Source organism: Kribbella sp. WER1 (assembly GCF_054189145.1).
Map to the genome: position 1 here is coordinate 2920037 of NZ_CM135186.1, position 55482 is coordinate 2975518.

Below are 55482 nucleotides of genomic sequence, written 5' to 3' on the forward strand. Positions count from 1 at the left end.
CGATGCAGTCCGGCGACCAGGCACACCCGCCGTACCGGACGGCCGCCAAGAACCGCACTGTCACGGTCACGTTGGCTCCGGTGACCGAGCGGTGATGCCATGATGACGACATGGAGCTGAAGATGTCGGCGTCGTACGACGCCACCCCCGAGGAAGTGTTCGCGATCGTGACGGACACGGCCTTCCGCGAGCAGGCCTGCGAGAAGACCAAGGCCCTGTCGTACGACGTCAAGGTCAGCGCGTCCGGCGGCGACACCGTGGTCCGGGTCAGCCGGAAGATGGAGGCCAAGGACATCCCGGACATGGCCCGTAAGTTCGTCGGCGAGACGCTGACCGTGGTGCAGACCGAGACCTGGCACCCGGCCGCGGCCGACGGGTCCCGGACCGCGGACGTGTCCGGCGAGATCAGCAACACGCCGGTGACGCTGAAGGGTACGGCGCGGATCGCCGCGAACGGCGCGCAGACCGTGCAGGCGATCGACCTCGACATCAAGGTCGCCGTCCCGCTGATCGGCAAGAAGATGGAGCCGTTCGTGGTGGACGCGATCCGCAACGGCCTGCAGAAGGAGCACGACCTCGGGCACGAGTGGAGCGGCAAGTAAACCTCGTGTCGTTGCGCTGACCACGGCGCCTCCGGTGGCAACCTGAGAAGAAGAGTTGCACCGGAGGTGACCCGTACCGATGCGAAGTTCCCTACGCAAGAAGCGCGACCGAGCCGCACCCGACGCGAGCCAGTACTGCGCCTTCTGCGCTACCGTGATGCCGTTCGAGCGCATCGAGCCGTCCGACTACCTGATCGACGAGCCCGACGAGTGGATCTGCACCAAGTGCGGCTCGGCGCTCCTGGTCGATCCACCTACCCAGGAGCTGAACCACACCGCCTAGTGTCGGCGGCCGCCAGGCTGCTGCGCATCGTGTCGACGGTCTCGGCGGGCCAAGGCCCGGTGTTGGTCATCGGGAGTTCGGTCATGAAGCGGCGTTCGTCCTCCGGGATGGTCGCGGCCACCAGGTCGGGGTCGTCGAGGACGGCGTCGTAGAGCCGCGGGCCGTCGGCGCTGAACAGGTCCGCCGCGACGAGGCGGCCGTCTGCGGTGCGCATGACGTTGTCCGGGTTGTCGTCGACGTTCGGGCCGAACCAGGGCAGCTCCCGGAGGCCGCGCTCGTGCACCTGCCGTACGACGTCCGCCAGCTCGGCGAGGGCCGGCTCACGCGCGGCGAGCGATCGGTGGAAGGCGGCTGCGTCGTTCGCCGCGACCGGCGACAGCCATTCGAGAATCTGCAGGTCGCCGCCGCCCGAGAGCCGACGGTGTTCGTACAGCCGCGGCACCTGGCCGGTGTACGCCGCCTCGCGGTAGAGCGCGGCCGTGTACGGTCCCACCGGATCGAACGGGCTGATCCGCGCCGCCGTGAGCCCATCAGGCGACCGCAAAGCGATCGCCCAGTCCCCCGCCCCGCAAGGCGTCCACCCCGCCGCAACAAGCACCCGCTGCACCTGGCGATGATCCGCCTCCGCTTCCAGCGGTAGCTCGTAGGCCGCCTCCCGGCGCCGTCCGGCTTGCCCGGTGGCCGCAAGGCGCACGTCCGGCACCGCTGCCCCGTCGCTCGGCACCGCCGGCCCGTCGCTCGGCGCCGCCGGCCCGTCGCTCGGCACCGCCAGGTCGTCGTCGGGCGTCATGCTGCCGAGCCTAGGCGGATCGGCAGCGCGGCGCCTTCGAATAATCAGCCCTGGTGCGGGTAGCGGTAGTCGGTCGGCGGCGTGAAGGTCTCCTTCATCGACCGCGGGGACGCCCAACGGATCAGGTTCCACATCGAGCCGGCCTTGTCGTTCGTGCCGGACGCCCGGGCGCCGCCGAACGGCTGCTGGCCGACGACCGCGCCGGTCGGCTTGTCGTTGACGTAGAAGTTGCCGGCCGCGAACCGCAGGTACTCCGCTGCCTCCGCGATCGCGTGCCGGTCCTGCGCGATCACCGCGCCGGTCAGGCCGTACGGCGCGGAGTGCTCCATGCCCTTCATGACCTCGGCGTAGTCGGCGTCGTCGTACACGTGCACGCCGAGGATCGGGCCGAAGTACTCGGTCGTGAAGATCTCGTCGGTCGGGTCCTCGGAGACCAGCAGGGTCGGGCGGACGAAGTACCCCTCGCTGTCGTCATAGGTGCCACCGGCAACGACATCGATCGAGTCGGTCGCCGCGGCCCGGTCCAGCGCCGCCTTGTGCTTGGCGAACGCGCGGTCGTCGATCACCGCGCCGATGAAGTTCGACAGGTCGGTGACGTCGCCCATCGTCAGCGACTCGGTCTCGGCCACGATGTCGTCGCGGATCCGGTCCCACAGCGAGCGCGGCACGTACGACCGCGACGCGGCCGAGCACTTCTGGCCCTGGTACTCGAAGGCGCCGCGCACCATCGCGGTCTTCAGCACCGCCGGGTCCGCCGAGGGGTGCGCGAGGATGAAGTCCTTGCCGCCGGTCTCGCCGACCAGCCGGGGGTACGTCCTGTACGACGCGATGTTCGTCCCGACCGTCCCCCACAGCGACTGGAACGTCTTCGTGGAGCCGGTGAAGTGGATGCCGGCCAGGTCCGGGTGGGTGAGCGCGGCCTTGCTGACCTCGATGCCGTCGCCGGTGACCAGGTTGATCACACCGGCCGGCAGGCCCGCGGCCTCGAACAGCCGCATCGTCCAGTGCGCCGCGAACTGCTGCGTCGGCGACGGCTTCCAGACCACGGTGTTGCCCATCAGCGCGGGCGCGGTCGGCAGGTTGCCGGCGATCGCGGTGAAGTTGAACGGGGTGATCGCGTACACGAAGCCTTCGAGCGGCCGGTAGTCCACCCGGTTCCAGACGCCCGGCGACGAGATCGGCTGGTCGCTGACGATCTGCCGCGCGAAGGCGACGTTGAACCGGAGGAAGTCGATCAGCTCGCACGCAGAGTCGATCTCGGCCTGCTGGACCGTCTTGGACTGGCCGAGCATGGTGGCCGCGTTCAGGGTGTCGCGCCACGGGCCGGACAGCAGGTCGGCCGCCTTCAGGAAGATCGCCGCGCGGTCGTCGAAGGACAGCGCGCGCCACGACGGAGCCGCCGCCAGCGCCGCGTCCACCGCTGCCCGGCCGTCCGCCTCGGTCGCGTTGCCGAGCGTGCCGAGGACGTGCGCGTGCTTGTGCGGCTGCACCACCTCGATCGGCGCGCCGCCGCCGAGCTTCTGCTCGCCGCCGATCGTGCAGGTCAGGTCGATCGCCCCGCCGGCCACGAAGTCCTTGAGCTTCGCCTCCAGGCTCGCCCGCTCCGCGGATCCGGGCGCATACCCCTTGACAGGCTCGTTGGCGGGCGTCGGTACGGCGGTCACGGCATCCATGCTGCGGCACTCCTCGATCAGGTGGTGGATCGTACTGGGCACGCCGGCTACAGGTGGACCGGCGTGACACCTGCATGGTGCCACGCCAGTACCGTCAGGGCACAACGCAGCTGAATTACTTTCGCCACGGCATATGTTGGAGGGCCCAGGTGTTGCCGTCGGGGTCCGCGAACCAGGCGTAGTACACGCCGCCGAGGTCCTCGGTCTCGCTGACCTCGACGCCGCGGGCGATCAGCGCCTGGCGGGCCGCTTCGATGTCCTGCACGACCAGGTGCAGGCCACGCTGCGAGCCGACCGGCATCTGCAGCTGCGGCAACCCGCTCGTCAGCGAGATCGAGCAGTACGACCCGGGCGGCGTGAGCTGCACGATCCGGACGCCGTCCGCGGGCGTGACGTCGACGTCGCAGACGAACCCGGCCTGGTCGGTGTAGAACGCCTTCGCCCGGTCGACGTCCGCGACCGGCATCGGGATCAGCTCCAGCAGGTACGCACCCGGCTGCACCAGCGGATGCGCCGGGTCCACCGGGATGTCGTCGAGGCTCTTCGGGATCTCGGTGCGCTCGGTCATGACGCCTTCTTCTTCGCGGCCTTCTTCGCCGGCGCCTTCTTGGCAGCAGCCTTCTTCGCCGGAGCCTTCTTGGCGGCCGCTGCCTTCTTGGCAGGTGCCTTCTTCGCGGGAGCAGCCTCGGCACCGCCCGCGCGCCGGGCCTTCGCGGCCTCGACCGACGCCCGCAGCGCGGCCACCAGGTCGACGACCTCGGCGCCCTCGGTCTCTTCCTCCTCGGACTCCGGCAGCGGCACGCCCTCGGCCTTCGCCTCGACGACCTTCTCCAGCGCCACGCGGTACTCGTCGTGGTACTGGTCCGGGTCGAACTCACCACGCAGCGTGTCGATGTACGACGACGCCATCGCCTTCTCCTGGGACCTGATCTCGACGTCCTCCGGCGGCGCCGCGAACCCCTTGTCGCGGATCTCGTCCGGCCAGAGCATCACCTGCAGCACCAGCACGTCGTCCACGGTCCGGAGCAGCCCGAGGCTCTCCCGGGACCGCAGCGCGACCTTGACCAGCGCATACAGCTCGGACCCTTCAAGGGCGTCCCGGAGCAGCACGTACGGCTTCGCGCCCGGCCCGCCGTCGGCCGCCAGGTAGTACGACTTGCCGAGGTACAGCGGGTCCACCTGGTCGGCCGGCACGAACTCCAGCACGTCGATGACCTTCTTGCTGGACAGCGGCAGGTCGGCGAAGTCGTCGGAGTCCAGCACCACCATCCGGCCGTCGGGCATCTCGTACCCCTTGCCGATGTCGGAGTACGGCACCTCTTCGCCGTCGATCGAACAGATCCGCTTGTACTTGATCCGGCCCCCGTCGGCGACGTGGACCTGGCGGAACGAGATGTCCTTCTCCTCGGTCGCGGAGAACACCTTGATCGGGATCGTCACCATCCCGAACGAGATGGCCCCCTTCCAGATCGCCTGCATCGCCATCAGCTCCCTACATGCCGTATCTGCGCTAGGTGCGCTGTCCGCCGCGCGGCCCCTCCGCCGCGAGCAGATCCGGGATCTCCTGTGTCGCATACCACATCAGGTCTTCACCCTCGCACGAATCCAGGGCGAACACCGCGTCGTCGTCTCCGTCCTGCGCTGCTTCCCACAGGTCCGCGGCCTTACCGATCACCGTGGTCGCCTGGGCGGCGTCCAGGTGCACGGACGCCACCGAGCGCCACGGGATCACCACGTGCAGCTCCAGCCGGGCGTCGCCGAGCTCCACCGACCCGTCCGCCGGCGGTACGGCGCTGACCTCGGCCGCGATCACGACCCGTCTCCGACTGGTACCCGGGTCCGCCGCCAGCAGTCCCACCGAGGCGCGGGCGGCCTGCGCCATCGCGGCGAACTCCAGCTCCTCGTCGTCGCCCTCGGCGTACCACTCCCGCAGCGCCGGTGTCACGGCGTACACCGTGAGCGGCGCCGGGCCGACCTCGCCGGCGTTGCACGCCGCGCTCAGCAGCCGGAGTGTCGACGGTACGTAGACCCTCATGAACCCGCCTTCTTGGTGGTACGGGGTTTCTTCCGGCCCCGGGAGGCCCGGTTCCGGCTGCCCCGGGTGGTGTCCAGCAACTCGTCCAGCGCATCGGTCACACATTGGGCGAAAACAGCGAGGTCCGGCATGGCGGTGCGGTCCGCGTTCAGACCGTAGTACACCTTGCCGTCGTACGACGTGACCCCGACCGACAGGCCCTGCCCGGGCATCAGCGGGACCACCGGGTACGACGCCAGCATCGGGGCACCCTGCGCATACAGCGGGAACTGCGGGCCGGGCACGTTCGTGATCACGACGTCGTCGATCGGCCGCACCGTCGTGGTCGCGACCCGGGCCGCGAGCGCGTGCAGCGTGGTCGGCGCGAACCCGGCGATGCCGACCAGCGAGCGGGCGCTGACCGCGCGGCCGGTATCCTTGTGCACCTTTGTCTGGTACGAGATCTGGTGCAGCCGCATGACCGGCGAGTTCTCCCCGACCGGCAGGTTCACCGCGGAGGCGATCACCCGGGAGCCGAGCGAGGTCGGCTCCTCGTCCTCGTCGTCGCGGATGCTGACCGGGACCACCGCCCGGACGCTCCGGGTCGGCCCGACGCCCTCGCCGCGGGTCATCATCCAGGCCCGGAACGCGCCCGCGACCACCGCCAGGACCACGTCGTTGACCGTGCCGCCGTGCGCCGCGCGGATCGACCGGTAGTCCTCCAGGTCGGTCTGCACGGTGGTGAACCGGCGCTGGCCGGACGTCTTCACGTGTAGCGAGCTCTCCTGGGCGTGCCGTTGCGCGACCAGCGAGCCGACCACGCCGCCGAGCACCTCGCGCACCGATGTCGAGCCGGTCAGGCCGGCCAGCTCGGCGCGGGCGAGCTCCAGCACGGCGGTCGGGTTCCGGGTGGCGTCGGCGAACACGCCGGCCAGCAGCTCCAGCGCGGACGGCGGGTGCTCCGGCTGCCAGGTGTCGGTCGGCGTGTCCTTCGGGTGCGCGGTGGCGTCCAGCACCACCTGGCCGATGTCGACCGTGCTGTTGCCGTCGACAAGCGCTTGATGGGACTTCGCGATGATCGCGAACCGGTCCCCCTGCAGGCCCTCGACCAGGTACATCTCCCACAGCGGGCGGGCCCGGTCCAGCCGCCGGGACATGATCCGGGCGACCAGCTCCAGCAGCTGCGCGTGCGTCCCCGGCCGGGGCAGCGCCGAGCGCCGGACGTGGAACGTGATGTCGAACTCCTCGTCGTCCACCCAGACCGGCCCGGCGAACCGCCCGGGGATCTGCTGGACGCGCTGCCGGTACCGCGGCACGAACGCGATCCGGTCCCGGATCAGCGCCACCAGGCTCTCGTAGTCGAACCCCTCGTCGCCGTGCACCGGCGGCTCGAAGATGTCGACCGTCCCGACGTGCATCGGGGTGGCCGGCGACTCGGCCTTGAGAAAGGTGAGATCGAGCGACGTCAGCCGGTCCGGCATGCCAGTCACCTTCCTCTTGTCGACAGGTTTCTCACCCTAGTGGGTGGGTCCGACAGTGTGCTGCAACACTGCTCGTACGGGAACACTGAGCTATTCGTGTTCGTCAGGCAAGAGGGTGTGTCCCACACCCGGCCATGCCCCATGACCCTCGAAAGGCTTCTGGACCGATGCGTTCGACGCTGACCCGCGGTGCTGCCACCGCCCTTCTCCCCACCCTCGGCATGCTGGTCCTGGCCGGCTGCGGCGGAGGCGACAGCAGCGGCAGCAGCACCCCGTCGCCGGGCGACTCCGGTACGCCGACCTCCACGCTGCCGGCCAACACGCCGACCCCGGGCGCGCCGAACACCGGATCGCCGTCGAACACCGCGGACCCGTCCGACGAGACCGCGGACGTGAAGATCGACGTCACCGTTGCCAACGGCAAGGTGAACCCGAGCGGCGCGACGATCAAGGTCAAGGCCGGTCAGACGGTGCTGGTCACCGCGACCAGCGACGCCGCCGAGGAGCTGCACATCCACGGGTACGACAAGGAGCTCGAGCTCACCCCGGGCAAGGCCGCGTCGGTGAAGTTCACCGCGAACATGAAGGGCACCTTCGAGGTCGAGACCCACAAGAGCGGCAAGCTCGTCGCGAAGCTCGTCGTCTCCTGATGTTGCCGCTGCACGGGATCGGAGGCAGGCAGGATCTGCCGATTCCGTTCGGGCTGGCGGTCGGGGGTGCGGCGGTCGCGGTCGCGGTGTCGTTCGTCGTCCTGGGGCTGGCCTGGCGGAGTCCGAAGTACCGCGGGAACGCATCCGGGAAGCCGTTGCCCGCCGCAATCACCCGGACTGTGGACGCCCACTGGTTCCGCTGGATCGTCCGGGTCCTCGGGCTGGCGACCTTCCTGTACGCGATGGTGTCGCTGATGTTCGGCGTGGACCGGCTGACGAACCCGATCTTCGGGTTCATCTACATCCTGGTCTGGGTCGGGCTGGTGCCGATCTCGATCGTGCTCGGCCCGGTCTGGCGGACGCTGAACCCGCTGCGCACCATTCACCTGCTGCTCTCGAAGCTGCTCCGCCAGCCCCCGTCGAAGGGCCTGCTCGAGCTGCCGCGCTGGGCAGGCCTGTGGCCGGCCGCACTCGGCATCTTCGCGTTCACGTGGCTCGAGCTGGTCGCCCCGGACCGCGCCACGATCCCGGTGCTGCAGGCCTGGATCGCGCTGTACGTCGTGATCACGATGTTCGGCGCGATCCTGTTCGGCGACCGGTGGTTCGCGCAGGGCGACCCGTTCGAGGTCTACGCGACGCTGATGTCCCGCCTGTCGCCGTGGGGCCGGCGTACGGACGGCGCGCTGGTGGTCCGGCGCCCGCTCGAGAACCTCGACGGGCTGAAGCCGCAGCCCGGGCTGGTCGGGATGGTCGCCGCGCTGCTCGGTTCGACGGCGTACGACGGGTTCTCCAACTCGTCCGCCTGGATCGGCTGGGCGCAGAACCAGGACATCTCGATGACCTGGCTCGGCACCGGCGCGCTGATCGTCTTCATCCTGGTCGTGCTCGGCACATACTCCGGCGCGACGGTGCTAGCCGGACGGCTGTCGGACAGCTCGCGTACGGCGCTGCCGGGTCTCTTCGCGCACTCCGTCGTACCGATCGCGTTCGGGTACGTCGTGGCGCACTACCTGACGCTGTTCATCCTCGAGGGCCAGCGGACGCTGATCTACCTGAGCGACCCGCTGAGCAACGGCGCGAACGTGTTCGGCACCGGCCTGCTCGCGGTGAACACCGGCATCACGAACCACAGCACGCTGATCGCCGTCATCCAGGTCGTCGCGGTCGTCTGCGGCCACCTGCTCGGCGTCATCTCCGCCCACGACCGCGCGGTCGCGCTCTTCCCGCGCGCCAAGGCCCTCGCCGGCCAGCTCCCGCTCCTGGTCGTCATGGTCGGCTACACCTGCGCCGGCCTGCTGCTGCTCTTCTCCTCCTGATGTACACCCCCGCCGACCGCTCGGCCCTCCGCGACGCCCTGGTCGCGGCGGCCCGAGCCGACGCGCGGGTCGCCGGCGCCGCCCTGACCGGCTCCGCCGCGATCGGCGCCGAGGACCGCTGGTCCGACATCGACCTCGCCCTTGGCCTCACGCCCGACGCCGTCCAGTCCGACGTCCTGTCCGACTGGACGGCCCGCCTGTACGCCGACCACGCGGCCGTCCACCACACCGACGTGTGGTCCCGCAGCACGATCTACCGGGTGTTCCTGCTCGACTCCACCCTCCAGGTGGATATCGCCTTCGCCCCGAGCGGCGCCTTCGGACCCCTCGGCCCCACCTTCCAGCTGCTCTTCGGCGAGAGCACCCAACAAGAGCTTTGGAGCGCGCCCGACCCGGCAGACGTGATCGGCCTCGCCTGGCTGTACGCCCTGCACGCCCGCTCCAGCATCGAGCGCGGCCGGACGTGGCAGGCGGAGTACATGATCAGCGGCGTCCGCGACCACGTGCTGACGCTGATGTGCCTGCGCCACGGCGTACCGCACTCCCAAGGACGCGGCCTGCACCTCTTGCCGGACACCGGCGACGTCGAGCAGACGCTCGTGCGGTCGCTCGACGACGCCGAGCTCCGGCGGGCGTTCCGCGCGAGTGTCGACGTGCTGCTGGCCGAGGCCGCATCTGTCGACGCGGACCTCGCGGTCAGGCTTTCTGGGCCGCTTCGGGCGCTGACGGCTTAGGCAGGCTGCGGCTCGTGATCACCAGCAGGATGAACGCGATCATGCCGACGATCAGGTGCGAGTTGCCGGGGATCGACTGCCAGAACGTCCAGCTCAGCTCGCGGTCGTCGCGGTACGGCACCCACCAGATCGAGCGCAGCACGAACAGGCCGTAGAACAGTACGCCGGTGACGACCGCCGGGTTCAGGCCCCAGACGCGGTTCACGCCGCGGATCAGGCTGACGCCGAGCGGGATGATCCACACCCAGTGGTGGCTCCACGAGATCGGCGACGCGTACAGCACCGCGAGCGCCAGCACCGAGATCGCGGTCACCCGCTCGTCCGCGAGCCAGTACTTGCGGGCCAGCCACAGCACGGCCAGCCCGAACACCGCCGACAGCAGGAACCAGGTCGGCTGCACCCAGCTCGCCTCGTCGCCGATCCGGTGCAGGAAGCCGTTGAACGACTGGTTGCCGGTGTACGCGATGCCGCCGACCCGGTTCGCATCCAGGATCACCTTGGTCCAGTAGTGCCACGACTGGTGCGGCACGATCGCGAACCCGATCCCCATCGTCGCCAGCAGCCCGAACACCGCGTTCCGCAGCGCCCGCCACTGCTTCGTCACCACGAGCAGCGCGAGGAACGGCAGCGGCGTCAGCTTCACGCCGATCGTGACGCCGACCCAGAACCCGCGCAGCCGGGTATCCTTCGGGCGCACCAGGTCCAGCAGGATCATTGCGGTCAGCAACAGGTTGATCTGGCCGAACTGGATGGTCTGCCAGACCGGCTCGAGCAGCAGCGACAGCGCGGTCAGCGCGACCAGTACGGCGGTCCGCTTCCGCTGCGTCACGAACGACCAGAACGTCTTGGTCAGGCTGGTCCGCCAGAGCGCGGTGATGCACAACACCGACAGCGTCGTCCACGCGACCAGCGCGAGCCCCCACGGTACGGCGGCCAGCGGGACCATCGCGATCGCCGCGAACGGCGGGTACGTGAACGGCAGGTTCGAGCCGCCGGGCAGCTTCGCGTCGTACAGCGAGTCGCCGTGCAGCAGCACCGACCCGCCCATCCGGTAGACGCGGAGGTCGATCATGCCGCCGTACAGGTGCATGATCCAGGCGCCGACCGCGACGAGCGCGGCGCAGGCCAGAACGGCCACGACGACGCCACGGCGCCCGGCGGGACGGGTCGAGGAGGAGGCGGGGGTGGTCACGGTCACGTCAGGTCGGCTCCGAACAGGTCTTCCAGCGCTCGCCGGGTCTCGTCGTACTCGGTGTGAAGAATCGCGGTCATCCCGACCGCGCGGGCGCCGTCGACGTTCAGCTGCAGGTCGTCGACGAAGACACATTCGGTCGGTTCCAGGCCGAGCCGGCCGGCCGCCAGCCGGAAGATCTCCGGTTCGGGCTTGCGCAGCCCGACCTCGCCGGAGATCACCACGTCGTCGAACATCCCGTCCCAGGTGTCGCGCGGGTACGTGTTGCCCCAGGAGTTCGACAGCAGCGCGGTCCGGATCCCGCGCCGGTTCACCCGGCGGACCAGGGCGGCCATCGCGGGCTGGTGCTCGAAGTGCGCGAACATCCGCTCGATCAGGCCCTCGGCGGGCACCGGCGTACCGTCGCGGCGGACCAGCAGTGAGGCGAGCTTGCGCTCGAAGTCGGGGACCGCGAGCTGGCCGCGCTCCAGCGCGTGCACCGGGTTCAGCTCGGCGGTCACGTTCTCGGACGGCAGCCATTTCATGACCGCTTCGAGGTACGAGTCGAAGTCGAAGTCGTCCAGCTCCGCCCAGCGGCGCAGCGCCGGCTCGAGCCCGGAGGTGAGGACGCCGCCCCAGTCCACCAGCAGACCACGCACCTCGACCATGGCGGCCAGCCTACTCAGGCCGTGGGTACGCTCACCCTCCCGACCCTGGATCTCACGCGCTGTGGTCAGTGCGCGTATTCGATACTGACGTCGCCCGAGGACGTCCGGGCGGTGATCGTCCGGGTCGCGTTCGGGTCGCTCTTCACGTTCGCCGCCCGGTCCCCCGACGACGTCTCGGTGTCGAGCTTGTACGCCGTGTCGCCGGGCGGCAGCTCGATCGACACATCACCCGAACTCGCCTTCGCCTCGATCGACTGCGGTACGGCGGCGAAGTCCAGCGTCATGTTGCCGGAACTGCTGTGCGCCGACACCGCCGTCGAGGTCAGGCCGTCCGCGTCCACGTTCCCGGAGCTCGACCGCAGGTCCAGCGGGCCGTTGACGTCGTGCACCTCGATGTTGCCGGAGCTGGTCTTCACGTCCGCGCCCGCCTCGAGCCCGGACACCGTGACGCGGCCGCTGCTGCCCTCGAGCGTGAGCTTCACGTTCCGCGGCACCGTCAGTACGTAGCTGGTCTTGCAACTGAACGACAGGAACCCGCAGCCGCCGCTGTCCAGCTCGAGCCGGCCGTCCTTGTAGCTGTCCTTCGGGTCGGAGCCGAACACGTTCCGCTCGAACTGCCGCTCGACCTGCACCTGGGTGCCGTCGCCCGGCCGGACCTCGACCTGCGCGGACGCGCTCTTCACGGTCAGCTCGTCGCCTTGCACGGCGTAGCTGCTCTGGCCGGTCTGGGTGCCTTCGGTCAGGCCGGTGAGCGCCCAGTAGGCGCCGCCGAGGATCAGGGCGACCGAGATCGCGATCCCGTACCGCCGCTCGGTACTCATCGTGCCTCGCGGGCGGCTCTGGACGTCAGACATGCCCCCACCCTGCCAGGTCCGGACGTTGCTGTCGGTCGGGATCTCCCCGGGATCGACCCTGAGCTTGTTGTCCGGCCGGCACTGTTTCAGCCCGGCACTGTTTTCAGGCCGGGACTGTGTGGAAGGCGTCGGCGACCTCGGCCGCGAGTTGCTGGAAGGCCTTGCGCAGTTTGCTCGACTTCGCCGCCTCGGCCAGGCTCCGCCCGTGCGCCATCGCGGTGTCCGTCGCGTTCAGGTCGTACGGCAGCAGGGTCGCGCGGTCGATCCCGGCGTACTGCCGGAGCGCGTCCATCGCGGCGTCACTCGGGGATCCTCCGAGCGCGCTGGACCGCAGCCGGTTCACCACCACCCGGACCGTGACCGACGGGACGACACCGCGCACCTCGTGGACCGCCCGGATCAGGCGGGTCAGGCCGACCGGATCCGCCGTACCGACCACGATCACCTCGTCGGCCTCCTCGAGCGTCGACACCGTCGCGCCGTTGCGCCGCGGGGCCAGCGAGTCGAACGAGATCTCCTCGTCGGTCTCGATACAGAACCCGGCGTCGACGACGGTCAGCGGCGCCAGCGTCCGCGCCGTCGCCCAGATCGACTCGACCGCGGCGGGCCGCAGCTCGGTCCAGCGGTCGGCGCGGCTGAGGCCGGACAGCACCAGGAGATGCGGGTTCACCTCGCGGCTGTGCCGGGCGAGCATCACGGTGTCGAGCGAACCGTTCGACGCGGAACGCGCGGCGGCGGCCAGGCCGGACGTCTCGTCGAGCATGCCGAGCATCTGCGCGACGGTCCCGCCGTACACGTCCGCGTCCGCGAGCAGGGTCGGGACCTTGCGCAGCGACAGCTCGGTCGCCAGGTTGACCGCGACCGTCGACCGGCCCGGCGCGCCGGTCGGGCCCCAGACCGCGATCAGCCGGCCGGTGCCCTGCGGGAACGCCGGGGGCCGCGGATTCGCCGCGTCCTCCGGGGTCAGCGGCACGAACCCGCCCGCGAAATGCGAACTCGCCACCGGCGGACCGGAATCCACCGCGTCCGCGACCGCCCTGCCGAGGTCCGTCGGGCTGACGTCGGCCGGCAGGATCCGCTCGATCCCCATCCGGGCCAGCCGGTCCTCGGCCCCGAACGGCGCACCCGTCTCCAGCGGGTCGACCAGCGCGAGCACGACGATGCCGCGCGAATGCAGGGCGGCGACCGCGTCCGAGGACAGCCGGGCCATCGCGTCCGCGACCAGCACCGCACGGGCCTGCCCGCTGGCGGCCGCGGCCATCACGTCCGCGAAGTCCACACAGCGCCGGACCACCCGGATCCCCGGCGCCTGCTCGGCCCGCCGTACGACATCGGCCTCCCACGGAGCACCCGTGACGGCCAGCAGCACCGGTATCGACATCAGCCGGCCTTCCGCACCAGGGTCGGCTCACCGGCGCTGATCGCGGCCAGCGACGAGCCCATCCGGCTCTGGTCGGCCGACGCCAGATCGATCGTCACCTGCCGACGCGCCGAACCGCCCGCGACGCCCTTCACCGAGTCGACCTGCAGCACCCGGACCGCGGTCCACAGCTGAGACGCGGGACGGCCCTCCTCCTTGGGCACCACCCAGACGTCGACGACGTCGCCGACCGCCAGATCCGGCGGCAGGTGACCGGTCGCGACCGCCAGCGGCATCTCCGTCCGGTCGCGGTCCGACTTCGGTACGGCGGCATCCTTCGGGACGAACTCGCCCTGCCCCACCGCCCGGCCGACGACCATGCCCTTGAGGTCGGCGTCAGCAGAGAGGTATCTCCCGGACTCGCTGCTGCTGGTGAAACGCACCCGGACCGTGGTCAGGTCGTCGTCGGTCAGCGCGGCACCGACCCGGAGCTCGTGCTTGGCCGCCCAGACCGTGGTCGTGTCGTCCGCCGACGACAGCAGCTTGGCGCCGGCCAAGGCGGTCACCGCGACGAGCAGCACGCCGAGCACCAGGCGCCCGTCCTTCCAGCGCGCCTTGCGGTTGCGTTGCGCCGGGGCAGCGGGCGCCCCGAACTCGCTGCGCACCTGTGTGTCGACCACGTCGTCTCCCCAGTCGGTGGATCGCCTGTCCGCGGACATTCTGCCTGTTCCGCGAGCCGGCCGTGAACGGTCATCCACAGGCTGTCATGCCCTGGGGACAAACTCGGTCATCCACTCGCCAACCATGGCAAACTGAAGGAACCAGCCACTATGCGAAGGAGTCCGACGATGCCGGGTCCCCGTTTCCTCCAGCTCGCCGACGTCGCCGAGGTCCTCAACATCTCCGCCAACCAGGTCTACGCCCTGGTCCGCCGCGGCGACATCCCCGCCGTCAAGATCGGCGGCCGCGGCCAGTGGCGCGTCGAGTCCGCCGAGCTGGAGAAGTACATCGAACGCCTCTACACCGAAACCAAACAGTTCATAGACACCCACCCCTTCGGCGAAGAATCCGAAACCACCGAAGACGCCCACCTGTAGCCCCCCCCACCTCCCCCGGCGGGCTGGCGCCGGGAGCGGGGTGGTCAGCGGCGGCGGAGGGCTCGGAGGGCTTGGGTGGGGACGAGGCGGACGTTGTAGACCTCCGTGCGGCGGCGGGGTGCGTCGAGGGGGTGTTCGGCGATCTCGAGGAAGTCGGCGCCGACTCGGTCGATCGTGCCGGTGACCGGACCTCCACCCGCGCAGAACAGCGTGACGGGTGAGCGGTCCCGCGCGATCCCCCGCAGCAGATGCGCCAACCCGAGCTTCCCCTCGACGGCTCCCACGGCCGGCTCCGCCCACGGGCCCAGCCGATGTACGGCGACCAGCGCCTCGACCGGGATCAGCCACTCCTCGTAGCGCTCGGTCTCGAGCAGCACGCAGTCCTTCCCGACCCGGCTGAGCATCCCGCGGACCGGGTCCGCGTCGATCACCTCGACCCGGACGACCGTGTTCACCGCCCCGCGGAGCCGGTCCAGCACGGTGATCTTCCCGACCTCGGCCCGGATCCGGTCGGCGACCTCGCCGTACAGATCTCCCTCCTGGAGCGCCTCGAACTGCGACTCCAGGTCCGCGAACAACGCATCCCACCGCATGACCGTGAACCTACCGGTCCTGGGTGCCGCCGTTCACCCTCCGCAGCGCGACACGACGCAGCGTGCGTTAAGGACTTGCAAAGGCGGCCTAGTACCGGTCTATAGTGATCAAGCCAAAGCAAACTAACGCAAACTCAAAGGTCGGGAGCGAAGCGGGATGAATGCGATGATCCGGGTGCTCAAAGGCACCCTCGCGGTGCTCGCACTCGCCGGGCTGGGCTGGCTGCTGCGCTGGATGACGGCGGGTTCGGTCAGCGGCCTGCGGACGTACGACCTGGACTCGCTGACCGTACTGGCGGTCGGCACGATCGCCTGGATCGCGTACATCTGGCTGTCCCTGGCCGTCATCCTGACGGTCCTCGAGCAGATCCCCGGCGTCGTCGGCGCCCTCGCCGGAGCCGTCGCCGGCCGCATCACGACGAAGACCGCCCGAGCCCTGCTCCGCTCCGGCCTGGGCGTCGCCGCCGTCACCCCGCTCACCGTCGGCGTAGCCCACGCCACCCCCGACGCGGCCCACGTCCGCCACGTCACCACCGAGGCCGCCTCCACCTTGGAAATCGGCAGCGCTCCCCAACAGGCCAGCTACCGGGCGACCGAGGCCGGCTCCACCTTGGAGATCGGCGGCGCTCCCCAGCAGGCCAACTACCGTGCCACCGAGGCCGGCTCCACCCTCGGGATCGGCAACACCCCGCAGCAGTCCACCCACCGCACCACCGAACAAGCCTCAAGCCTCGAAATCGGCGGCACCACCCAACACGACAACCGCGCCACCGAAGCCGCCTCCACCCTGGAGGTCGGCAACACCCCCAACACCACCAACTACCGCGCCACCGAGCCCTCCTCCCAACTCCCCATCGCCCCCACCAACCCGTCGCAGGGCACCACCAGAACCGGCAACCCCACAGCCCCGAGCGGCACGCCAACCAACCAGCCGACGGGCACCACCCCGCAGGCCGGCGACCCCAAGAACCAGCCGAGCGGCTCACACCAGCAGCCGGGCACCTCTCGTCAGCAGCCCGGCGGATCTCACATGCAGCCGGGCGGCTCCCACCAACAGACCGGTGGGTCCCACCAGCAGCCGGGTGGTTCTCAGCAGGCGGGCGGTTCTCAGCAGGCGGGCGGTTCGCAGCAGCCGGGTAGTTCTCAGGAGCCGGGTGGTTCTCGTCAGCAGGCTGGCGGGGGGCAGCAGCAGGCTGGGGAGTCTCGGCGGCAGCAGGTGGGTGGGCGGGGGCCGGTGGGGGTTCCTGATCGGCCTACTGATGGGGCTCCTACTCGGTACACCGAGTTGCGGCCGGAGGTTCCCGTGAGTGTTGTCGTGCGGGGCGGGGACTCGCTCTGGAGTATTGCCGCTCGCGAGCTCGGCCCCTCCGCCACCAACGAAGCGATCGCGGCTCGCTGGCACGACTGGTACGCCGCCAACCGTCACGTGATCGGGAACGACCCCGACCTCATCCTCCCCGGGCAGGTTCTCCGCATCCCGCCCTCCCACGGCGACCGCCTCCCGCCTCATCAACAGGAGCAGTGACATGAACCAGCACAGCCTCCGGCCGGAAGACCTCCAGCCCACCGCTCCCCTCACCGCCGTACCCACAGGCACCGAGGACCCCGCTGGTACGACGCACGCGCCCACCACCCCCGTCCCGTCCCCCGCTCCAAGCACCGCCCCACATCCCCCGGAGGCCCCCATGCCCGCCAACCCCCTCCCCAAGCCCCCCGAACCGACCTCCACCCCGGACCTCACCCTGGTCCCCAACCCCACCCCGACCGCCGCCCCGCAACCCCCGACCCCAGCGAGTACTCCCCAGGCCGACCCCAAGAAGCGCACGCTTACCAGCGCTCCGCCGGCTGACGCCCGGAACGCCGCCCCCGCCGACGCTCTGCAAGCCGACCCCCAGAACCCGACCCCCGCCGACGCTCCGCAAACCAGCGCCCGGAGCCTCAGGCCAGCCGGTACTTCGGAAGCCGACGCCCGGCACCTCAGCCCGGCCGACGCCGCGCAGGCGAACCCTCAGAACCCAACCACAACCGGTGCTCGGCAGGCCGAGTCTCCGACCCTCGGGCCGGCCAGCCCTCTGCGAGCCGACCCCAAGAACCCCAGCCCGTCCGGCGCCTCCCAAGCCGAAACCCGGAGGCTCAGGCCAGCCGGTACTTCGGAAGCCGACACCCGGGAGCTGAGCGCCGCCGCTGTCGCGCAGGTGGACCGTCAGGACCCCGCCTCAACCGGCGCTCGGCAGGCCGGTCCCCAGGGCCTCACGTCGGCTGGCGCAACCACCCCTGAGGCCACCAGCTCGCCTGACGCCGGTGGTTCGGAGCGGGAGATGTTTGAGGCTGTGACGCGGCCTCGGTTGCGGGCGGAGCGGGGTGATGGGGAGCACTCGGTGCCGGCCACGGCGCGGTTCTCCGGGCAGTTGACGGAGGGGGCGCTGGCGGTTCGGTTGCAGGCCGTCACCCGGCTGGGGATCTCCGCCCCGGGCGGGGTGCCGGAGCGGGCTGACGGCGCCCGGGCGCCACTCGAAACCACAGTTGGCGACGCCGGAGCGACGGCCGACACCAGCGCGACGACTGGGCGCGCGGAGCTCGCCGGGTTGCCGGATGTTCGGTTGTGGGGTGGGCGGTTGGCTCAGGCGGTTTCTGAGGTGCTCGTGGGAGATCGGCCTATCTCGCAGCTGGTGCGTTTCACCAACGACCGGGTGTTTCTGGAGCTGAATCGGCGGGTCCGGCTGCTGGGGATGAACACGACGGCGGGCAGCCGGGGTGCGAAGGAGAAGAGCACTGTGCGGTCGGTGCGGGTGTTCATGCCGGAGGCGGACATTGCCGAGGTGGCGGCGCATGTTCGGCACGGGGAGCGGTCGCGGGCGGTGGCGTTGCGGCTGGAGGTACGGCGTAATCGCTGGGTCTGCACCGCGCTCGAGCTGGGCTGACCGGTTGGTCCCTGACCGATCACAGGACATCCGGCGGAAACGAGTGCCAACTATTGGCCGCCCCAAGGCGTCTCAGATTGCGCAATTTGATTGTGCTGCTGTTGTCACGCGGTCGGGGGCGCGGCGGCGTACGGTGACCGGATCGGCTTGTCGGGGAAACGGGTATGTCTGTGAGCACAACTGTCACACCGCTGGATGAAGGTACGCCGAAGTCGTGGCGGATCGGGCTGCAGGAGCTGAGTGCTGCCGAGCGGGCCCGGGTGGTGCCGGCCGTACGGCGGAAGCGGTGGAGTGAACGGATCCGGCTGCTGTATCCGCTGGCGGTGCGCTACCACCGGGCCGTGAAGCGCGTCGAGTGGATGCGCTCCAGTACGCCGTTCGCGGCGACGCACAACCGTGAAGACCTCCCGGTGCGCGTCAAGCGTCACAAGTCTTTGCTGCTGCGCCAGCTCGGCGAGACCGAGATGTGGATGCAGCACAACAAGGTCACGAACCTGAAGCTCGCGTGTGCGCAGGTGGACGGGCTGCTGATCCGTCCGGGTGAGACGTTCTCGTTCAACAAGGTGGTCGGTAACGCGACCCGCCGCAAGGGATACCAGAAGGGCATGCGGCTCTCGAACGGGCAGGCGAAACCGGGGATCGGCGGCGGCATCTGCCAGCTGGCGAACCTGCTGCACTGGATGGTCCTGCACTCGCCGTTGACCGTGACGCAGCGGTCCACGCACAGCTTCGACCCGTTCCCGGACAACGGCCGCGTGCTGCCGTGGGGTGTCGGGTGCAGCATCGTCTACAACTACGTGGACCTGCAGTTCCGCAACGACACCGACCAGACGTTCCAGCTGCGCGTCGGCGTCGGCGAGCGGTACCTGGAGGGCGAGATCCTGGCCGACGTGCCGGCCGCGTCGTCGTACCGGGTGTTCTCGAAGGGCGAGCGGTTCCTGCGGGCCGGCGGGGACTACTTCCGGCGGAACGAGATCTGGCGGACCGTGATCGACCGCCGCACCGGTACCGCGCTGCGCGACGAGCTGGTCCGGGAGAACGTTGCCCTGGTCAAGTACCTGCCGGTCGACGTCCCGGTCGTGGACGTCGTACTGCCGGACTGATCACCCGAGCAGCGAACACCCGTACTTCTCGAACAGCGCGGCCACGTCGCCGGAGAACCCGCCGTGCAACTCGGCGAGCATCGCCTGGGTCGTCGCGGACATCACCAGCACGTACCGGGCGGGCTCCTCGCCGGGGTTGCCGAAGGTGTGCGGCACGCCGCGCGGACCGACGATCCCGGACCCGGCCGGTACGTCGTAGTCCTCGCCGTCGATGTTCAGCCGCAGCGTGCCGGACAGCACGTACCACGCCTCGTCGTCGGTGTGATGCACGTGCAACGGCGCCTGCCACGCGACCTGGTCCGACGTCCGCCCCGGCGCCTCCCACTCGGCGAGCACCAGACCGGAGCCCTCGGGGACGACCGTACGGCCGAGGAGCGGTATCCCGGACAGATCATCGCGACGTGGCATGCGCCTTACTTGCCCGAACCCACACAACCGAAACTGTCGGTACGCCGTAGCAAACTGGACCCGTGACCGAAGTCGTCGAGCCGTATCGGGAGCGCCCCGCGCGCATCGCCGGCGCCGACCTGTGGACGCGGACCGCCGAGGGCGGCGAGTTCCGGATCCTTCCCGACGGCTGCATGGACCTGATGCTGATCGACGGCGAGCTGTACGTCGCCGGTCCGGACAGCCGCGCCTGGACCGGGAGCGCGCCGCGCGGGACGCGGTACGCCGGGGTCCGATTCGCGCCGGGCGCCGCGCCGGGGTTCCTCGGCGTACCGGCCCGTGTGCTGCTGAACGAGCAGGTCCTGCTCGCCGATCTCTGGTCACCGAACCGGTCGCGCCGGCTGCTCGACCGGATCCGGTCCGCCCCGGACGCACCGGCCGCGCTCGACCTGGAGGTCGCCCGGCTTGCCGACGGACCTACGGACGGGCTGACCGCGCAGGTCGTCACCAGTGTCCGCAGCGGTCTGCTCCGCGGGAGCGCCGGCGTCTCCCGCCTGGCCGGGGCGATCGGCCTCAGCGAACGGCAACTGCACCGCCGTTGCCTGGACGCGTTCGGCTACGGCCCGAAGCTGCTCGACCGGGTGCTGTGGATGAATGTTGCCCTCGACCACGCCCGCACCGGGCTGCCGCTCGCCGACGTCGCGATGATCACCGGGTACGCCGACCAGGCGCATCTGACTCGCGATGTGAAAGCCCTGACCGGACTACCACCGAAGGTCCTCATCGGCTGACACACTGCTCGGCATGACCGAGGTCGGGACCGCTCCCCTGCGGCACAACCCGCTGAACGCGGTGACGGCGAACGTCGAGCGGGTCACGTACGCGGACGGGCACACCGCCGTCCGGAAGGAACTCAAGCGGCCGGACACCGAGACCGGTCCGTGGGCGGCGTCGACCGATCCGCGGCACTGGAACTACTGGCGCCGCGAACTCGAGGTCTACAGCGACGACGAGCTGCGCACCCGACTCGCGGACGCCGGGCTGTTCCTGCCGAACGCCGAGGTGACCGAGCGCTCCGACGGCGCCGAGATACTGATGGAGGACGTCACCGGTACACCGGGCACCCACTTCAGCCTCGCCGAACACGCCGTACTCGCCCGGGCCTGTGGCCGGTGGCAGGCCCAGCCCGCGACCGAGCGACCGTGGACGTCGACCGGGTTCCTCCGCGACTACTCGACGACCCGCGTCGTCCCGTGGCACCTGACGACCGACGACGACGCCTGGCAACAGCCGCTCGTCCGCGACAACTGGCCGCCCGAACTCCGGCAGGCGTGGACGGCACTGCTGGTGCATCGCGACGCCCTGCTGAAGCTGGTCGAGTCGCTCCCCCGAGCCCGCTGCCACCTGGACTTCTGGGTCTCGAACGTGATCGAGCGACCGACCGGAGAACTCGCCTTGTTCGACTGGTCGTTCCTCGGCGACGGCGCGCTCGGCGAGGACATCGGCAACTACATCCCGGACGCGGTGTTCGACCTGTTCTGGCCGGCCGAGCGGATGCCCGAGCTGGCCGAGACCTGCATCACCAACTACCTCGACGGCCTGCGCGAGGCCGGCTGGAGTGGCCCGCCGGACCAGGTCCGGCTCGCGGTGATGGCGTCCGGGGTGAAGTACGCGTGGCTGCTGCCAGGCCTGCTGGGGCGTGCGTCCGACGCGACGCACAGTGCGTACCACCAGCAGGCAGACAGCCGGCACCTCTTCCAGCAACGCGGTCAGGCGTTGCTGTTCGTCGCGAACTGGTGCGCCGAGGCGCTCAGACGCGGTCCAATCTAGCCACGCCAATGGCCGCGTCGGCCATGCCGTAGAAGACGTACCGGACGCCGTCGACCTCCTCGATCGCGGTCGGGAAAACGACGTTTCCTACTGTTCCGACTTTTTCCTGCTCGGTTTCCGGGACCATCAACGGCTCGGTGGTCCGGCTGACCACCCGGGTCACGTCGTCGGCGTCCAGGATCAGCGCGCCGGCGGAGTAGCTGACCTTCTGGGCGGACGGGTCGAAGCTCTCCGGCGGCAGGCCGGTGACGCCGTGGTGGATGACCAGCCAGCCCTCGGGGACCCGGATCGGCGGCGTCCCGGCGCCGATCTTCAGCTCCTCGAACGGGTGCTCCGGCATCGCGACCAGCCGGTGTTCCCGCAGGTTCACCAGGTGGCGCAGGTCCCCGTCGACCGCCGACACCGGGACGAACGACACCCAGATGCTCAACCGGTCGTCGGTCACCCCGGCCGGCAGGTACACCCCCTCACCGGGCCGGATCCAGCCGAGGTCCCACATCGGCCGGTGCAGCATCGCGTACGCCGGTTCGCCGTCCGGACCGGTCACCGGCTCCGGAAAGAAAACGAGGTCCTTGTTCGGAAACAGGTTCAGGTCCAGGTCCAGGTCGGGCTGGTACTCGAAGTGCAGCGGGCCGAGCCGGCGCCACTTGCGCAGGTCCGACGAGACCGCGAGCGCCGGGCGCGGACCGAGCGGACCGTAGGCGACGTACGTCATCACATGCAGGCCGAGTGACGGTACGAACGTGACTCGCGGGTCCTCGACGCCGGCGTTGTGCAGTCCGCGTTCCCAGCCGCGGTCCGGCGCCAGCACGACGCCTTCCCGCCGGACGCCGATCGGTACGCCGTCCACCAGGTCGACGGCGGCCAGCCCGATCCGCGATACGTTGCCCTCAGCAACCAGCCGGGGCAGCAGGTGCAGCTGCCCGTCGGGGGTGTGCCCGGTGGCGGGGTTGAGGACACCCTCCGCCTCGAGGTCGTTGCCCGGCTCGGCGGTCATCACGACGCCGACGCGGGTCAGCGTGTACGGAAATGTCACGGGAATCCTTTCGGAACGGCAGCAGTGGAATGCCGGACGACGAGTTCCGCCGGCGGAAGTTCGACATCGGGTACGTCGGCCTCGCCGTCGACGACCCGGTTCAGGGTCCGGGCCGCGGCGGCGCCGAAGTGGAACGGATCGGCGCGGACCGTGGTCAGCCCGGGATGCACGTACTCGGCGAGCTCACTGTCGTCGAAGCCCGCGATACTCAGGTCGTCCGGCACCGTCAGGCCGGCGGCCTGCGCGGCACCGAGGCCGGCGATCGCCATCCGGTCGTTCGCGTACACGATCGCGGTCGGCGGCGCCGGCAGTGCGAGCAGCCGCCGGGTGGCCTCGATCCCACCGGCCGCGGTGAAGTAGCCGGCCTCGACCGCGACCGTCTCCAGCCCGGCCGCGGCCAGCGCCTCGGCGAACGCCACCGACCGGGAGGTGGCGTGCACGAACGTCGGCGGGCCGGAGACGTACGCGATCCGCGTGTGCCCGAGCCCGAGCAGATGCTCGACGACCGCCTGTGTCCCCGGGCCGGCGTCGAGGTTGACCGCGGGGAACGGCGACCGCCGGTCCGGCCGGTTCAGCGTGACCGCGGGCAGGCCGAGCTCGACCAGCAGGTCGATCCGCGGGTCGTCGTGCCGCAGGTCGGACAGGATCACCCCGTCGACGCGCGCGTCCTGGGCGAGCCGCCGGTATCCGTCCGCTTCCGTGCCGTCGGCAACCACCTGCAGCACCAGCGCCTGGCCGCGGGTCGACAGCACGCTCTCCACCCCGGCGATGAACGCCGGGAAGAACGGGTCCGAAGACAGCACGGCCGGGTCCCGGGTGACGACCAGGCCGAGGGCGAACGCCTTCGACATCGACAGCCAGCGGGCCCGATGGCTCGGCCGCCAGGCCAACTCGTCGGCGGCCGCGAGGATCCGGTCCACGGTCGCCTGGGCCAGGCCGGGGCGGTCGTTGAGCGCGATCGAGACGGCGGCCTTGGACACGCCGGCCCGTCGGGCGACGTCCGCGATGGTCGGCCGCTTGGGCATTCGGCACCTCCATCTCAACCGGTTAAAGAACAGTCTAAACCGGTTCAAACACGCACTGCGTAGATTGCGCAGTACCGCAATCTGCGGGCAGTTCCGCGCACTCGTTTGCAGGATCTCCTTGACGGGCGGCGTACCCGATCGGTTAACTGGGCCGCAGTGACGCACCCAGCCGGTAGCAGACCGATGGTCTGAAGTCCGGTTTTCCGGCGCCAGGGTTGGTGAGAAGCCCGAGGCGGGGTCGCGTCCCCGGGACCGATGGAGCAAATCGTGTCCAGACTCACCCGCCGCCTGCTGGCAGCAGCCGCGGCCGTATTGACGCCGGCCCTCGCAGTCACCGTCCCACTCCTCAACCGGAACTCCGCCGACGCGGCCGTCACGCTGCCGCCGGCGCACGCGAAGTTCGACTATCAGATCGGCGGGGCGTACACGCCGCCCGCCGGCGTCCAGGTGGTCACCCGCGACCGGACCGCCGCCCCGGCGGCCGGCCTGTACAACATCTGCTACGTCAACGCGTTCCAGGTGCAGCCCGGCGAACAGGGCCAATGGGCCGCCGATCTGCTGCTCCGCGATGCGGCAGGCAACCTCGTCATCGACCAGGACTGGGGCGAGCCGCTGCTCGACCTGCGGACCGCCGACAAGCGCAACCGGATCGCCGCCAAGGTCAACGGCTGGATCGACGGCTGCGCGGCCAAGGGCTACCAGGCGATCGAACCCGACAACTACGACAGCTACACCCGTTCGAAGAAGCTGCTCACCGCACCCCAGGCCGAGGCGTACCTGACGCTGCTGGCCACCCACGCGCACAGCAAGAACCTGGCCATCGGGCAGAAGAACACCGTCGAACTGGCCGGTGACCGGCAGACCGTCGGCCTGGACTTCGCGGTCGCCGAGGAATGCGGCCAGTACGACGAGTGCGCCGACTACGTCGATGCCTTCGGCAACAACGTGATCGTGATCGAGTACACCGACAGCGGCCGCCGGAAAGCGTGTTCTGGATTCGGCGGAACATTGTCGATCGTGCAGCGCGATGTGGACGTGTCGGTCCCGGGCGACGCCGGGTACGTCCGCAAGACCTGCTGAAACTCCTTTTCCTGCTCCCTTTCTGGAGACCGACATGTCTCAGCATGCTCGAAACCTGTCCCGTCGTGACGTACTCCGCGCCGCTGCCGCCGTCGCAGCGGCCGGTACCGTGACCGGCACCCTGGCCGCCTGCGGCAAGAGCGACGACGGCGCCGACGCCAACGGTGTCGTCACGCTCGACCTGTGGCACGGCCAGGTGGATCTGGGCAAGGCCGCGATCGACTCGCTGATCGCGGCGTTCAACCAGAGCCACCCGAAGATCAAGGTGGTCGGCGGCGGTGGCGGGGTGACCGCGGACAGCATGCTGCAGAAGGTCACCGCGGGGCTGGCGGCGGGGTCCTACCCGGACATTGCGTACATCTTCGGGTCGGACCTCGCCAGCCTGACCAAGAGCCCGAAGGTCGCCGACCTGACCGGGAAGCTGAAGATCGACGACTACTGGCCGGCCGCGAAGGACGCGGTCAGTGTGAAGGGCAAGGTCCGGGCCGCGCCCGCCCTGCTCGACTCGCTCTGTGTGGTCTACAACAAGAAGCTGTTTTCCGCGGCCGGTGTCGCGCCACCGAAGGACGGCTGGACCTGGGACGACTTCGTTGCCACCGCCAAACAGTTGACCAACCCGGCGAAGGGCGTGTTCGGCACCGGCTGGCCAGGTGTCGGCGACGAGGACACGGTCTGGCGGATCTGGCCGATGATCTGGGACCTCGGCGGCGACGTGGTCAGCGGTGACGGAAAGAAGGTCGGTTTCGACACGGTCGGCGCCCAGGCGCTCGGCACTCTCGACAAGCTACGCACGGACAAGTCGCTGTACGTCGACCCGAAGCCGGGCAGCGAGCAGCTGTACCAGGTGTTCCTCGGCGGCCGGATGGGAATGGTTGCCACCGGCCCCTGGCAGCTCCCGGAGCTGAAGGACGCCGGCGTCGACTACGGCGTCGTACCGCTGCCGACGTACTCCGGGAAGCCGGTGACGATCTCGGGGCCGGACACCTGGACGGTCTTCGACAACGGCAAGGCGAAGGTGAAGGCGGCGACCGAGTTCGTCAGCTGGCTGGCCGATCCGGCGCAGGACATCCAGTGGGACGTGAAGGGCGGCAGCCTGCCGATCACCAAGGCGACCGCGGACCTGCCGGCCTGGAAGAAGCACTCCGCCGAGACGAACGGGCTGGACGTGTTCGTGAAGGCCCTCGACACCGCGAAGGTGCGGCCGACGATCACGGCGTACCCGAAGATCTCCGAGCAGGTCGGGCAGGCGATTGCGGCCGTACTGCTGGGGAAGCAGAGTCCTGAGGACGCGCTCAAGCAGGCCGTTGGCCAGTGCAACCAGTTGCTGGCGGTGCCGAGCTGATGGCCAGTGTGGTCGGGACCTTCACGGTCGATCCACGGAGCCGGGCGGCGAAGCGGCGCCGGCGGGGTGAGGGCGCGACCGGCTGGGCGTTCGTGAGTCCGTCGGTGGTGATCATCCTCGGGCTCAGCGTCGTCCCGGTGTTGTGGTCGTTGCTGCTGTCCTTCCAGGTGAACGACCTGGTCTCGCCGAGCGAGTGGGTCGGACTGGCGAACTACCAGGCGCTGCTGAGGGATCCATCGTTCGGGGCCGCGGTGTCGCACACGCTCCTCTACACGGTGCTCTACGTGCCGTTGAGCGTGGTCGCGGGGCTGGCGATCGCGATCGCGCTGGACCGGAAGATCGCGCTGATCGGGCTGTACCGGACGCTGGTATTCGTACCGTTCGTGGTGTCGGCGGCGGCGCAGGGCGTGCTGTTCTCGTTCGTCCTCGACCCGGAGTTCGGCGTGGCGAACTCCCTGCTGCACAAGGTCGGGCTGCCCGCGCAGGGGTTCTTCAGCGATCCCGGGCAGGCGCTGTACCTGCTGGTCGCGATCTCGTTGTGGAGCGGCATCGGCTTCTGCGTGATCGTCTATCTTGCCGGTTTGCAAGGGGTTTCAGGCGATCTGGTCGAGGCCGCGCGCATCGACGGCGCGGGTCGGTGGGGTGTACTGCGGCACGTGACGCTGCCCGCGCTGACGCCCGTGACGATCTTCCTGCTGCTGTTCCAGACGATCAACGCGTTGCAGGTGTTCGACCTGGTGTTCGTGACCACGAAGGGCGGGCCGCTCGGGTCCACGACGGTGATCGTGTACTTCATCTGGGAGAAGGCGTTCAAGACGTTCACGGCCGGATACAGCGCGGCGGCGGCGTACACGTTGGCCGTGGCGTTGCTCGTGGTCGGGGTCGCGCTGCAGATCTACCGGCGGCGGGTGGCTGACCGATGAAACGCATCAGTGGTTGGCACTTCGTTCTGGCGCCGTTGGCGTTGCTGTTCGCGTTGCCGCTGGTCTGGCTGCTGGTCAGTTCGGTGATGAGCAACGCGGAAATCAACCGCTTCCCACCGGCGTTGTGGCCGCACGGCATCAAGCTCGACGGATACCGGTACGTGCTAGGAAACGCCCTGTTTCCGCGCTGGTTCCTGAATTCCTTCATCGTTTCCGCCGTTGCCGTCACCGCGAACCTTGTGCTCGGATCACTCGGCGGGTACGCGTTCGCGCGGATCCGGTTCACCGGGTCGAAGGTCGTCCTCGGGCTGATGCTGGCGACGATGGTGATCCCGTTCCAGCTGACGATGATCCCGACGTTCCTGGTGATGAAGCAGCTCGGGCTGATCGACACGCTCGGCGCGCTGATCGTTCCGTCGCTCGTGACACCGCTTTCCGTTTTTCTTTTCCGGCAGTTCTTCGTCTCGCTGCCGCGGGAGCTCGAGGAAGCGGCCTGGATCGACGGCTGCGGGCGGCTGCGGATCCTGGTGTCGATCGTGCTGCCGCTCGCCCGGCCCGCGCTCAGCACGGTCGCCGTCCTCACGTTCCTCGCCACCTGGAACGACCTGACCTGGCCGCTGATCGCGATCAACAGCGACTCCACGTACACCCTCCAGCTGGGACTGACAACGTTCCAGGGACAGCACCACACCCAGTGGTCGGCCGTGATGGCCGGAAACGTCATCACGGTGCTGCCCGTCCTGCTGGGGTTCCTCCTTGCCCAGAAGGCGTTCATCCGCTCGCTGGCATCCACCGGACTCAAAGGCTGACCAAGATATGTTCGATCTGCTCGTGATCGGCGACGCGAACCCCGACGTGGTCGTCGGGCCCGTCGACCAGCCGATCCTCTTCGGCCAGCGGGAACGACTCGTCCCGCACGGCTCCCTCGTCCTCGGCGGCTCCGCCTCGATCATGGCCTGCGGCGCGGCCCGGCTCGGGTTGCGTGTCGCGTTCGCCGGACGGGTCGGCGACGATCCGGCCGGCGACTTCGTCCGTACGTCGTTGTCCGACCGAGGCGTGAACGTGGATGCGTTGGTGGTGGACCCGGCGTTGCCGACCCCACTGACGACGATCCTTCTGTCGGGAGACGATCGCGCGATCCTGACGTCCCCCGGATGTCTGCCGAGCACTGTGGCCGAGGACGTGCCGCAGAGCCTGATCAGCTCGGTGCGGCATGTGCATGCGGGGTCGTTCTACCTGATGCCGCAGTTGGCTGCCGGCCTGGCGGGGATCTTCAAGGAGGCGAAGGCCGCGAAGGCGACCACCTCGCTCGATCCGAACGACGATCCGGCGGGCAAGTGGGACCGGATGATGCTCGACCCGGTGCTGCGGGTGACGGACTACTTCCTGCCGAACGCGGCCGAAGCGCTCGCGCTCACCGGGCACCACTCGGTGGAGGACGCGGCCGGCATCCTCGCGCGCCGGATGGCCCGCCGCGGGACGCTCGTCGTCGTCAAGAACGGCCCGGACGGAGCACTCGCGCACGACGGTTCCAAGGTGACCACCGCGCCCGCCGTGAAGGTGGACACGGTCGACGCGGTCGGCGCCGGCGACAGCTTCGACGCCGGCTGGGTGGCCGCCGTACTGAATGGTTCCAAGCCCGACCGGGCCATGGCGATCGCGGCCGCCTGCGGTTCGCTGTCCACCCGGGGCGCGGGCGGGACGGCGGCGCAACCGTCGTGGGACGAGGCCGTCGGGAGGGTGACCGCATGACGACGATCGCGTTCATCGGCGCGGGCAGCGTGGTGTTCACGCAGGGCCTGCTGGCCGATCTCTTCGGTCTCGACCTGGGGCCGCTGGACATCCGGCTGCACGACATCGACCCCGAGCGGCTCGACACGGCGGCAGCGGCCGCGGCGTACATCGCTCGTGAGCACCACGTGACGCCACGGATCAGCACGCACCTCGAACGGCGGGCGGCGCTGGACGGCGCGGACTTCGTGATCAACATCGTGCAGGTCGGGATGAACGCGGCCACGCACGTCGACTTCGAGATCCCGGCGCGGTACGGGCTACGGCAGACGATCGGCGACACGCTCGGCGTCGGCGGCGTGTTCCGCGCGCTCCGCACGTTCCCGGTCCTGCGCGGACTCGCGCGCGACATCAACGAGATCTGCCCGGACGCCTGGCTGCTCAACTACACCAACCCGATGGTGATGAACGTCTGGTACCTGAAGGCGCTCGGCGTCCGGAACGTCGCCGGCCTCTGCCACTCGGTGTACTGGACGATGCAGGGCCTGTCCGAACTGGTCGGCGTCCCGTACGACGACGTCACCTACCTGGCCGCCGGCGTCAACCACCAGTCGTGGGTACTGCGCTTCGAACGCGGCCGGGAGAACCTGTACGACCGGCTGGACGAGGCGATCGCGGCGGACCCCGAACTGCTCCGCCGGGTCCGCGTCGACATGTACCGCCGCCTCGGCTACTACCCGACCGAGACCAGCGAACACTCCTCCGAGTACGTCCCCTGGTACCTCGGCCACACCGGCGAGGTCGAACGCCTCCGGCTACCGGTCGGCGCCTACCTGGACATCGTCGCGGAGAACCTGGCCTCCTACGAGCACACCCGCAAGGCGCTCAAGACCGGCGACCCGGTCGAGGTGGACCCCACGATGGAATACGCCCCGCAGATCATCCACAGCATCGTGACCGGCACCCCGCGGACCGTCTACGCCAACCTCCCGAACACCGGCCTGATCCCCAACCTGCAGTCCGGCGCCGTCGTCGAGGTCCCGGCCCTGGTCGATGCCTCAGGCATCCAACCGACCGCGGTCGGACCACTGCCCGCACAGTGCGCCGCCCTCAACCGCTCGTACCTGAACGTCGCCGAACTCACCGTCCAGGCAGCCCTCACCGAAGACCCCCGGGCGATCCGCCAGGCAGTGATGGTCGACCCCGCCACCGCCGGAACCCTCCCGGTGGAGCAGATCTGGGAACTCTGCAACGACCTGGTCCTTGCCCACCACAACTACCTGGACCCGGCGTTGAGAGCAGCCCTCAGGTAGTTGCCGTACGTTGCGAAACCGGTCAGTATCTCGGCAGCGGTCGGTTGGCCGGTGAGGGCGCCGACGCCCTGGCCCGCGTAGATGGAGGCGCGGGCCGGGTCGGCGGTGCGGCTGCCCTCGACGTAGTCCGCGTGTGCGGCGTCCTTCGTCTTCAACTCTTCCTCGTGTCCTTCCCAGGTGTCGAAGAAGCTGTTGCGGAGGGCGCGGCCGCCGAACTCGTCGGGCCAGCCGGCCCGGGAGGCCGCGTCGAAGACGGTTCCGTAGACGGTGTCGGTCTCGTCCGCCTCGATGATGCGCCGGCGCGCGGACTCCTTCGTCTGGGCCTCGGCGCAGGTCAGGAACGCCGTACCGATCCAGCCGCCGACGGCGCCGGCCGCAAGCACCGCGGCGAGGCCGCGCGCGCCGGAGATACCGCCGCCGGCCAGCACCGGGAGGTCGGTCAGGTCGAGGATCGCCTGCAGCAAGGGCAGGGTGGAGACCGCGTTCCGGCCGTGCCCGCCCGCTTCGGCGCCTCGGGCAACGATCGCGTCGACGCCGGCGTCCACGGCCTCGCGGGCGTCCGCGACGGTCCCGGCCTGGGTCGCCACGACGATGCCGGCGTCTTTCAGGGTGCCGACGTACGGCGCATAGTCGCCGAAGCTCAGCGAGACGAGCGCCGGGCGCAGCTCGAGCACCGCCTCCAGGTGCTCCGGGTGCTCGGCCACCGACCACGCCATCAGCCCGATCCCGTACGGCTTCCCGCCCGCCGCGGCGATCGCCCCCTCGGTGCGGATCCACTCAGCCGAGACGGCCGAGCCCGCACCGAGCATCCCCAGACCACCGGCCGCGGAGATCGCCGCCGTCAGCTTCCCACCACTCACGTTCGCCATCGGCGCACCCACCACCGGCACCGTCAGCCCGAACTTCTCCGTCAACCACATGGCACCAGCGCACCACACCACCGCGCCGCCGCGCCATGGCAGGCGCCACATCCCAGGACGTCGCGCCCCCACCGGGGGCCGTGCACCCCAACCCGGTGCCGTGAACAGGCGATTGCCTGTCCGCAGACCCCAGAGGCTGTTCACGGCCCCGAAAGCAGAACAGCCGGCCCCGGGAGATCCAGGGGCCGGCTGTCAGGTGCGGCGAGTCAGAACTTGTAGGCGTCCGACTGGGGGTCGCCGTGGCAGCGCTTGTACTTCTTGCCAGAGCCACACGGGCAGGCCGCGTTCCGGGGGGTCCCGGCGTACTCCAGGTTGCCGTCCTCGACCGCGTCCTGGTGCATCGCGACCTCGTCGTCGCCGTCGATGGTCGGCGCCGAGTACGTCAGCCGCTGCTGCCGGGGCACGTTCGTCAGGCCCTTCGCGCGCAGTCGCGGCGCCTGCCGCGGGGCGTCCTGCGGACGCGGCGTGTCCTGCGGCCGGTCCTCGTCCTCGCCCTTGCGGGCGAACTCCGCGACCGGTGCGTTCGGCTTCAGGATGTCCTCGATCCGGCGTCCCTCGAGGCTGTCCTCGTCGGCCAGCGCCGTCTCGGAAGCGAGCTCCATCTCGGCGCGCATCGCCTCCACGTCCACCTCGACGTTGAAGACGAAGCCGACCGACTCCTCCTTGATCGACTCCATCATCGAGGCGAACATGTCGTAGCCCTCGCGCTGGTACTCGACCAGCGGGTCGCGCTGCGCCATCGCGCGCAGGCCGATGCCCTCGCGCAGGTAGTCCATCTCGTACAGGTGCTCGCGCCACTTGCGGTCCAGCACGCTCAGTACGACGCGCCGCTCCAGCTCGCGCATCGCCTCCTCGCCGAGAAGCTCTTCACGCTGCTCGTACGCCGCGTGCGCCTCCTCGAGGAACCGCTCGATCAGGAAGTCCTGGGTCAGGCCGGCCTTCTCGCCGCCGGCCTCCTCGATCAGGTCCTCCTCGGTGAGCTCGGACTTGTACAGGGTCTTCATCGCGGTGAACAGCGCGTCCAGGTCCCAGTCCTCGGCGAACCCGTCGGCGGTCGCGCCCTGCACGTACCCGGTGACGGTCTCCTCGAGCATGTCCTGCACCTGGTCGCGCAGGTCGGCGCCCTCCAGCACCCGGCGGCGCTCGTCGTACACGACGTGCCGCTGCCGGTTCATCACGTCGTCGTACTTGAGGATGTTCTTCCGGGTCTCGAAGTTCTGCGCCTCGACCTGGCCCTGCGCGGAGGCGATCGCCTTGGTGACGACCTTGTTCTCCAGCGGCTGGGAGTCGTCGTTGTTCCGCGACATTGCCCAGTCGACCATCTCGCGCTTGAACAGCCGCATCAGGTCGTCCTCGAGCGACAGGTAGAACCGGGACTTGCCCGGGTCGCCCTGACGGCCGGCACGACCGCGCAGCTGGTTGTCGATCCGGCGGGACTCGTGCCGCTCGGTGCCGAGCACGTACAGGCCGCCGAGCTCGCGGACCTCGCTCTGCTCCTCCTTGACCTGCTTCTCGAACTGCTCGAGGAGCGCCGGGTACTCCGACTCGTACTGCTCGATGTCCTCGGCCGGGTCGACGCCGCGGGCCCGCAGCTCCTTGTCGGCGAGGAACTCCGGGTTGCCGCCGAGGATGATGTCGGTACCACGGCCGGCCATGTTGGTGGCCACCGTGACCGCGCCCTTGCGGCCGGCCTCGGCGACGATCGCGGCCTCCCGCGCGTGCTGCTTCGCGTTCAGCACCTCGTGCTTGATGTTCTCCTTGAGCAGCTGCCGGGACAGCCGCTCGGACTTCTCCACCGACGTCGTACCGACCAGGATCGGCTGCCCGGTCTTGTGCACCTCGACGATGTCCTTGACCACGGCGGCGAACTTGGCGTCCTCGGTGCGGTAGATCAGGTCCCGCTCCTCGACCCGGATCATCGGCTTGTTGGTCGGGATCGGCACCACGCCGAGCTTGTAGACCTTGGAGAACTCGTTTGCCTCGGTCATCGCCGTACCGGTCATGCCGGCCAGCTTGTCGTAGAGGCGGAAGTAGTTCTGCAGCGTGATCGTCGCGAGGGTCTGGTACTCCTCCTTGATCTCGACGCCTTCCTTGGCCTCGATCGCCTGGTGCAGGCCCTCGTTGTAACGGCGGCCGTGCAGCGTCCGGCCGGTGTGCTCGTCGACGATCAGCACCTCGCCGTCGTCGACCACCACGTAGTCCTTGTCCCGGTGGAACAGGTCCTTGGCCTTCAGCGCGTTGTTCAGGTAGCTGATCAGCGGGGTGTTGGCCGACTCGTACAGGTTGTCGATGCCGAGCCGGTCCTCGACCTTCTCGATACCGCGCTCGAGGATCGCGACCGTGCGCTTCTTCTCGTCCACGTCGTAGTCGGCGACCCGGCGCTTGGTCTCGTCGATCTCCAGATCGGTGACCCGCGGGTTCTTCTTCTTCAGCTCGGCCTCGTCGGCCAGCGTCCAGGCCTTCAGCGTGTTCGCGATCCGGGCCATCTCGACGTACCAGCGCTGCGAGTCCTCGGCCGGGCCGGAGATGATCAGCGGGGTCCGGGCCTCGTCGACCAGGATCGAGTCCACCTCGTCCACGATCGCGTAGTTGTGCTCGCGCTGGACGCAGTCCTCGATACTGCCCGCCATGTTGTCGCGCAGGTAGTCGAAGCCGAACTCGTTGTTGGTGCCGTACGTGATGTCCTTGCTGTACGCGATCCGGCGCTCGGCCGGGGTCATCTCCGGCAGGATCACGCCGTAGTCGAGGCCGAGAAAGTGGTATACCCGGCCCATCCACTCGGCCTGGTACTTGGCCAGGTAGTCGTTCACCGTGACCACGTGCACGCCCTTGCCGGACAGCGCGTTCAGGTACGTCGGCAGCGTCCCGACCAGGGTCTTGCCCTCACCGGTCTTCATCTCGGCGATGTTGCCCAGGTGCAGCGCCGCGCCGCCCATGATCTGGACGTCGTAGTGCCGCTGGTGCAGGGTCCGCTTGGCCGCCTCCCGGACCACCGCGAAGGCTTCCGGGAGCAACTGATCGAGGGACTCCCCGTTCTTGTGCCGCTCCTTGAACTCCGCGGTCTGATCGCGCAGCTCTTCGTCGGTCATGTTGACGAAGTCGTCCTCGATGGAGTTGACCATCTTCGCGATGCCCTGCAGCTGACGGAGGATCTTGCCCTCGCCGATCCGCAGGACCTTGTCGACAACCTTCATGGTGGGGAGTTCACTCCTTGCTGCTGAAGCCTGGGGTACGGCCGAACGCCGACAGGGCACGACCGACCCCCGCGGGAGGGCGTGCGTCCCCCATCGTACGGGGCCGGGTGTGCCAAGCCACGCCCGCAGCGTGCCCCAGAGGGTGTCATGGCCCCACCGGACCCACGCTCAGGCGTGCCGAAAAGTTCCCAGCGGGCGCTCAGGAACCGCGCAGAGCGTCACTGAGCGCGGGCGACAGGTCACCGCCGCCGGCCACCCGGACCTGGTCCAGGCCGAGCCAGCCGGCCAGCTGGACGAGCTCGGCGGCCAGCTCCTCGGCGGTCTCCACCGGCGCCTTCGGCTCCGCGTGCGCCGACTGGACCAGCAGGACGCCGGCGGCGCGGTCCGCCTTCAGGTCCACGCGCGCGACCAGCTTGTCGCCGAGCAGGAACGGGAGCACGTAGTACCCGTGCACCCGCTTCTCGGCCGGGACGTAGATCTCGATCCGGTACCGGAAGTCGAACAGGACCTCGGTCCGGGTGCGCTCGTACACCAGCGAGTCGAACGGGCTGACCAGGGCGCGGGCGTTCACCCGGCGCGGCAGCCGGGCGTCCTTGTGCAGGTACGCCGGGCGTTTCCAGCCGTCGATCCGGACCGGGAGCAGCTCGCCCTCCTCGACCAGCTCGGCGATCGCCTGCAGCGTCGGCTCCGGCGCGGTCCGGAAGTAGTCCCGCAGGCACTGCGCGGTCGCCACCCCGTGTGCCCGGGCCGCGATCGACACCAGCCCGCGGTGCGCCTCGTCGAGCGTGGGCGTCGGCGTGTCGACCACCGCCCGGGGCAGCACCCGCTCGGGTACGTCGTACAGCCGCTCGAACTGCTGGTTGCGCTTGGCGACGGTGATCTCACCCGCGAAGAACAGGAACTCCAGGGCGCGCTTCACGTCCGACCAGTTCCAGCCCCAGTTGTCCTTGGTGCGTTCGACGTCGTCGTCGATCTCCCGGGCGGTCAGCGGGCCGTGGCTCTGCACGTCGGCGAGCACCTGCTTGACCAGGTCCGGCCGCTGCTGCGCGATCGACCGCGGGCCGCCCCACGCCTCGGTGGTCGCGCGGGCCATCCGCCAGCGCATCAGCGGGTGCGTCTCGACCGGGATCAGCGACGCCTCGTGCGCCCAGTACTCGACCAGGCGGCGCGGGGCCTTGCCGGCGGCGCGGTCCAGCAGGTCGCGCGGGTACGGCCCGAGGCGGGAGTAGAGCGGCAGGTACTGCGTCCGGCTCAGCACGTTGACCGAGTCGATCTGGATCAGGCCGATCCGGCCGAGCACCCGGGACAGCGCCCGGGCGTCCGGAACCCCCTTCGGCCGCGGGTCCATGAACCCCTGCGCCGCGAGCGCGATCCTGCGCGCCTGAGCCGTGGACAGCACGTCGGTCGTCATGGCGCGCATTGTGCCCGGCCGCACCGACAGAATCCGTTCATCGTCGGTCTTGGACCGCCCCGACGACCAGCCGGTCGCGCAGCTCCTTGCTCGGCGGGCCCGACAGGACCCCGCGGGACCACAGCTCGTCGACCGACCGGAAGCGACCCGCCTCGGTGCGGCTCGACACGATGGCCGCGCCGAGCTGCTGGTTCAGCCCGGGCAGCGTCGACAACACCTCGGCCGGTGCGGCGTTGAGATCCACCAGACCGCCGTACGTGCGGCCGCCGATCACCAGAGCGGCGTGGATGCTCGCTGCCACCATGCTGACCAGCAGGGTGAGCATGACGGCGTCAGAACTCGTGTGATCCGGATCGCCCCACCCGGGCACCCAGAAGGCGGCAGCCGCGCCCAGATAGACCAGTGCGGACACCGCGAGCAGCAGGCTCCGGCGCCGGACGGCGAGGGTGCCGAACAGGAACGCGCTACCCACACCGACGGTCACCAGTGGGACGGCCGCACCGGCCAGCTTCGTCCAGACCGTCTTCCAGTTGGTTCGGGGAGCGCGCATCGCCGAACTGTAGCGGCGAGCCGGGGCATAACTCTGGCGTTACCCAAAGTGGGAGGTGCGCTACGGATGGTGTTCGGGGGAACCTGCCAGCAGGCCGTCCGCCCGTGCGGCCCCTATCACCCTGGAGTGAGGCATGACAGGAAAGAAGTCTGTGGTCCGCGCTGCCCTCGCGGCCGGTGTCCTGACAGCGGCGTCCCTCGGAGCGGTCGCCGTCGCCGGCACCGCGTCCGCCGCGCAGGCACCCGGTGGACCCGTCAACCGGATCGTCGGCGGCACCATCGCCCACACCACCGACGCCCCCTGGGCCATCCAGCTGTCGAACAGCGGCTCGCCCGCCGCGAGCGGCGAGTGGTGCGGCTCGACCCTGGTGAAGGCGAACAAGATCGTCACCGCGGCGCACTGCGCGCAGGAGGCGGTCGGCACCTACACCGCGATCCAGGGCCGGGACGACCTGAACGACAAGTCGACCGGCAAGGAGTCGAAGATCGCCAGCATCTGGGTGGACCCGGAGTACGGGAAGTCGCCCGCGCACGACGTCGCCGTGATGACGCTCGCCACCCCGTTCGACGGTGTCGACACGCTCGCGCTGGAGACCGACAAGGCCGCGGACAAGGCCGGCGCGGCGTCGGTCGTGTACGGCTGGGGCTCCACCGAGGGCACCGGGCCGGAGGACACCTTCCAGAAGGTCGACGTACCGGTGCTCGGTGACGACTACTGCTCCAAGCAGTACGCGAGCCAGGGGTACACCCCGGACGGCGAGATCTGCGCCGGGTACGAGAAGGGCGGCAAGGACTCCTGCCAGGGCGACTCAGGCGGCCCGCTGGTCCTCAACGGCCGCCTGTTCGGCGTCGTCTCCTGGGGCGTCGGCTGCGCGGACGCCGGCAACCCGGGCGTCTACGCCCAGGTCGCGACGTACGCCACCGAACTCCAGCAGCAGATCGACAGCTGACCGGACGGACACGAACGGGCCCGGGCGAGAGTGCCCGGGCCCGTTCTGTTGTGCTCCTCCCGAAGGCTCAGACGGAGAGCCGGATCACGCCGTAGTCGTAACCGCGACGGCGGTAGACCACGCTCGGCTGGTTCTCGTCGGCGTCGACGAACAGGTAGAAGTCGTGCCCGACCAGTTCGAGCTCGTAGAGAGCCTGGTCCAGGGTCATCGGCTTGGCGGAGTGGGTCTTCTCACGCATCACCAGCGGACCGTCGCCGGTGACCGTGAGGGATCCGTACTTGTGCGTCGCCACCTCGTCCTGGGCGACTGGTTCCTCCACTACGGGTGTGCCGTTGAGCGGCTGCTTCGCGTTCACGTGCCGGAGGCCTTCCGGCGTCCTGCCACCGTGCACCCGGCGCCGGTCGGCCGCCTTGCGGACCTGGGTCCGCAGCCGGTCCAGACAGACGTCGAAGGCCGCCGACTTGGTCTCGCCGCACGCCTCTGCGCGGACCACCGGCCCCTTCGTGTACATGGTGAGCTCGACACGCATCGCCCGATCGTGCTGTCGCGGGTTCTTCTCCTGACTCACTTCCACCTCGCAACGCAGTACCCGATGATCGACTTTCTCGATCCGCTCGAGTTTTTCCTCGACGTACTGCCGGAAGCGGTCACTGACCTCGCAGTGATGACCCTTGACAACGACGTCCACGGAAACCTCCATCGATCGGCGACTTCTTTACGACGCGGCGGACCCCCGTCCTTCCTGTTCTCGCTGAGCTGGTTGCGATGTGGGGCGCCCGAAACGCGAACACCCGCTCTCGAACCCGTCGGACCCCGTGGCGAGGAATCCGGCTGATCCGGTCCTCCACCACTCCACTGCCCGACAAGCCCTAGCGGGTGTCATAGGCCAACGCTAGTCGGCTTCGGCGAAAACCGGTAGAGAAGTTCTCATGAACCAGACGTCCGGTGTCGCACGGTCGCGGCCAGTACGGCGCAGCCGAGCACCCGGACGCCCGCGGTTTCCAAGGCCCGGGACGCTTCCGTGAGCGTGGAACCGGTGGTGATCACGTCGTCGACCAGCAGGACCGGTTGATCGATCAGCGTTTCAGCCCACGGCGAACGCGCCGCGAACGCCCCGTCCAGGTTGGCGGTACGGCGTTCCGCGGACAGGCCGGCCTGGTCCTCCGGGCGGCGGACCACCCGGAGCGCGGGCGCCGTACGGGCGTCGATTCCCTGCCAGCACAGGGATCTGACGGCAGCCTTCGTAATCCGCCGGAGCGGGTCGTGCCCGCGGCCCCGAACCGTTGCCCGGGGCGACGGAACCGGACACAGCCAGACAGCCGTCCGGTCCGCGAGGGCGGCGCGGACGGTGGTCGCGAGGAGCCGCCCGAGGGGGCGGGCGAGGCCGTACCGGGCGTGTTCCTTGTGGGCGAGGATGAGGCTGCGGAGCTGATCGCCGTACGGCGCGGCGGCGGTCGGCGGTGGCAGACCCGCGGGTCGTGGGTCCGGCCAAGCACGGAACGGAGTCACCTGCGTCAGTAGCCCACGGCAACCACCACAGAGAGTCACCCCGGGGCGCTCACACCCCGCACACCGCCCACCCAACACCAAATCCACCAGCGCGTCGACCCCCACACCCCAACCCTCCCCACCTCCAGCCCCACCCGCAACCCACCCACCCCCAACCTGTGGACAACCAAACAGGTCCCACGCAGCTCGGCTCTCGGTTGTGGATCACCGAGTGGGTGCTGTGGGCTCGTGCCGGCGCGGGTGCGTGCCGCACGCGTGCATGCGATGGGCGGGCCCCCACCTAGCAGCAGGCCTTCAATTGCTCGGGGTCAGCCTGGGTAGGTGGGGATTATGTCGGGGTCTTTGGGGTCGTTGTTCATCGACGCCCAGAGGAGGTCCTTGTTGAGCCAGTGGACTTCGCCGTTGTCGTCCTGGATGACGGGGAGGGTGTCCTTGTTCACGTTCGACATGACGTGTTCGGGGGCGAAGTTGGGGGACGAGCCGGGGAGGAGTTGGAGGCTGGAGCCGTCGACGTTGACCGACCAGATCTGGCGGCCGGAGGTGTCCTTGGCGCCGATGACGATGAAGCCGGCCTTGCTCCAGGCGGCGTCGGAGATGCTGGTGAGGGGGAGCTGGAGCGGGCGGAACGCGCCGAGGACCAGCTGCTTGCCGCCGTTCGTGGTCTGCACCGTGGCGGTCTCGACGTAGTTCTGGCCGTTGTTCGCGGGCTGCATCACCAGCAGCGCCCGGACCCCGTCGGGCGCCATCCGGAGCGCGATCGGGGTGTCGCCCTTGAAGTCGGTCTGGACGGGGGTGAGGTCGCCGTCCTGGCTGCGGACGCGGAGCCTCGGGTGGTCGGTGTCGACGCGGTCGAGCACCCAGAGGTTGTTCTCCTTGTCGAAGGTCGGCGTCAGCGTCTTGCCCTCGACCTTGAAGCTGGCCTTCTTCTTGTCGTCCTTGCCCGACGAGTCCAGTGGCGCATACACGACGTCGTGCCCGTCGGACGTGACGATCGCCCCGGCGTCCCCGAGCAGCGTGACCGCGAACGACTGCGCCTTGTAGTTCGCCAGCGGGCTGTTCTTCAGCGCCTGCGCGGACACGTCCGTCGACCCGTCTTGCCCGGTGATCCGCTGCGGGACCTCCTTGAGCAACCCGTACAGCTTGGTCATCGACGCGGACGGCACCTGCGGGTCGTACTGGTTGAACGTCGGGAACGGCAGTACTTCGGGGTAGTCCGGCAGCAGCGGCGCCCCGCCGACGGTGATCTTCGCCCGCAGGTTGAGCTGGTTGAGCGTCCACACGATCTGCGCCGCCAGCAGCTGCCGGTCCTGGTCCCGCAGCGAGCTGGCCGCGTCGTTCAGCGCCACGTTGGCGACACCGAGGTCCACAGGCACAGACACCTGTACTTCGGTACCGGGCGGTGCCGCCGAGACCACGCCGTTCCCAAGCCGGCCGGTCGGGCCCTTGAGCAGCTCCTGGATGATCTGGGTCGCGGCCTGGCCGGACGGCAGGTTCTGCGGCAGGTAGACCGGGTCCGGGACCAGCATGTCCTTGGTCTGGTTGAAGAAGTACAGGTCGCGCGCAGCCAGCTTCAGGTCGACCTGGTTGCTGCCCAGATAGGCGCCCGGCGGCACGGAGTCGACGCGCAGCTGGTCGTTGACCTTCTTCAGCTTGAAGAAGAAGTCGGCCTTGGCGGACGACGGTGCCGGGATCCACTCGCCGCGTTCGTTGATCGTGGCGATCTTCTTCGCGGTCAGCTGGATCCCGTCACCTTTGCGAGTGAGCGAGTCGGGCGCCTGCTCGTACACGACGGTCTGCGACTCGGGCTTCCAGCTCCCCGCGGCGGCCGGGGTCATGTACTGGCGGGCCACGTCGTACGCCTGGGAATCCGACATGGCCTCCAGGAAGCCGCTGACGATCGACATGTCGCCGACGTTCGCCCGCGGCGGCTTGGCCTCGACGCCGACGCCACCCAGGTCGGGGGCGGATCCGGCACGCTCACCGCTGCGGATGGTGCCCTTGGTCGGTACGGCCGCGCAGCCGCCGAGCAGCGCGACCGACACCAGCGCCGCGAGCAGCCTGCGCCTCACCGGTCGTCACCGCCGCTCAGTTTCTGGTACGGCGCGCCGACGTCGACGAGCTCGGTGATCACCCGGGTGGCGTCGGCCGGGCGCGGCGGCAGCGGCGAACCGGTCAGCGCTACGTCGGGACGGCGCGGCAGCGTCAGCCGGAAGTACGCGCCCTCGCCCGGCGAGCCCCACGCGTCCAGCCGGCCGCCGTGCAGCCGGGCGTCCTCGAGCGCGATCGACAGGCCGAGGCCGGTACCGCCGGTGGTCCGGGCCCGCGCCGGGTCCGCCCGCCAGAACCGGCTGAACACCATCTCCGCCTCCTCGGCCCGGAACCCGACCCCGTGGTCGCGGACAGCCACCGCCGCGGCGTCCTCGTCGTACGCCGTGCTGATCTTGATCGGCAGGCCTTCGCTGTGTTCGATCGCGTTGCCGATCAGGTTCCGCAGGATGCGCTCGATCCGGCGGGAGTCGACCTTGGCGCGGCAGGGTGCCTTCATGTCCAGCTCGACCGGGCAGCCCTTGCGCTCGAGCAGGGTCTCGTGGTTCTCCAGGACCCGGTTGACGATGTCGCGCAGGTCCACGTCCTCGAGGTCCAGCGCGGCCGCGCCGGCGTCGAACCTGCTGATCTCCAGCAGGTCCGCCAGCAGCTCCTCGAACCGGTTGAGCTCGTTCTGCAGCAGCTCGACGGAGCGGCGGCTGATCGGGTCGAACTGGTCGCGGCTCTCGTGCAGCAGGTCGGCGGCCATCCGGACCGTGGTCAGCGGCGTCCGCAGCTCGTGCGACACGTCGGACACGAACCGGCGCTGCAGCCGGGACAGCTCCTCCAGCCGGCGGATCTGCCGCTGCAGGTTGGACGCCATCTTGTTGAACGAGACCGCCAGCCGGGCCAGGTCGTCGGTACCGCGGACCTGCATCCGCTCCTCGAGCTTGCCGGCCGCCAGCCGCTCCGCGATCCGCCGGGCCATCCGAACCGGTGTGACGACCTGCCGGGTGACCAGCCAAGCGATAGCGCCGAGCAGAACGATGAGCAGCAGGCCTGCGGTCACAAGAGCGCGCTGTACGACGTCCAGGGTCTCCTGCTGCGCCGTGAGCGGGAACAGGAAGTAGATGGAGTACTTGTCGCCGGTGGAGTCGATCCGGATCTGGGAGCCGATCACCAGCCCCGGGACGCTCGGGCTGTCGCGATAGTTGATCCGCGTGTACGTGTCCCACAGCTTGTCGCCGTCGCTGACCACGGACGACGCCAATGCCGGCGGAATCGAGTCGCTGTCGACCAAGCCGGTGTAGCGGATCGCGTTCGACGCGGCCTGGTCGGTCGGGACCAGCAGTACGTCGTACAGACCCGGGCGGTTGGAACCGAGGACCAGCTCGGAAAGCTGCTGGTTGACGGTGTTCCGGTTCGCGGCGTCGATCGACGCGGACAGCTGCTGCAGCTGGGCGCGGACCTCCGCCTGCGCGCTGTCCCGGCGGGACTCCAGGACACCGTCGGTGACCTGGCTCATCATCACCCAGCCGACCAGGATCAGCACCAGGGTCGACATCAGCAGCGTGCCGGTGACGATCCGGGCCTGGATGGAACGGCGCCAGATGTCCGGCCAGTGCTTGGGGTGGGTACGCCAGAGCGGCTGCGGCTGGGCAGACCAATCCGCCGCGGCGGCCGTGAGCTCCAGCTCCGTCCCGCGGGACTCGGCCACCTCCGGCTCGGGGGTGGCCTGCTGTCCGGTGTTGGGCCCGGACTCGGTCACCGACGCCACGATCGGCTCGTCGGCGGCCGCCTGCGACTCTTGGCCGCGACCGTACTCGATCAGTCCGCACCCGCCTTGTATCCGACACCGCGGACCGTGACCACGATCTCCGGGTGCTCAGGGTCCTTCTCGATCTTGGAGCGCAGCCGCTGGACGTGCACGTTCACCAGCCGGGTGTCGGCGGCGTGCCGGTAGCCCCAGACCTGCTCCAGCAGCACCTCGCGGGTGAACACCTGCCAGGGCTTCGACGCCAGGCAGACCAGCAGGTCGAACTCCAGCGGCGTCAGCTGGATCGTCTCGCCGGCCCGCTTCACCGAGTGGCCGGCGACGTCGATGGTCAGGTCGCCGATCGCCAGCGACTCCGGACCGGGCTCGTCCATCCGGCGCAGCCGGGCCCGGATCCGGGCCACCAGCTCCTTCGGCTTGAACGGCTTCACCACGTAGTCGTCGGCACCCGACTCGAGCCCGAGCACCACGTCGACGGTGTCGCTCTTCGCGGTCAGCATCACGATCGGTACGCCGGACTCGGCCCGGATCGCGCGGCAGACGTCGATGCCGTCCATCCCGGGCAGCATCAGGTCCAGGAGCAGCAGATCCGGCTTGAACTCGCGGAACGCCGGTACCGCTTTGTCACCGGTCGCGCACAGATAGGTGTCGTAGCCCTCGTTGCGCAGCACGATGCTGAGCATCTCCGACAACGCCGTGTCGTCGTCGACGATGAGGATCCGGCCCCGCATCGTCCGGTTACCGTCTGCCACGCCCATAGCTCCTTGCCGTCCGCTGTGCCGACCGATCGGAATGCGCGCGGCAGGTGCCAGGCCGTACGCACTACGGATAGTGTCCCATTCCCGCGGTAGTGCACACGCCGGATCGCCGTGTGACCCCCGAGTTGGGCTGTGATCATCCGGGATCATGGTGCACGTCCGGGGTCCACCACAACTCGTCACCCGGAGAGGAGGGGTCCGCGAATGGCCGACCAGGACATGAATCTGCACGACGACGTGGCATCCGAACCGCTGCGGCCGTGGCTGCCCGCGGACCTGCTGGACAACGCGGCCAGGACGATCTCCGACAACAAGACGATCATGCTGGGCCTGCCCGTGCTGGCCGGGATCGCGCTGCTGGCGTTGCAGGCCGTGCTGACCGAGGTCGCGGTGCCAGGCGGTCTGGCCGGGTTCTTCCGCGCGGACGACCCGTTCGGACAGGCCGGGGCCGCGTTGCTGCTTACGTACGGCGTCCAGGTGGTGCTGTTCTCGGTGGTGTCGAGCATGCTCGCCGGAATCATCGCCCTGGCGGCCGTCCGGAGCCAGTTGGCGCACAGGGCCGGCCCGCGTGAGCTCTTACGACTGGTCCGGCCCGCGTTGCCCGCACTCGCTGCTGTCGGGCTGATGCAGTCGTTGTCGTTCGTACTGCTCATCGGCGGCTGGGGCCTCGCCGTACTGGGTATCGGCGCGGGTGCGGACGCGGCGGTCTCCTCCGACGTCGCGGGCGCCGTCGCCGTGGTGATGATGCTGGTCGGCGGGGTGCTCGTACTGATCTTCGGTATCCGGCTGGTGCTCGCCGGGACCGTCGTACTGATGGAGGGGCGGCATTCGCCGGACATCGGGCTGTACATCCCCGAGCGGGTCGGCGCGTGGGGTGCGCTGCGGCGCTCGTGGCGGCTGGTGCGCGGGAAGTTCTGGCGGGTGTTCGGGATCCTGCTGTTCGGCGGGGTGGTCGTGAACATCATCAGTTACGCGCTGCAGTTCGGGGTCACGTCGCTGATGCTCACCGTCGGCAACTGGGCCGGGCCGGACGGCAGCACCGGGTCGACCGTGGTGACGGTCGTGCTCGGCGTCGCGGTCGGTGCCGCGTCGCTGATGACGGTGATCGCCAGCCTGGCGTTCATGTCCGCGGTCCAGGCGCTGATCTACCTGGACCTCCGGGTCCGGCGCGAAGGTCTCGACCTGTGGATGCGTCCGGCGCTGCGCTCCGGGGAGGGCCTGTGATCGTGTTCCCGCTGGAGCCGCCGGTCGACATCGACCGGGACCAGGCTGCCCAGGAGGCGGCCAAGGAGCTGTCGAAGTCGGCGTACCGGGATTCCGGTTCACTGATCGGCAAGGTGTTCGGCAAGTTCGCCGACTGGCTCAGGGACCTCATCGACAGCCTGAACGGCTCGTCGCCGAACGGCCACGCCGGTCTGGCCGTGCTGATCTGTCTGCTGTTGCTGGTGGTCGCTGCGGTGCTCTGGCGAGCAGGCATCCTTCGGACCAGCAAGAAGACCGCATCGCAGGCTGTTTTCGACACGGCCCGGCCGCAGAGCGCAGCGGAGTACCGTGCGCAGGCGGAACGTGAGGCCGCGTCCGGTGAGCTCGCGTTGGCGATCCGCAGCCGGTTCCGTGCGTGTGTGGCCGAGCTGACCGAGCGGACGGTGCTGGACGAGCGGCCCGGGCGTACGGCGTACGAGGTGGTCACCGACGCGTCCAAGGCGGCGCCCGTACTGCGGGATGTCCTGCAGCCGGCTGCACAGGTGTTCACGGAGGTTGTCTACGGCAACCGTCCGGGCACGGCCGAGCGGTACGCCGCTGTCGTGGCCGCTGACGACGCTGCACGGACCGCACGGGTGGCCGTATGAGTACTACCGAAGCACGGGGTGCCGTCGAGAGCTGGCGGGCGTTGCGTACTCCGTTGCTGGTGACAGGTCTCGTCGTACTCGCCGCAATCGTCGTACTGATCGCGACCGCGTCGCAGACGTCAGGAACGTTCAGCCCGGACTCCACGAAAGCTGACGGAGCACGTGCTCTGGCAGCGTTGCTGAAGAACCACAACGTCGACGTTCACGGCACGGAGTCGCTGGACGACGCCACCGAGCCAGGTGACGGCAAGACGCTGCTGGTCGGGCCGTCCGGCTATCTGGATCCCGCTGACTGGGATCGGATCGCTAAGGCCGAGTGGAGCCATGTCGTGCTCATCCGGCCGACCAGCGTTGCTCTCCGGGCGCTCGCCCCGGGTGTCGAGCTGAGCGGCGACTCGGTGTCGTCGGGCAGCCGCCAGCCCGGGTGCAGCCTCCCGGCCGCAGTCAAGGCCGGCACGGTGACGGTCAGCGGGCCGACGTACTCCGCACCGGAAGCCGCGACCAGCTGCTACGGCGACGGGATCCACAACACCGTCGTACGGCTGCAGCTGGGCGACCGGATCATCGACGTGATCGGTACGGCGCGGTCCTTCACCAACGATCAGCTGGCCGACGACGGCAACGCGGCGCTGGCGCTCAACCTGATCGGTACGCACAAGGACCTCACCTGGTACCTGCCGCAATACGAGTCGCGTGGCGTCAACACCGGCCAGAGCGGTCCGCCGTTGATCCCGCCGTACGTCCGCTACATCGGCTGGGCGTTGGCGTTCACCGTGCTGGTGGTAGCGATCTGGCGCGGGCGGCGGCTCGGTCCTGTCGTGGCTGAGCGGCTGCCGGTGATCGTGCATGCTGCCGAGACCACGGAGGGCCGGGCACGGCTCTACCGGCGATCAAGGGCCCGTGACCGCGCAGCGGCGGCTCTCCGCGAGTCAGCGCTCGGCCACCTGCACAAGGCGCACGGCATCCCGCGGCGGGCCGATCCGTCGGCTGTTGTCGCGACAGTCGTCGCACGGACCGGCCGGGATCCGGCCATGCTGTACGAACTGCTCTACGGCCTACCGCCGCAGACTGATGCTGCCCTGATGTCCCTGTCCCATGAACTCGACGTACTGACGCAGGAGGTACGACACCCGTGACGACTACCGAGGTCACCGCGGACCAGGCCCGGCAGGCGCTGGTCGCGCTCCGGACCGAGATCGGCAAGGCGGTGGTCGGACAGGACACCGCCGTGACCGCACTGGTGCTCGCCCTCCTCTGCCGCGGGCACGTGCTGCTGGAAGGCGTCCCTGGTACGGCGAAGACGCTCATGGTGCGGGCACTGTCGACGGCGATGCGGCTGGGCACCAAGCGCGTGCAGTTCACGCCGGACCTGATGCCGGGTGACGTGACCGGGTCGCTGGTTTACGACGCAAAGACGTCCGAGTTCGAGTTCCGCCCCGGGCCAGTGTTCACGAACATCCTGCTGGCAGACGAGATCAACCGGACGCCCCCGAAGACCCAGGCGGCACTGCTGGAGGCCATGGAGGAGCGGCAGGTCACCGTTGACGGTGAACCGCGCAAACTGCCAGTCCCGTTCGTCGTAGCCGCCACGCAGAACCCTGTGGAGTACGAGGGCACGTATCCGCTGCCGGAAGCGCAGCTGGACCGGTTTCTGCTCAAGGTGACGCTGGACATCCCGCCCCGCGACGCAGAGATCGCCGTACTCGCTCGGCACGCGCAAGGGTTCGACCCACGCGACCTTGAGGCGGCAGGGCTGCGTCCAGTGGCCGGGCCGGAGGACCTGGAAGCCGGGCAGGAGGCCGTACGCCGGGTAGCGGTCCGGCAGGACGTGTTGGCGTACGTCGTGGACCTGTGTCGCGCCACGCGGCAGTCGCCGTCCCTGCAGCTCGGGGTGTCGCCGCGAGGCGCTACTGCGCTGCTCGCGGTCTCCCGTGCGTGGGCGTGGTTGTCAGGACGGGACTACGTGATCCCTGACGATGTGAAGGCGATGGCACGGCCTTGTCTGCGCCACCGGGTGCAGGTGCGGCCCGAGGCAGAGCTGGAAGGCGTCAGTGCGGACGCCGTACTGGAAAGCGTGCTCGCTACGGTGCCGGTCCCCCGCTGATGGTTCTTACCGGCCGGGCCTCCCTCTTGGCAGCTTCTGGAGTCATCTTCGTGGCTCTGGTGATGCCGTCGTGGGCTGGGATCGGTGTGGTCGTCGGGGTCGTGCTGGTGGTGTGTCTGGTGGACATCCTGCTGGCCGGGTCTCCGCGGCGGTTGCAGTTCAGCCGTGAGGGCGACAACGCCGTACGGCTCGGTGAGCAGGCTGTCGTGACCATGCTGGTCACCAACCCGGGTCGGCGCGTGCGTGGGCTGGTGCGGGACGCCTGGCCGCCGTCGGCCGGCGTACTGGATCCGCCGCACAAGCTGGACCTGCCCTCTGGCGAGCGTCGTCGGGTGACGACGCATCTAATACCCACACGTCGAGGTGACCGACAGGCCAGCCGGGTGACAGTACGAGCTATTGGCCCGTTGGGGTTTGCCGGACGCCAGGGCTCGCACCAGGTTCCGTGGACGGTGCGTGCGCTGCCGCCGTTCAACAGCCGCAAGCACCTGCCGTCGCGGCTGGCCCGGTTGCGCGAACTGGATGGCCGTACGGCGTTGCTGGTCCGCGGGCAGGGGACGGAGTTCGACTCGCTGCGGGACTACGTACCGGGTGACGACGTTCGCAGCATCGACTGGCGGGCCACGGCCCGGCGCGGGAACGTCGTACTGCGGACCTGGCGCCCGGAGCGGGACCGGCAGGTCGCGATCGTGATCGACTCCGGACGGCTGTCCGCGGGCCGGGTCGGCGACGCGCCCCGGCTCGACCACGCGATGGACGCCGCGCTGCTGCTGGCCGCGCTCGCCACCCGCGCGGGCGACCGGGTGTCGTTGCTGGCCTGCGATTCCGCGGTCCGGGCCGACGTACGACGGCCCGCGCCGGAGGACGTGCTGCCGTCGTTCGTGAACGCGCTCGCCAACGTCGACGCCGAACTCGTCCAGACCGACTTCCGGATCGTCGTCTCGCAGGTCCTCGAACGCCTCGGTCAACGCTCGCTCGTCGTATTACTCACCGGGCTGGACCCGGCCGCGATCGAGGAGTCGCTGCTACCGGTCATCGGCCCGCTGCTGCGGCGACACGTCGTACTGCTCGCGTCCGTCGCCGATCCGCGGCTGACCGAGCTGGAATCGACCCGCGGGGACCTGGTCGAGGTGTACGGCGCTGCCTCGGCTGCACGGACCCGCCTGGATCGGGAGCGCCTGACCGCGACCCTGACGCGCGCCGGCGTCACCGTGGTGGACGAGCCGCCGGACAAGATCGCCCCGGCGCTCGCCGACACTTATCTGGCACTCAAGAAAGCAGGGCGGCTGTAAAGACCTGCCGGTTAGCCGTCACGAAGGCGTGCTCGCGGTAGGACCAGGCGATGCGCTCTGCTGCCGCATCGCAGGGCCTGTCCTTCCAGAACTGCACATTGTCGAGTTGGCGTTGCAGGACGGCGTCGATAAGACGGGTTTGGTCGCGTAGGCCGTAGGCGTCGGCGAGCGTTCTGACCTGGTGGGCTTGGCATTCGGGGTCGTTGTGTTTGGACGCGATGCACCAGGTCCAGGCGGCGTACCCAAGGTCTTCGAGTGGGTCGCCCGGAGCGGCCAGGTCGAAGTCGAACATCGCCGTGGGCAGGCCGTCGGTGAAGACGAAGTTGGTGGGCGCGGGGTCGTGGTGGCAGACGACCTCATGGTCGCCGGACAGGTGCGAGCCACGCGTCGCGTCGTGGAAGTCGCGGAGCAGCGCGCCAGCCGCGGCGATTTGTTGGTCCTCCCACCGTTGATAGCGGGAGGGTGCGTCGCCTTCCAGGTAGCTGAGGATGTCGCGGCCCTGCTCGTCCTGGCCGAGATAGTTGGGCGTGAAGTCCTTGTCCGCAAGGAGTTCGAGGAGTTGCGCGGTGAAGGCGGACGCGGGCCGGCGTACGGTGTCGCCGACCCGCACCACACCGGGCGTCAACCGGCCGCCCGTGAGCGGTTGCTCGATCACTGCATCGTCGGCCGAGCCTGCAGGAACGTCCACCGATGCCCTTCGAGATCCTCGGCCTCGTAGCACCGGTACCCGTGCTGATGGATCTCCGACACGATCTTCGCACCACTTTCCTGAGTGTGCGCAAAATGCGCGTCGAGGTCGTCGACGTACACCCAGATCCCGTGGTCCAGCTGGGCCGCGCGCCGCTCGGTGAGCTTGAACAGCAGGATCCCGCGGGTGCCCACCTGCAGCTCGATCCAGGCCGGGTCCGTCCCCTCGGCCGGGATCCGGTTCCAGGATTCGAGGGCGAACACGGTGTGCAGCCAGCGGGCCGCCGCGGCCGGATCCTCGTAGTACAAGGCGATCGCGAGCCGGTCGAGCTCCCGCGGCGTGGACGGCGCGGTGTCGCGGCGGTCGACCCAGTCGCCCAGCCAGTGGACGACGTTCGGCCAGAAGTAGAACGCCTTCTCGCCACCGGTGATGAGCGACTGTACGACGGTGACCTTGGTGCCGGCGCCCTCCGCGACGAAGTCGATCCGGGTCTCGGTGTCGTCGACCGAGCTGCGGTACGTGAGCAGTGCGCCGGGCTCCCAGCCGGTGATCCGGCCCAGCTCAAGCACGTCGTCCGGCGGTGTGTAGACCTCCAGGATGCGGCCGCCGACACCCGGTTCGATCTGCATTGCGGTGGCCCGCGCGGCGTCGAAGAAGTTGATCGGGCCGCGAACCCACCACAGGTCGATCTCCTCGGTGAAGACCTTGAACGCGGTGGCGGGGTCGACGGCGACCTCCACGGAGGCGGTCGCGGACGGGTCAGTCATCGGATTGCTCCTTCTGCTCGACGTGTCGTTTGCTGTTCTCAACGTGAGATTTGAAGGCACCCAGCTGGTCCCGCCAGTGCGCCTGGACCTGGTCGAGCCAGGCCTGGACGGCGACGACGGGCTCGGGGTTGAGCCGGAACACGCGGACCCGGGCGTCGTCCGGGACGCGTTCGTCGGCGACCAGGCCGGCCGCCAGCAGGATCCGGAGGTGCCGGCTCATCGCCGGTGACGACGTACCGGTCGCGGCCGCGAGCTGACCCGCGCGCCGCGGGCCGTCGCCGAGCAGCTGGACGACGTGACGTCGCGTGGGATCAGCCAGCACCTCGAAGAACCGGTCCACCTGATCTTGCGCCATGCGTTAATAGTTCTATCAGCTGTTAACTATTGTCAACAGCTGGAGCCAAGTGACAGGCGACGCCGGCGGTTGACGGGAGGATCGGGAGTGGGGTGGTGGTGCAGGCGTCGGTGCCGGCGTCGGCGGCGACCAGTTGGCAGCGTGGGTGGAAGCGGCAGCCGGTGGGGATGCGGGTGGGGTCGGGCGGTTCGCCGGTGAGGACGATTCGGGCGGGTGACTCCGGGAGGACGCTGAGCAACGCCTTTGTGTACGGGTGTTGCGGGTTGGTGAGGACGTCTTCGGTACGGCCGGACTCGACGATCCGGCCGAGGTACATGACGGCGACCCGGTCGGCGATGTTCCATGCCAGGCCGAGGTCGTGGGTGACGACGAGCGCCGATAGCCCGAGCTCATCGCGCAGCTTCAGCAGCAACGCCAGGATCTCGCCGCGGACCGACGCATCCAGCGACGCCACGGGTTCGTCCGCAATCAGCACCTTCGGCTCCAACGCCAGCGCTCCCGCAATCACCACCCGCTGCCGCTGCCCACCCGACAACTCATGCGGATACCGCTGAAAGAACCGCTCCGGCGGCCGCAACCCAGCCCGCGCCAAAGCCCGCGCCACAAGCCCCTCCTCATCCAGCGACCCACCACCGTCAGCCGCCGACGCACCGCCCCAAGCCTCCCCACCCACCAGCCGGCCGGCATCCACCGCGCGGCCGCCGAACGGCGTGCCCTCGGGCGCGACACGCGCCTCCGCGCCCGCAGGCGGCGAGGCGTCCTCACCATCACCTCCGGCGACCCGCCAACCCTCCCGCGCGGAACGCGCCTCCTGAGCGCCCTCGCGGACGTCGGACTGCGCGGGTTCGCCCCGCCCGGAGCGGGCGGTTGCTCGTTTGGCGGGTATTCCGTGGATGCGGAGGCCCTCTGCGACTGCTTCGTAGACGGTGTGGCGGGGGTTGAGGGAGCCCATGGGGTCTTGGAGGACTAGTTGGACCTCGCGACGGAAGGCTCGCAGGGCTCGGGTGGAGTAGTTGAGTGGGGTGCCGTCGTAGGTGATCTGGCCGGCGGCGGGGCGTTCGAGGCCGAGGAGGGTGCGGGCGAGGGTGGTTTTGCCGCAGCCGGACTCGCCGACCAGCGCAACGATCTCGCCGGCGCCGACGGACAGGTTGACGCCGTCGACCGCCCGCGCGCGGCGCCCGCCGCGTCCGCGGAACTCGACCTGCAGATCAGTTGCCTCAAGCAAGAGTCACTCCCCCACCAGGACACAGGCGGCCGCCCGGTCACCCGACACCAGCAGTTGTACGTCGGTACTCGCACACACCTCGACCGCGACCGGGCACCGCGGATGGAACGCACATCCGCCCGGCAACCGTTGCGGATCCGGCGGGTCCCCGGCCAGCCCACGCGGGGCGAGCCTGGACGCCGGATCGCCGACGGTCGGGAACGCGGCGGCCAGCGCCTGGCTGTACGGGTGCCGGAACTCCCCGGACGACGGCCCGACCTCGACCAGCCGCCTGGCGTACATCACCGCCAACCGGTCGCAGACGTCGGCGAGCACGGACAGGTCGTGCGAGATCATCAGCAGCGAGATGCCGTGCTCGGCGATCAGCTGCCGGATCAGCGTCAGCACCTGCGCCTGCACCATCAGGTCGAGCGCGGTCGTCGGTTCGTCCGCGATGATCAGCTGCGGCGCGCAGGCGAGCGCCATCGCGATCATCACTCGTTGCCGTTGGCCACCGCTCAGCTCGTGCGGGTAGCTGCGCGCCCGCCAGGCCGGCAGACCGACCTGCTCCAGCAGCTCCTTCACCCGCACGTCGGCGGCGACGCCGGACGCGATCCTGTGGACCAGCAACGGTTCCGCGATCTGGTCGCCGATCCGCCGGACCGGGTTGAGGCCGTGCTGCGCGCCCTGGAACACGATCGACGCCGACGACCACCGAACCGCCCGCAACCGGCCCCACTTCATCGTCAGTACGTCCTCGCCGTCCAGCAGCACACGCCCGCCGACAGCAGCCGACCGCGGCAACAGCCGGAGCAGCGCCAGGGCCACGGACGACTTCCCGGAGCCCGACTCGCCCGCCAACCCGAGCGCCTCTCCAGCCGCCAACTCCAACGACACCCCACGCACAGCAGGAACCTCGGAAGCCGCGAGGCGGTACGTCACTGACAGCTCTTCGAGTGTGAGCATCAGGCCTCCCTGGTCCGCAACCTTGGGTTCAGTACTGTCTCCAAAGCCCTTCCACACAAGGTGAACGCCATCACCACGGCAACGATGCACAGACCCGGCACGAGGATGTACCACCACGCTCCGGCCGTCGCCGCGCCCCAGTCGTACGAGCCGCGGAGCATCGTCCCCCAGGAGGTCTTGTTCGCGCTGACGCCGAGGAAGGCCAGCGTCGACTCGGTGACGATCGCGCTCGCGACCTCCAGCGTGGTGCTTGCGAGCAGCAGCGGTGCGACGTTAGGCAGTACGTGCCGGGTGGCGATGTGCCAGTGCCCGGCCCCGAGCGCCAGCGACCGCTCGATGTACGGGCGCGCCTCGACGGCCAGCGTCTGTGCCCGGATCAGCCGCGCCGTCGACGGCCACGAGGTGACGCCGATCGCCACGATGATGGTCGCGGTCGAGCCGCCGAGGATCGCCGCGAGGACCAGCGCCGTGACCAGCGAAGGCAGCACCAGGAACCAGTCGGTGACGCGCAGGATCACCGCACCGATCCAGCCCCGGAAGTGCCCGGCCGCGATCCCGAGCACGGTCCCGATCACCATGCTGAGCAGGGCCGCGAGGAACCCGATCAGCAGCGACGTCCGCGAACCCCACCAGATCATCAGCAGCACCGAGCGCCCGGACTCGTCGGTGCCGAGCGGGTGGTCGAGGCTCGGCGGTGCCAGCTTCGCGCCGGTCCCGCTGACGACGTTCGTCACGCCGGCGTCGATGAACAGCGGAGCGATCAGCGCCAGCACGACCGCGAGGCCGAGAACCACCAGCCCGGATACACCGGCGCGATGTTTCCGGAAATCGTTCCAGAAACTTCCGAAAGCCCGTTTCCGGCGCACCCACGCGACGCTACTCATGCGGACCGCACCCTTGGGTCGAGGACGTGGTAGACCACGTCGGCCAGCGTGTTCATCACGATCACCGACACCGTGATCAGCAGGAAGGTGCCCTGCATCAACGTGAAGTCCGGCACCCGGATCGCCTCGTAGAACAGCTGCCCGAGCCCCGGCCAGCTGAAGATCGCCTCCACCGTCACGGCCCCGCCGACCACGAACCCGATCCGCATGAACACCAGCGTCACGGTCGGCAGCAACGCGTTCGGAACAGCGTGCTTCCGGCGTACGTCGTCGTCGCGCAGACCCTTGGCCCGCGCCGTCGTGATGTAGTCCTGCCCGACCTCGTCGATCACCGACGACCGCATCACCAGCAGGTACTGCGCGTACACGACCGCGACGAGCGTGAGACACGGCAACATCATGTGCTGCCCGACGTCCAGCACTCCGGCGAACCCGTCCGGCTTGTCCACGCTGGAACTGCCGCGGGTCGGGAAGATCCCCGGTATCGGGCCGATCCCGGCCGCGAACACCATCAGCAGCAACAGCCCGAGCCAGAACGTCGGCACCGACCACAGCACCAGGGAAATCGCTGTCGAAATCTTGTCGAAACGGCTTCCCGGCTTCCACCCGGCGCGAGCGCCCTGCCAGAGCCCGAGGCTGACGGCCATCACCAGCGCCGTACCGGTGAGCAGCAGGGTCGACCCGATCCGCTCGCCGATCAGGTCCAGGACCGGACGCTTGTACTCGTACGAAACGCCCAGGTCCAGCCGCACGGTCTGCGAGATGAAGTGCAGGAACTGCTCCGGCACCGGCTTGTCGAGCCCCAGCCGCGCCCGCTCCAGGTCCAGCTGCTCCGGCGTCATGTTCCGCCCCTGCGCGAGCGCCCGCACCGGGTCGCCCGGCAGCAGCCGGAACAGGAAGAACGTCGCGACGATCACCATCGCGATGCTGAGCAACGCCCCACCCGCCTTGGCCGCCGCGTACCGCAGCAGGCCGTCACGGGCCGGGGCGTGCTCCAGCTCGTCGACCGTCGCCGTCATTCGCGCTCGTCGGACGCGGCCCGGCGCCGGCGGGTCAGGAAGAAGGCGCCGCCGGCCAGGACGACGACGGCGGCCGCGACGCCGGCGATCAGGCCGCCGTTCGATCCGCCGCCGGACTTGGCGTCGGTCGACACCGCCTCCAGCGTGTAGAACGGCCAGTACCCGGAGCCCCCGTACAGCAGGCCCTTGTCCTCGGGGATCGGGGTGATGCTGGCGATCCGGTCCTTGCGGTAGCCCTCGAGGTCGTTCGGGTAGTACAGCGCGATCACCGGCGCGTCGACGTACAGCCGCTCTTCCATCTTCTTGATGATGTCGGCGCGTTTCGTCCGGTCGAGCTCCTTCTGCTGCTGCAGGTACAGGCTTTCGTACGTCGGGTCGCAGTAGAACGACTCGGTGCCGCCGCCCTGCCCGGTCGCGGTCGGCCGCCGGCTGCACAGGTGGGTCCCGAGCACCTCCTCCGGGTCCGGGTTCACCGACCAGCCACTGATCGCGATGTCGAACAGCGCCGTCGTCCCGGTCTCCTCGGTGAACTTGCTGGAGTCCAGCCGCTTGGTCGTCAGCGTGATGCCGATCTCCTTGAACCACCCGGTCAGGTACTCGGCGAGCTTGTCCTCGATCGGGGTGTCGGTGTGGATGCTGAACCGGAACTGCAGTTTCCGCGACCCGTCCGGCATCGTCCGGACCCCGTCCGGCCCCTTCTTGTACCCCGCGTCGTCGAGGATCTTGTTCGCCTTCGCCAGATCGAACGTGACCTTCTCGTCGCCCTGGGCCTCCCAGAAGAAGTCCTTGTACAGCGGCGGGATGATCGACCCGTCGGCCGGTTTGGCCAGCCCGCCCTGGACCTCGTCGACCAGCTTCTGCTTGTCGATCGCGTAGTGCAGCGCGGTCCGCACCTTCGGGTCCTTCAGCGCCGGATGCCCGTCGCCGATCGGCTTGTTGTCGCTGGTGGTCGCCCCGTGGTTGATCTGCAGGTACGCCGCCCGCCGGCCCTGGGTGTTCCACTGGACGATGTTGCTGTCGCCCTTCAGCGACTCGAAGTCCGGCGGGTTCAGCCGGCCGATCAGGTCGATGTCGCCCTTCTTCAGCCCGACGATCGACGCGGCCGGGTTGTCGTAGAAGATCACCTGAAGCTCGTCGATCTTCGGCCGCCCGCGCCAGTACGTCGGGTTCGCCTCCAGCCGGACGAACTGGTCCTTCTTGTGCTCGACCGCGACGTACGGCCCGCTGCCGACGGTCGGGTACACCTCGCCGTCGTACTTGGAGATGTCCTTGACCTTCTCCCACAC

Annotated in this window: 56 protein-coding genes (2 of these 56 only partly in view); 24 read left to right on the plus strand and 32 right to left on the minus strand. The window is 69.5% G+C overall.

Annotated features, from left to right (window positions below; translation table 11 throughout):
• The 3 genes from ACXJJ3_RS14185 to ACXJJ3_RS14195 all read left to right on the plus strand — a co-directional run.
• Positions 1-95, plus strand: the final stretch of a protein-coding gene (locus tag ACXJJ3_RS14185) for a hypothetical protein (protein WP_458170494.1). The gene continues 808 nt to the left of window position 1, outside the view; only the last 95 of its 903 coding nucleotides appear in the window; its start codon lies beyond the left edge, outside the window; it ends in the stop codon at positions 93-95.
• Positions 96-110: 15 nt separating this feature from the next.
• Positions 111-602 (plus strand): DUF2505 domain-containing protein, encoded by a 492-nt coding sequence (locus ACXJJ3_RS14190; RefSeq protein ID WP_458170495.1) that lies wholly within the window; start codon positions 111-113, stop codon positions 600-602.
• A 79-nt stretch (positions 603-681) separates the two neighbouring features.
• Complete coding sequence (locus ACXJJ3_RS14195; protein WP_458170496.1) at positions 682-885, plus strand: hypothetical protein; 204 nt, start codon at positions 682-684, stop codon at positions 883-885.
• On the opposite strand, the gene ACXJJ3_RS14200 is transcribed toward ACXJJ3_RS14195, so the two are convergent.
• From ACXJJ3_RS14200 to ACXJJ3_RS14225, 6 genes are all read right to left on the minus strand, one after another.
• Positions 857-1675: a hypothetical protein gene (locus ACXJJ3_RS14200; protein WP_458170497.1), complete on the minus strand. Its 819-nt coding sequence runs from the start codon at positions 1673-1675 to the stop codon at positions 857-859. The genes ACXJJ3_RS14195 and ACXJJ3_RS14200 overlap by 29 nt on opposite strands.
• A 44-nt stretch (positions 1676-1719) precedes the next feature.
• Entirely contained in the window at positions 1720-3348 is a 1629-nt protein-coding gene (pruA, locus tag ACXJJ3_RS14205) for an L-glutamate gamma-semialdehyde dehydrogenase (RefSeq protein WP_458170498.1), read from the minus strand.
• A gap of 115 nt (positions 3349-3463) precedes the next feature.
• Positions 3464-3916: a VOC family protein gene (locus ACXJJ3_RS14210; RefSeq protein WP_458170499.1), complete on the minus strand. Its 453-nt coding sequence runs from the start codon at positions 3914-3916 to the stop codon at positions 3464-3466.
• The gene (ku, locus tag ACXJJ3_RS14215; RefSeq protein WP_458170500.1) at positions 3913-4827 is read right to left on the minus strand and encodes a non-homologous end joining protein Ku; all 915 of its coding nucleotides are present in this window, start codon (positions 4825-4827) and stop codon (positions 3913-3915) included. The genes ACXJJ3_RS14210 and ku overlap by 4 nt, the downstream gene beginning before the upstream one ends.
• A 31-nt stretch (positions 4828-4858) precedes the next feature.
• On the minus strand, positions 4859-5383 hold the full coding sequence (locus ACXJJ3_RS14220; protein ID WP_458170501.1) for a DUF6912 family protein: 525 nt from the start codon (positions 5381-5383) through the stop codon (positions 4859-4861).
• Positions 5380-6843 (minus strand): WS/DGAT/MGAT family O-acyltransferase, encoded by a 1464-nt coding sequence (locus ACXJJ3_RS14225; protein ID WP_458170502.1) that lies wholly within the window; start codon positions 6841-6843, stop codon positions 5380-5382. Before ACXJJ3_RS14225 ends, ACXJJ3_RS14220 begins: the two co-directional genes overlap by 4 nt.
• A 167-nt stretch (positions 6844-7010) precedes the next feature.
• Here ACXJJ3_RS14225 and ACXJJ3_RS14230 point away from each other — a divergent pair, with 167 nt between their 5' ends.
• From ACXJJ3_RS14230 to ACXJJ3_RS14240, 3 genes are read left to right on the plus strand one after another with little or no spacing between them, the layout of a single operon-like run.
• Complete coding sequence (locus ACXJJ3_RS14230; protein WP_458170503.1) at positions 7011-7493, plus strand: cupredoxin domain-containing protein; 483 nt, start codon at positions 7011-7013, stop codon at positions 7491-7493.
• Positions 7493-8809 (plus strand): hypothetical protein, encoded by a 1317-nt coding sequence (locus ACXJJ3_RS14235; protein WP_458170504.1) that lies wholly within the window; start codon positions 7493-7495, stop codon positions 8807-8809. Before ACXJJ3_RS14230 ends, ACXJJ3_RS14235 begins: the two co-directional genes overlap by 1 nt.
• Positions 8809-9543: a nucleotidyltransferase domain-containing protein gene (locus ACXJJ3_RS14240; protein WP_458170505.1), complete on the plus strand. Its 735-nt coding sequence runs from the start codon at positions 8809-8811 to the stop codon at positions 9541-9543. The genes ACXJJ3_RS14235 and ACXJJ3_RS14240 overlap by 1 nt, the downstream gene beginning before the upstream one ends.
• Here ACXJJ3_RS14240 and ACXJJ3_RS14245 read toward each other — a convergent pair.
• The 5 genes from ACXJJ3_RS14245 to ACXJJ3_RS14265 all read right to left on the minus strand — a co-directional run bounded on the left by ACXJJ3_RS14245 (position 9506) and on the right by ACXJJ3_RS14265 (position 14276).
• Complete coding sequence (locus ACXJJ3_RS14245) at positions 9506-10741, minus strand: glycosyltransferase 87 family protein (protein WP_458170506.1); 1236 nt, start codon at positions 10739-10741, stop codon at positions 9506-9508. The genes ACXJJ3_RS14240 and ACXJJ3_RS14245 overlap by 38 nt on opposite strands.
• The gene (locus ACXJJ3_RS14250) at positions 10738-11382 is read right to left on the minus strand and encodes an HAD family hydrolase (protein ID WP_458170507.1); all 645 of its coding nucleotides are present in this window, start codon (positions 11380-11382) and stop codon (positions 10738-10740) included. Before ACXJJ3_RS14250 ends, ACXJJ3_RS14245 begins: the two co-directional genes overlap by 4 nt.
• A 65-nt stretch (positions 11383-11447) precedes the next feature.
• Positions 11448-12236: a DUF4097 family beta strand repeat-containing protein gene (locus ACXJJ3_RS14255; RefSeq protein ID WP_458170508.1), complete on the minus strand. Its 789-nt coding sequence runs from the start codon at positions 12234-12236 to the stop codon at positions 11448-11450.
• Between the two features lie 103 nt (positions 12237-12339).
• Entirely contained in the window at positions 12340-13617 is a 1278-nt protein-coding gene (locus ACXJJ3_RS14260; RefSeq protein WP_458170509.1) for an AAA family ATPase, read from the minus strand.
• Positions 13617-14276, minus strand: a complete 660-nt coding sequence (locus ACXJJ3_RS14265) for an SAF domain-containing protein (RefSeq protein ID WP_458170510.1) — start codon at positions 14274-14276, stop codon at positions 13617-13619. Before ACXJJ3_RS14265 ends, ACXJJ3_RS14260 begins: the two co-directional genes overlap by 1 nt.
• A 168-nt stretch (positions 14277-14444) precedes the next feature.
• Here ACXJJ3_RS14265 and ACXJJ3_RS14270 point away from each other — a divergent pair, with 168 nt between their 5' ends.
• Positions 14445-14693: a helix-turn-helix domain-containing protein gene (locus ACXJJ3_RS14270; protein WP_458170511.1), complete on the plus strand. Its 249-nt coding sequence runs from the start codon at positions 14445-14447 to the stop codon at positions 14691-14693.
• 44 nt (positions 14694-14737) lie between these two features.
• On the opposite strand, the gene ACXJJ3_RS14275 is transcribed toward ACXJJ3_RS14270, so the two are convergent.
• Complete coding sequence (locus ACXJJ3_RS14275; RefSeq protein ID WP_458170512.1) at positions 14738-15286, minus strand: hypothetical protein; 549 nt, start codon at positions 15284-15286, stop codon at positions 14738-14740.
• A gap of 157 nt (positions 15287-15443) precedes the next feature.
• Between ACXJJ3_RS14275 and ACXJJ3_RS14280 the strand changes: the two genes are divergently transcribed.
• The 3 genes from ACXJJ3_RS14280 (at position 15444) to ACXJJ3_RS14290 (ending at position 19310) form a co-directional block, all read left to right on the plus strand.
• Complete coding sequence (locus ACXJJ3_RS14280; protein WP_458170513.1) at positions 15444-16811, plus strand: hypothetical protein; 1368 nt, start codon at positions 15444-15446, stop codon at positions 16809-16811.
• Between the two features lie 853 nt (positions 16812-17664).
• A complete protein-coding gene (locus ACXJJ3_RS14285; RefSeq protein WP_458170514.1) occupies positions 17665-18207 on the plus strand; it encodes an Rv3235 family protein in 543 nt (180 codons plus the stop codon).
• 170 nt (positions 18208-18377) lie between these two features.
• Positions 18378-19310: a VanW family protein gene (locus tag ACXJJ3_RS14290; protein ID WP_458170515.1), complete on the plus strand. Its 933-nt coding sequence runs from the start codon at positions 18378-18380 to the stop codon at positions 19308-19310.
• On the opposite strand, the gene ACXJJ3_RS14295 is transcribed toward ACXJJ3_RS14290, so the two are convergent.
• Positions 19311-19718 carry a cupin domain-containing protein gene (locus tag ACXJJ3_RS14295; RefSeq protein ID WP_458170516.1) on the minus strand — a complete coding sequence of 136 codons (408 nt, stop codon included), beginning with the start codon at positions 19716-19718 and terminating at the stop codon, positions 19311-19313.
• A 62-nt stretch (positions 19719-19780) separates the two neighbouring features.
• Here ACXJJ3_RS14295 and ACXJJ3_RS14300 point away from each other — a divergent pair, with 62 nt between their 5' ends.
• Complete coding sequence (locus ACXJJ3_RS14300) at positions 19781-20488, plus strand: helix-turn-helix domain-containing protein (RefSeq protein ID WP_458170517.1); 708 nt, start codon at positions 19781-19783, stop codon at positions 20486-20488.
• 13 nt (positions 20489-20501) lie between these two features.
• The gene (locus ACXJJ3_RS14305) at positions 20502-21527 is read left to right on the plus strand and encodes a phosphotransferase (protein WP_458170518.1); all 1026 of its coding nucleotides are present in this window, start codon (positions 20502-20504) and stop codon (positions 21525-21527) included.
• On the opposite strand, the gene ACXJJ3_RS14310 is transcribed toward ACXJJ3_RS14305, so the two are convergent.
• Both ACXJJ3_RS14310 and ACXJJ3_RS14315 read right to left on the minus strand, forming a co-directional pair.
• On the minus strand, positions 21508-22563 hold the full coding sequence (locus tag ACXJJ3_RS14310; RefSeq protein ID WP_458170519.1) for a glycoside hydrolase family 130 protein: 1056 nt from the start codon (positions 22561-22563) through the stop codon (positions 21508-21510). The genes ACXJJ3_RS14305 and ACXJJ3_RS14310 overlap by 20 nt on opposite strands.
• On the minus strand, positions 22560-23588 hold the full coding sequence (locus ACXJJ3_RS14315) for a LacI family DNA-binding transcriptional regulator (protein WP_458170520.1): 1029 nt from the start codon (positions 23586-23588) through the stop codon (positions 22560-22562). The genes ACXJJ3_RS14310 and ACXJJ3_RS14315 overlap by 4 nt, the downstream gene beginning before the upstream one ends.
• Before the next feature lie 267 nt (positions 23589-23855).
• On the opposite strand from ACXJJ3_RS14315, the gene ACXJJ3_RS14320 reads away from it, so the two are divergent.
• From ACXJJ3_RS14320 to melA, 6 genes are read left to right on the plus strand one after another with little or no spacing between them, the layout of a single operon-like run.
• On the plus strand, positions 23856-24668 hold the full coding sequence (locus ACXJJ3_RS14320; RefSeq protein WP_458170521.1) for an endo alpha-1,4 polygalactosaminidase: 813 nt from the start codon (positions 23856-23858) through the stop codon (positions 24666-24668).
• Between the two features lie 34 nt (positions 24669-24702).
• Positions 24703-26010 carry an ABC transporter substrate-binding protein gene (locus tag ACXJJ3_RS14325; RefSeq protein ID WP_458170522.1) on the plus strand — a complete coding sequence of 436 codons (1308 nt, stop codon included), beginning with the start codon at positions 24703-24705 and terminating at the stop codon, positions 26008-26010.
• Positions 26010-26933: a carbohydrate ABC transporter permease gene (locus ACXJJ3_RS14330; RefSeq protein ID WP_458170523.1), complete on the plus strand. Its 924-nt coding sequence runs from the start codon at positions 26010-26012 to the stop codon at positions 26931-26933. The genes ACXJJ3_RS14325 and ACXJJ3_RS14330 overlap by 1 nt, the downstream gene beginning before the upstream one ends.
• Positions 26930-27742: a carbohydrate ABC transporter permease gene (locus ACXJJ3_RS14335; protein ID WP_458170524.1), complete on the plus strand. Its 813-nt coding sequence runs from the start codon at positions 26930-26932 to the stop codon at positions 27740-27742. Before ACXJJ3_RS14330 ends, ACXJJ3_RS14335 begins: the two co-directional genes overlap by 4 nt.
• 7 nt (positions 27743-27749) lie before the next feature.
• Entirely contained in the window at positions 27750-28685 is a 936-nt protein-coding gene (locus ACXJJ3_RS14340) for a carbohydrate kinase family protein (RefSeq protein WP_458170525.1), read from the plus strand.
• Positions 28682-29977 (plus strand): alpha-galactosidase, encoded by a 1296-nt coding sequence (gene melA / locus ACXJJ3_RS14345; protein WP_458170526.1) that lies wholly within the window; start codon positions 28682-28684, stop codon positions 29975-29977. The genes ACXJJ3_RS14340 and melA overlap by 4 nt, the downstream gene beginning before the upstream one ends.
• Here melA and ACXJJ3_RS14350 read toward each other — a convergent pair.
• From ACXJJ3_RS14350 to ACXJJ3_RS14365, 4 genes are all read right to left on the minus strand, one after another.
• A complete protein-coding gene (locus ACXJJ3_RS14350) occupies positions 29941-30897 on the minus strand; it encodes an NAD(P)H-dependent flavin oxidoreductase (RefSeq protein WP_458170527.1) in 957 nt (318 codons plus the stop codon). The genes melA and ACXJJ3_RS14350 overlap by 37 nt on opposite strands.
• Before the next feature lie 206 nt (positions 30898-31103).
• The gene (secA, locus tag ACXJJ3_RS14355) at positions 31104-34091 is read right to left on the minus strand and encodes a preprotein translocase subunit SecA (protein WP_458170528.1); all 2988 of its coding nucleotides are present in this window, start codon (positions 34089-34091) and stop codon (positions 31104-31106) included.
• Between the two features lie 199 nt (positions 34092-34290).
• On the minus strand, positions 34291-35502 hold the full coding sequence (locus ACXJJ3_RS14360; RefSeq protein WP_458170529.1) for a winged helix-turn-helix domain-containing protein: 1212 nt from the start codon (positions 35500-35502) through the stop codon (positions 34291-34293).
• Between the two features lie 37 nt (positions 35503-35539).
• Positions 35540-36052 (minus strand): ComEA family DNA-binding protein, encoded by a 513-nt coding sequence (locus ACXJJ3_RS14365; RefSeq protein ID WP_458170530.1) that lies wholly within the window; start codon positions 36050-36052, stop codon positions 35540-35542.
• A gap of 133 nt (positions 36053-36185) precedes the next feature.
• Here ACXJJ3_RS14365 and ACXJJ3_RS14370 point away from each other — a divergent pair, with 133 nt between their 5' ends.
• On the plus strand, positions 36186-37001 hold the full coding sequence (locus ACXJJ3_RS14370; RefSeq protein WP_458170531.1) for a S1 family peptidase: 816 nt from the start codon (positions 36186-36188) through the stop codon (positions 36999-37001).
• Between the two features lie 67 nt (positions 37002-37068).
• Here the strand turns inward: ACXJJ3_RS14370 and hpf are convergent, their stop codons facing one another.
• From hpf to mtrA, 5 genes are all read right to left on the minus strand, one after another.
• Entirely contained in the window at positions 37069-37689 is a 621-nt protein-coding gene (gene hpf, locus ACXJJ3_RS14375; protein ID WP_458170532.1) for a ribosome hibernation-promoting factor, HPF/YfiA family, read from the minus strand.
• Between the two features lie 239 nt (positions 37690-37928).
• On the minus strand, positions 37929-38510 hold the full coding sequence (locus tag ACXJJ3_RS14380) for a ComF family protein (protein WP_458170533.1): 582 nt from the start codon (positions 38508-38510) through the stop codon (positions 37929-37931).
• Between the two features lie 308 nt (positions 38511-38818).
• Positions 38819-40579 carry an LpqB family beta-propeller domain-containing protein gene (locus ACXJJ3_RS14385; protein ID WP_458170534.1) on the minus strand — a complete coding sequence of 587 codons (1761 nt, stop codon included), beginning with the start codon at positions 40577-40579 and terminating at the stop codon, positions 38819-38821.
• On the minus strand, positions 40576-42303 hold the full coding sequence (gene mtrB / locus ACXJJ3_RS14390) for an MtrAB system histidine kinase MtrB (RefSeq protein ID WP_458170535.1): 1728 nt from the start codon (positions 42301-42303) through the stop codon (positions 40576-40578). Before mtrB ends, ACXJJ3_RS14385 begins: the two co-directional genes overlap by 4 nt.
• A gap of 59 nt (positions 42304-42362) precedes the next feature.
• Complete coding sequence (gene mtrA, locus ACXJJ3_RS14395) at positions 42363-43040, minus strand: MtrAB system response regulator MtrA (protein ID WP_209700103.1); 678 nt, start codon at positions 43038-43040, stop codon at positions 42363-42365.
• Between the two features lie 231 nt (positions 43041-43271).
• Between mtrA and ACXJJ3_RS14400 the strand changes: the two genes are divergently transcribed.
• From ACXJJ3_RS14400 to ACXJJ3_RS14420, 5 genes are read left to right on the plus strand one after another with little or no spacing between them, the layout of a single operon-like run.
• Positions 43272-44291, plus strand: a complete 1020-nt coding sequence (locus tag ACXJJ3_RS14400; RefSeq protein WP_458170536.1) for a hypothetical protein — start codon at positions 43272-43274, stop codon at positions 44289-44291.
• The gene (locus ACXJJ3_RS14405) at positions 44288-44917 is read left to right on the plus strand and encodes a DUF4129 domain-containing protein (protein ID WP_458170537.1); all 630 of its coding nucleotides are present in this window, start codon (positions 44288-44290) and stop codon (positions 44915-44917) included. Before ACXJJ3_RS14400 ends, ACXJJ3_RS14405 begins: the two co-directional genes overlap by 4 nt.
• The gene (locus ACXJJ3_RS14410; RefSeq protein WP_458170538.1) at positions 44914-46053 is read left to right on the plus strand and encodes a DUF4350 domain-containing protein; all 1140 of its coding nucleotides are present in this window, start codon (positions 44914-44916) and stop codon (positions 46051-46053) included. The genes ACXJJ3_RS14405 and ACXJJ3_RS14410 overlap by 4 nt, the downstream gene beginning before the upstream one ends.
• Positions 46050-47021 (plus strand): AAA family ATPase, encoded by a 972-nt coding sequence (locus ACXJJ3_RS14415; protein WP_458170539.1) that lies wholly within the window; start codon positions 46050-46052, stop codon positions 47019-47021. Before ACXJJ3_RS14410 ends, ACXJJ3_RS14415 begins: the two co-directional genes overlap by 4 nt.
• A 50-nt stretch (positions 47022-47071) precedes the next feature.
• A complete protein-coding gene (locus tag ACXJJ3_RS14420; protein WP_458170540.1) occupies positions 47072-48313 on the plus strand; it encodes a DUF58 domain-containing protein in 1242 nt (413 codons plus the stop codon).
• Here ACXJJ3_RS14420 and ACXJJ3_RS14425 read toward each other — a convergent pair.
• The 8 genes in view from ACXJJ3_RS14425 to ACXJJ3_RS14460 are tightly spaced (at most 22 nt apart) and all read right to left on the minus strand, a layout consistent with a single transcriptional unit that may run on beyond the window.
• Positions 48291-49001, minus strand: coding sequence for a phosphotransferase (locus ACXJJ3_RS14425; RefSeq protein WP_458170541.1), 711 nt, complete (start codon positions 48999-49001; stop codon positions 48291-48293). The two genes, ACXJJ3_RS14420 and ACXJJ3_RS14425, sit on opposite strands and share 23 nt — an antisense overlap.
• Positions 48965-49768, minus strand: coding sequence for a VOC family protein (locus ACXJJ3_RS14430; RefSeq protein WP_458170542.1), 804 nt, complete (start codon positions 49766-49768; stop codon positions 48965-48967). Before ACXJJ3_RS14430 ends, ACXJJ3_RS14425 begins: the two co-directional genes overlap by 37 nt.
• The gene (locus ACXJJ3_RS14435; protein WP_458170543.1) at positions 49761-50123 is read right to left on the minus strand and encodes an ArsR/SmtB family transcription factor; all 363 of its coding nucleotides are present in this window, start codon (positions 50121-50123) and stop codon (positions 49761-49763) included. Before ACXJJ3_RS14435 ends, ACXJJ3_RS14430 begins: the two co-directional genes overlap by 8 nt.
• A 22-nt stretch (positions 50124-50145) precedes the next feature.
• Positions 50146-51348, minus strand: a complete 1203-nt coding sequence (locus tag ACXJJ3_RS14440) for an ABC transporter ATP-binding protein (protein WP_458170544.1) — start codon at positions 51346-51348, stop codon at positions 50146-50148.
• Positions 51349-51351: 3 nt separating this feature from the next.
• Positions 51352-52293, minus strand: coding sequence for an ABC transporter ATP-binding protein (locus tag ACXJJ3_RS14445; RefSeq protein WP_458170545.1), 942 nt, complete (start codon positions 52291-52293; stop codon positions 51352-51354).
• Positions 52293-53177, minus strand: a complete 885-nt coding sequence (locus ACXJJ3_RS14450) for an ABC transporter permease (protein ID WP_458170546.1) — start codon at positions 53175-53177, stop codon at positions 52293-52295. The genes ACXJJ3_RS14445 and ACXJJ3_RS14450 overlap by 1 nt, the downstream gene beginning before the upstream one ends.
• On the minus strand, positions 53174-54196 hold the full coding sequence (locus ACXJJ3_RS14455) for an ABC transporter permease (protein ID WP_458170547.1): 1023 nt from the start codon (positions 54194-54196) through the stop codon (positions 53174-53176). The genes ACXJJ3_RS14450 and ACXJJ3_RS14455 overlap by 4 nt, the downstream gene beginning before the upstream one ends.
• Positions 54193-55482: the 3' portion of an ABC transporter substrate-binding protein gene (locus ACXJJ3_RS14460; RefSeq protein ID WP_458170548.1), read on the minus strand. 501 nt of this gene lie beyond the right edge of the window; the window shows 1290 of its 1791 coding nt (coding positions 502-1791); its start codon lies beyond the right edge, outside the window — the gene reads right to left on this strand; it ends in the stop codon at positions 54193-54195. Before ACXJJ3_RS14460 ends, ACXJJ3_RS14455 begins: the two co-directional genes overlap by 4 nt.

Bases quoted from the DNA above. Each gene is read 5' to 3' on its own strand.
- ACXJJ3_RS14235 (WP_458170504.1), top strand. From the start codon at position 7,493: ATGTTGCCGCTGCACGGGATCGGAGGCAGGCAGGATCTGCCGATTCCG.
- ACXJJ3_RS14430 (WP_458170542.1), bottom strand. From the start codon at position 49,768: ATGACTGACCCGTCCGCGACCGCCTCCGTGGAGGTCGCCGTCGACCCC.
- ACXJJ3_RS14450 (WP_458170546.1), bottom strand. From the start codon at position 53,177: ATGAGTAGCGTCGCGTGGGTGCGCCGGAAACGGGCTTTCGGAAGTTTC.
- ACXJJ3_RS14280 (WP_458170513.1), top strand. From the start codon at position 15,444: ATGAATGCGATGATCCGGGTGCTCAAAGGCACCCTCGCGGTGCTCGCA.
- ACXJJ3_RS14435 (WP_458170543.1), bottom strand. From the start codon at position 50,123: ATGGCGCAAGATCAGGTGGACCGGTTCTTCGAGGTGCTGGCTGATCCC.
- ACXJJ3_RS14195 (WP_458170496.1), top strand. From the start codon at position 682: ATGCGAAGTTCCCTACGCAAGAAGCGCGACCGAGCCGCACCCGACGCG.
- melA (WP_458170526.1), top strand. From the start codon at position 28,682: ATGACGACGATCGCGTTCATCGGCGCGGGCAGCGTGGTGTTCACGCAG.
- ACXJJ3_RS14210 (WP_458170499.1), bottom strand. From the start codon at position 3,916: ATGACCGAGCGCACCGAGATCCCGAAGAGCCTCGACGACATCCCGGTG.
- ACXJJ3_RS14370 (WP_458170531.1), top strand. From the start codon at position 36,186: ATGACAGGAAAGAAGTCTGTGGTCCGCGCTGCCCTCGCGGCCGGTGTC.
- ACXJJ3_RS14250 (WP_458170507.1), bottom strand. From the start codon at position 11,382: ATGGTCGAGGTGCGTGGTCTGCTGGTGGACTGGGGCGGCGTCCTCACC.
- ACXJJ3_RS14230 (WP_458170503.1), top strand. From the start codon at position 7,011: ATGCGTTCGACGCTGACCCGCGGTGCTGCCACCGCCCTTCTCCCCACC.
- ACXJJ3_RS14400 (WP_458170536.1), top strand. From the start codon at position 43,272: ATGGCCGACCAGGACATGAATCTGCACGACGACGTGGCATCCGAACCG.
- secA (WP_458170528.1), bottom strand. From the start codon at position 34,091: ATGAAGGTTGTCGACAAGGTCCTGCGGATCGGCGAGGGCAAGATCCTC.
- ACXJJ3_RS14260 (WP_458170509.1), bottom strand. From the start codon at position 13,617: ATGTCGATACCGGTGCTGCTGGCCGTCACGGGTGCTCCGTGGGAGGCC.
- ACXJJ3_RS14350 (WP_458170527.1), bottom strand. From the start codon at position 30,897: ATGTGGTTGACGGAGAAGTTCGGGCTGACGGTGCCGGTGGTGGGTGCG.
- ACXJJ3_RS14365 (WP_458170530.1), bottom strand. From the start codon at position 36,052: ATGCGCGCTCCCCGAACCAACTGGAAGACGGTCTGGACGAAGCTGGCC.
- ACXJJ3_RS14225 (WP_458170502.1), bottom strand. From the start codon at position 6,843: ATGCCGGACCGGCTGACGTCGCTCGATCTCACCTTTCTCAAGGCCGAG.
- ACXJJ3_RS14200 (WP_458170497.1), bottom strand. From the start codon at position 1,675: ATGACGCCCGACGACGACCTGGCGGTGCCGAGCGACGGGCCGGCGGCG.
- ACXJJ3_RS14220 (WP_458170501.1), bottom strand. From the start codon at position 5,383: ATGAGGGTCTACGTACCGTCGACACTCCGGCTGCTGAGCGCGGCGTGC.
- ACXJJ3_RS14445 (WP_458170545.1), bottom strand. From the start codon at position 52,293: ATGCTCACACTCGAAGAGCTGTCAGTGACGTACCGCCTCGCGGCTTCC.
- ACXJJ3_RS14340 (WP_458170525.1), top strand. From the start codon at position 27,750: ATGTTCGATCTGCTCGTGATCGGCGACGCGAACCCCGACGTGGTCGTC.
- pruA (WP_458170498.1), bottom strand. From the start codon at position 3,348: ATGGATGCCGTGACCGCCGTACCGACGCCCGCCAACGAGCCTGTCAAG.
- mtrA (WP_209700103.1), bottom strand. From the start codon at position 43,040: ATGCGGGGCCGGATCCTCATCGTCGACGACGACACGGCGTTGTCGGAG.
- ACXJJ3_RS14295 (WP_458170516.1), bottom strand. From the start codon at position 19,718: ATGCCACGTCGCGATGATCTGTCCGGGATACCGCTCCTCGGCCGTACG.
- ACXJJ3_RS14455 (WP_458170547.1), bottom strand. From the start codon at position 54,196: ATGACGGCGACGGTCGACGAGCTGGAGCACGCCCCGGCCCGTGACGGC.
- ACXJJ3_RS14410 (WP_458170538.1), top strand. From the start codon at position 44,914: ATGAGTACTACCGAAGCACGGGGTGCCGTCGAGAGCTGGCGGGCGTTG.
- ACXJJ3_RS14190 (WP_458170495.1), top strand. From the start codon at position 111: ATGGAGCTGAAGATGTCGGCGTCGTACGACGCCACCCCCGAGGAAGTG.
- ACXJJ3_RS14240 (WP_458170505.1), top strand. From the start codon at position 8,809: ATGTACACCCCCGCCGACCGCTCGGCCCTCCGCGACGCCCTGGTCGCG.
- ACXJJ3_RS14330 (WP_458170523.1), top strand. From the start codon at position 26,010: ATGGCCAGTGTGGTCGGGACCTTCACGGTCGATCCACGGAGCCGGGCG.
- ACXJJ3_RS14325 (WP_458170522.1), top strand. From the start codon at position 24,703: ATGTCTCAGCATGCTCGAAACCTGTCCCGTCGTGACGTACTCCGCGCC.
- ACXJJ3_RS14360 (WP_458170529.1), bottom strand. From the start codon at position 35,502: ATGACGACCGACGTGCTGTCCACGGCTCAGGCGCGCAGGATCGCGCTC.
- ACXJJ3_RS14315 (WP_458170520.1), bottom strand. From the start codon at position 23,588: ATGCCCAAGCGGCCGACCATCGCGGACGTCGCCCGACGGGCCGGCGTG.
- ACXJJ3_RS14275 (WP_458170512.1), bottom strand. From the start codon at position 15,286: ATGCGGTGGGATGCGTTGTTCGCGGACCTGGAGTCGCAGTTCGAGGCG.
- ACXJJ3_RS14305 (WP_458170518.1), top strand. From the start codon at position 20,502: ATGACCGAGGTCGGGACCGCTCCCCTGCGGCACAACCCGCTGAACGCG.
- ACXJJ3_RS14335 (WP_458170524.1), top strand. From the start codon at position 26,930: ATGAAACGCATCAGTGGTTGGCACTTCGTTCTGGCGCCGTTGGCGTTG.
- ACXJJ3_RS14270 (WP_458170511.1), top strand. From the start codon at position 14,445: ATGCCGGGTCCCCGTTTCCTCCAGCTCGCCGACGTCGCCGAGGTCCTC.
- ku (WP_458170500.1), bottom strand. From the start codon at position 4,827: ATGCAGGCGATCTGGAAGGGGGCCATCTCGTTCGGGATGGTGACGATC.
- ACXJJ3_RS14255 (WP_458170508.1), bottom strand. From the start codon at position 12,236: ATGTCTGACGTCCAGAGCCGCCCGCGAGGCACGATGAGTACCGAGCGG.